General features: G+C 59.2%; 47 protein-coding genes, 1 tRNA gene and 2 pseudogenes (2 of these 50 cut by a window edge). 27 read left to right on the forward strand and 23 right to left on the reverse strand.

The window, feature by feature from the left end:
* Nucleotides 1–251, forward strand: partial view of a hypothetical protein gene (locus tag HMPREF0308_RS11815; protein ID WP_211205704.1) — the end only. 511 nt of this gene lie to the left of the window's left edge; only the last 251 of its 762 coding nucleotides appear in the window; its start codon lies off the left edge, out of view; the stop codon is at nt 249–251.
* Between the two features lie 171 nt (nt 252–422).
* Here the strand turns inward: HMPREF0308_RS11815 and HMPREF0308_RS11820 are convergent, their stop codons facing one another.
* Complete coding sequence (locus HMPREF0308_RS11820; protein ID WP_174775576.1) at nt 423–4,139, reverse strand: multifunctional oxoglutarate decarboxylase/oxoglutarate dehydrogenase thiamine pyrophosphate-binding subunit/dihydrolipoyllysine-residue succinyltransferase subunit; 3,717 nt, start codon at nt 4,137–4,139, stop codon at nt 423–425.
* 173 nt (nt 4,140–4,312) lie between these two features.
* Entirely contained in the window at nt 4,313–5,107 is a 795-nt protein-coding gene (locus HMPREF0308_RS11825) for a hypothetical protein (RefSeq protein WP_005531928.1), read from the reverse strand.
* Between the two features lie 182 nt (nt 5,108–5,289).
* Between HMPREF0308_RS11825 and HMPREF0308_RS11830 the strand changes: the two genes are divergently transcribed.
* The 3 genes from HMPREF0308_RS11830 to HMPREF0308_RS11840 all read left to right on the forward strand — a co-directional run bounded on the left by HMPREF0308_RS11830 (nt 5,290) and on the right by HMPREF0308_RS11840 (nt 8,971).
* On the forward strand, nt 5,290–6,984 hold the full coding sequence (locus HMPREF0308_RS11830) for a carboxylesterase/lipase family protein (protein WP_034657585.1): 1,695 nt from the start codon (nt 5,290–5,292) through the stop codon (nt 6,982–6,984).
* Nucleotides 6,985–7,044: 60 nt separating this feature from the next.
* On the forward strand, nt 7,045–7,932 hold the full coding sequence (locus HMPREF0308_RS11835; RefSeq protein WP_005531931.1) for a hypothetical protein: 888 nt from the start codon (nt 7,045–7,047) through the stop codon (nt 7,930–7,932).
* 178 nt (nt 7,933–8,110) lie between these two features.
* Nucleotides 8,111–8,971: a hypothetical protein gene (locus HMPREF0308_RS11840; protein WP_204374078.1), complete on the forward strand. Its 861-nt coding sequence runs from the start codon at nt 8,111–8,113 to the stop codon at nt 8,969–8,971.
* A gap of 27 nt (nt 8,972–8,998) precedes the next feature.
* Here the strand turns inward: HMPREF0308_RS11840 and HMPREF0308_RS11845 are convergent, their stop codons facing one another.
* On the reverse strand, nt 8,999–9,562 hold the full coding sequence (locus tag HMPREF0308_RS11845) for a hypothetical protein (protein ID WP_223197284.1): 564 nt from the start codon (nt 9,560–9,562) through the stop codon (nt 8,999–9,001).
* Nucleotides 9,563–9,686: 124 nt separating this feature from the next.
* Between HMPREF0308_RS11845 and HMPREF0308_RS11850 the strand changes: the two genes are divergently transcribed.
* From HMPREF0308_RS11850 to HMPREF0308_RS11860, 4 genes are all read left to right on the forward strand, one after another.
* Nucleotides 9,687–10,937, forward strand: a complete 1,251-nt coding sequence (locus HMPREF0308_RS11850) for an MFS transporter (RefSeq protein ID WP_034657586.1) — start codon at nt 9,687–9,689, stop codon at nt 10,935–10,937.
* Between the two features lie 66 nt (nt 10,938–11,003).
* Entirely contained in the window at nt 11,004–11,150 is a 147-nt protein-coding gene (locus HMPREF0308_RS13750) for a hypothetical protein (protein ID WP_005531938.1), read from the forward strand.
* Between the two features lie 176 nt (nt 11,151–11,326).
* A complete protein-coding gene (locus HMPREF0308_RS11855; protein ID WP_005531940.1) occupies nt 11,327–12,676 on the forward strand; it encodes a TRAP transporter large permease subunit in 1,350 nt (449 codons plus the stop codon).
* A 15-nt stretch (nt 12,677–12,691) separates the two neighbouring features.
* Nucleotides 12,692–12,952, forward strand: a complete 261-nt coding sequence (locus tag HMPREF0308_RS11860; protein ID WP_005531942.1) for a hypothetical protein — start codon at nt 12,692–12,694, stop codon at nt 12,950–12,952.
* A 17-nt stretch (nt 12,953–12,969) separates the two neighbouring features.
* Here HMPREF0308_RS11860 and HMPREF0308_RS11865 read toward each other — a convergent pair whose 3' ends face one another.
* Complete coding sequence (locus HMPREF0308_RS11865) at nt 12,970–13,761, reverse strand: GntR family transcriptional regulator (protein WP_005531944.1); 792 nt, start codon at nt 13,759–13,761, stop codon at nt 12,970–12,972.
* Nucleotides 13,762–13,890: 129 nt separating this feature from the next.
* Between HMPREF0308_RS11865 and HMPREF0308_RS11870 the strand changes: the two genes are divergently transcribed.
* Nucleotides 13,891–16,869 (forward strand): FAD-binding and (Fe-S)-binding domain-containing protein, encoded by a 2,979-nt coding sequence (locus tag HMPREF0308_RS11870; protein WP_034657588.1) that lies wholly within the window; start codon nt 13,891–13,893, stop codon nt 16,867–16,869.
* A 131-nt stretch (nt 16,870–17,000) separates the two neighbouring features.
* Here the strand turns inward: HMPREF0308_RS11870 and HMPREF0308_RS11875 are convergent, their stop codons facing one another.
* The 4 genes and pseudogenes from HMPREF0308_RS11875 to HMPREF0308_RS11890 all read right to left on the reverse strand — a co-directional run bounded on the left by HMPREF0308_RS11875 (nt 17,001) and on the right by HMPREF0308_RS11890 (nt 20,223).
* Entirely contained in the window at nt 17,001–17,921 is a 921-nt protein-coding gene (locus tag HMPREF0308_RS11875) for a NaeI family type II restriction endonuclease (protein WP_005531948.1), read from the reverse strand.
* Nucleotides 17,922–17,931: 10 nt separating this feature from the next.
* Complete coding sequence (locus HMPREF0308_RS11880) at nt 17,932–18,969, reverse strand: DNA cytosine methyltransferase (RefSeq protein WP_034657589.1); 1,038 nt, start codon at nt 18,967–18,969, stop codon at nt 17,932–17,934.
* Between the two features lie 530 nt (nt 18,970–19,499).
* A pseudogene (locus HMPREF0308_RS11885) lies at nt 19,500–19,760 on the reverse strand (NUDIX domain-containing protein); the annotation flags it as partial.
* A 49-nt stretch (nt 19,761–19,809) separates the two neighbouring features.
* Nucleotides 19,810–20,223 carry a (deoxy)nucleoside triphosphate pyrophosphohydrolase gene (locus tag HMPREF0308_RS11890; protein ID WP_005531957.1) on the reverse strand — a complete coding sequence of 138 codons (414 nt, stop codon included), beginning with the start codon at nt 20,221–20,223 and terminating at the stop codon, nt 19,810–19,812.
* A gap of 133 nt (nt 20,224–20,356) precedes the next feature.
* Between HMPREF0308_RS11890 and HMPREF0308_RS11895 the strand changes: the two genes are divergently transcribed.
* Nucleotides 20,357–21,703: a YjiH family protein gene (locus HMPREF0308_RS11895; RefSeq protein WP_005531959.1), complete on the forward strand. Its 1,347-nt coding sequence runs from the start codon at nt 20,357–20,359 to the stop codon at nt 21,701–21,703.
* Nucleotides 21,704–21,891: 188 nt separating this feature from the next.
* On the opposite strand, the gene HMPREF0308_RS14070 is transcribed toward HMPREF0308_RS11895, so the two are convergent.
* Nucleotides 21,892–22,050 carry a hypothetical protein gene (locus tag HMPREF0308_RS14070; protein ID WP_211205705.1) on the reverse strand — a complete coding sequence of 53 codons (159 nt, stop codon included), beginning with the start codon at nt 22,048–22,050 and terminating at the stop codon, nt 21,892–21,894.
* A 226-nt stretch (nt 22,051–22,276) separates the two neighbouring features.
* Nucleotides 22,277–23,209, reverse strand: coding sequence for a formimidoylglutamase (hutG, locus tag HMPREF0308_RS11905; protein WP_034657591.1), 933 nt, complete (start codon nt 23,207–23,209; stop codon nt 22,277–22,279).
* 98 nt (nt 23,210–23,307) lie between these two features.
* Between hutG and HMPREF0308_RS11910 the strand changes: the two genes are divergently transcribed.
* The 5 genes from HMPREF0308_RS11910 (at nt 23,308) to hutI (ending at nt 28,923) form a co-directional block, all read left to right on the forward strand.
* A complete protein-coding gene (locus HMPREF0308_RS11910) occupies nt 23,308–24,015 on the forward strand; it encodes an IclR family transcriptional regulator (protein WP_005531965.1) in 708 nt (235 codons plus the stop codon).
* 78 nt (nt 24,016–24,093) lie between these two features.
* Complete coding sequence (hutH, locus tag HMPREF0308_RS11915) at nt 24,094–25,647, forward strand: histidine ammonia-lyase (protein WP_005531967.1); 1,554 nt, start codon at nt 24,094–24,096, stop codon at nt 25,645–25,647.
* Nucleotide 25,648: 1 nt separating this feature from the next.
* A complete protein-coding gene (locus tag HMPREF0308_RS11920) occupies nt 25,649–25,888 on the forward strand; it encodes a hypothetical protein (RefSeq protein ID WP_005531968.1) in 240 nt (79 codons plus the stop codon).
* Between the two features lie 165 nt (nt 25,889–26,053).
* Nucleotides 26,054–27,730 (forward strand): urocanate hydratase, encoded by a 1,677-nt coding sequence (gene hutU, locus HMPREF0308_RS11925; protein WP_034657592.1) that lies wholly within the window; start codon nt 26,054–26,056, stop codon nt 27,728–27,730.
* Nucleotides 27,731–27,744: 14 nt separating this feature from the next.
* Nucleotides 27,745–28,923 carry an imidazolonepropionase gene (hutI, locus tag HMPREF0308_RS11930; RefSeq protein WP_034657627.1) on the forward strand — a complete coding sequence of 393 codons (1,179 nt, stop codon included), beginning with the start codon at nt 27,745–27,747 and terminating at the stop codon, nt 28,921–28,923.
* Here hutI and HMPREF0308_RS11935 read toward each other — a convergent pair.
* On the reverse strand, nt 28,920–29,768 hold the full coding sequence (locus HMPREF0308_RS11935) for an SGNH/GDSL hydrolase family protein (RefSeq protein ID WP_005531971.1): 849 nt from the start codon (nt 29,766–29,768) through the stop codon (nt 28,920–28,922). The two genes, hutI and HMPREF0308_RS11935, sit on opposite strands and share 4 nt — an antisense overlap.
* Before the next feature lie 234 nt (nt 29,769–30,002).
* On the opposite strand from HMPREF0308_RS11935, the gene HMPREF0308_RS11940 reads away from it, so the two are divergent.
* A complete protein-coding gene (locus HMPREF0308_RS11940; RefSeq protein ID WP_005531973.1) occupies nt 30,003–32,039 on the forward strand; it encodes a DEAD/DEAH box helicase in 2,037 nt (678 codons plus the stop codon).
* Nucleotides 32,040–32,344: 305 nt separating this feature from the next.
* On the opposite strand, the gene HMPREF0308_RS11945 is transcribed toward HMPREF0308_RS11940, so the two are convergent.
* The 3 genes from HMPREF0308_RS11945 to putP form a co-directional block, all read right to left on the reverse strand.
* On the reverse strand, nt 32,345–32,788 hold the full coding sequence (locus HMPREF0308_RS11945; RefSeq protein ID WP_005531974.1) for a hypothetical protein: 444 nt from the start codon (nt 32,786–32,788) through the stop codon (nt 32,345–32,347).
* A 36-nt stretch (nt 32,789–32,824) separates the two neighbouring features.
* A complete protein-coding gene (locus tag HMPREF0308_RS11950; RefSeq protein WP_005531976.1) occupies nt 32,825–33,361 on the reverse strand; it encodes an HNH endonuclease family protein in 537 nt (178 codons plus the stop codon).
* 64 nt (nt 33,362–33,425) lie between these two features.
* On the reverse strand, nt 33,426–34,988 hold the full coding sequence (gene putP / locus HMPREF0308_RS11955; RefSeq protein WP_034657628.1) for a sodium/proline symporter PutP: 1,563 nt from the start codon (nt 34,986–34,988) through the stop codon (nt 33,426–33,428).
* A 237-nt stretch (nt 34,989–35,225) separates the two neighbouring features.
* Between putP and HMPREF0308_RS11960 the strand changes: the two genes are divergently transcribed.
* The 7 genes from HMPREF0308_RS11960 to HMPREF0308_RS11990 all read left to right on the forward strand — a co-directional run bounded on the left by HMPREF0308_RS11960 (nt 35,226) and on the right by HMPREF0308_RS11990 (nt 44,091).
* Complete coding sequence (locus HMPREF0308_RS11960; protein ID WP_005531979.1) at nt 35,226–38,267, forward strand: DEAD/DEAH box helicase; 3,042 nt, start codon at nt 35,226–35,228, stop codon at nt 38,265–38,267.
* Nucleotides 38,267–39,109 (forward strand): SWIM zinc finger family protein, encoded by an 843-nt coding sequence (locus HMPREF0308_RS11965; protein ID WP_005531981.1) that lies wholly within the window; start codon nt 38,267–38,269, stop codon nt 39,107–39,109. The genes HMPREF0308_RS11960 and HMPREF0308_RS11965 overlap by 1 nt, the downstream gene beginning before the upstream one ends.
* Nucleotides 39,110–39,129: 20 nt before the next feature.
* Nucleotides 39,130–40,227: a metallophosphoesterase family protein gene (locus tag HMPREF0308_RS11970; protein WP_005531983.1), complete on the forward strand. Its 1,098-nt coding sequence runs from the start codon at nt 39,130–39,132 to the stop codon at nt 40,225–40,227.
* A gap of 3 nt (nt 40,228–40,230) precedes the next feature.
* Nucleotides 40,231–42,831 (forward strand): AAA family ATPase, encoded by a 2,601-nt coding sequence (locus tag HMPREF0308_RS11975; RefSeq protein WP_005531985.1) that lies wholly within the window; start codon nt 40,231–40,233, stop codon nt 42,829–42,831.
* 37 nt (nt 42,832–42,868) lie between these two features.
* Nucleotides 42,869–43,393: a MarR family winged helix-turn-helix transcriptional regulator gene (locus HMPREF0308_RS11980; protein WP_034657594.1), complete on the forward strand. Its 525-nt coding sequence runs from the start codon at nt 42,869–42,871 to the stop codon at nt 43,391–43,393.
* Between the two features lie 68 nt (nt 43,394–43,461).
* On the forward strand, nt 43,462–43,749 hold the full coding sequence (locus tag HMPREF0308_RS11985) for a hypothetical protein (RefSeq protein ID WP_005531991.1): 288 nt from the start codon (nt 43,462–43,464) through the stop codon (nt 43,747–43,749).
* A gap of 141 nt (nt 43,750–43,890) precedes the next feature.
* Nucleotides 43,891–44,091, forward strand: a complete 201-nt coding sequence (locus HMPREF0308_RS11990) for a hypothetical protein (protein ID WP_005531992.1) — start codon at nt 43,891–43,893, stop codon at nt 44,089–44,091.
* 148 nt (nt 44,092–44,239) lie between these two features.
* On the opposite strand, the pseudogene HMPREF0308_RS13430 reads toward HMPREF0308_RS11990, so the two are convergent.
* From HMPREF0308_RS13430 to HMPREF0308_RS12025, 7 genes and pseudogenes are all read right to left on the reverse strand, one after another.
* Nucleotides 44,240–44,470, reverse strand: a pseudogene (locus HMPREF0308_RS13430) (cupin domain-containing protein); the annotation flags it as partial.
* An 819-nt stretch (nt 44,471–45,289) separates the two neighbouring features.
* Nucleotides 45,290–45,616, reverse strand: a complete 327-nt coding sequence (locus HMPREF0308_RS13050; RefSeq protein ID WP_005531995.1) for a hypothetical protein — start codon at nt 45,614–45,616, stop codon at nt 45,290–45,292.
* A 218-nt stretch (nt 45,617–45,834) separates the two neighbouring features.
* A tRNA-Arg gene (locus HMPREF0308_RS12005) sits at nt 45,835–45,908 on the reverse strand.
* Between the two features lie 108 nt (nt 45,909–46,016).
* Nucleotides 46,017–46,652 carry a LutC/YkgG family protein gene (locus HMPREF0308_RS12010; RefSeq protein ID WP_005531997.1) on the reverse strand — a complete coding sequence of 212 codons (636 nt, stop codon included), beginning with the start codon at nt 46,650–46,652 and terminating at the stop codon, nt 46,017–46,019.
* A complete protein-coding gene (locus HMPREF0308_RS12015; protein WP_005531999.1) occupies nt 46,649–48,154 on the reverse strand; it encodes a LutB/LldF family L-lactate oxidation iron-sulfur protein in 1,506 nt (501 codons plus the stop codon). The genes HMPREF0308_RS12010 and HMPREF0308_RS12015 overlap by 4 nt, the downstream gene beginning before the upstream one ends.
* Nucleotides 48,154–48,939 carry a (Fe-S)-binding protein gene (locus tag HMPREF0308_RS12020; RefSeq protein ID WP_005532001.1) on the reverse strand — a complete coding sequence of 262 codons (786 nt, stop codon included), beginning with the start codon at nt 48,937–48,939 and terminating at the stop codon, nt 48,154–48,156. The genes HMPREF0308_RS12015 and HMPREF0308_RS12020 overlap by 1 nt, the downstream gene beginning before the upstream one ends.
* Before the next feature lie 333 nt (nt 48,940–49,272).
* Nucleotides 49,273–50,925, reverse strand: coding sequence for an L-lactate permease (locus tag HMPREF0308_RS12025; protein ID WP_005532002.1), 1,653 nt, complete (start codon nt 50,923–50,925; stop codon nt 49,273–49,275).
* 197 nt (nt 50,926–51,122) lie between these two features.
* On the opposite strand from HMPREF0308_RS12025, the gene argS reads away from it, so the two are divergent.
* From argS to thrB, 4 genes are all read left to right on the forward strand, one after another.
* On the forward strand, nt 51,123–52,784 hold the full coding sequence (argS, locus tag HMPREF0308_RS12030) for an arginine--tRNA ligase (RefSeq protein ID WP_005532004.1): 1,662 nt from the start codon (nt 51,123–51,125) through the stop codon (nt 52,782–52,784).
* Nucleotides 52,785–54,119: a diaminopimelate decarboxylase gene (lysA, locus tag HMPREF0308_RS12035; protein WP_005532006.1), complete on the forward strand. Its 1,335-nt coding sequence runs from the start codon at nt 52,785–52,787 to the stop codon at nt 54,117–54,119. It begins immediately after the preceding gene.
* A 157-nt stretch (nt 54,120–54,276) separates the two neighbouring features.
* Nucleotides 54,277–55,614, forward strand: a complete 1,338-nt coding sequence (locus HMPREF0308_RS12040; protein ID WP_034657595.1) for a homoserine dehydrogenase — start codon at nt 54,277–54,279, stop codon at nt 55,612–55,614.
* Complete coding sequence (gene thrB, locus HMPREF0308_RS12045) at nt 55,611–56,540, forward strand: homoserine kinase (protein WP_005532011.1); 930 nt, start codon at nt 55,611–55,613, stop codon at nt 56,538–56,540. Before HMPREF0308_RS12040 ends, thrB begins: the two co-directional genes overlap by 4 nt.
* Here thrB and HMPREF0308_RS12050 read toward each other — a convergent pair.
* Both HMPREF0308_RS12050 and HMPREF0308_RS12055 read right to left on the reverse strand, forming a co-directional pair.
* A complete protein-coding gene (locus HMPREF0308_RS12050) occupies nt 56,537–57,232 on the reverse strand; it encodes a helix-turn-helix transcriptional regulator (RefSeq protein ID WP_005532012.1) in 696 nt (231 codons plus the stop codon). The two genes, thrB and HMPREF0308_RS12050, sit on opposite strands and share 4 nt — an antisense overlap.
* A gap of 135 nt (nt 57,233–57,367) precedes the next feature.
* On the reverse strand, nt 57,368–57,671 hold the 3' end of the coding sequence (locus tag HMPREF0308_RS12055) for an ATP-binding cassette domain-containing protein (protein WP_005532015.1). The gene runs 1,382 nt beyond the window's last position; only the last 304 of its 1,686 coding nucleotides appear in the window; the start codon falls outside the window, past its right edge; its stop codon occupies nt 57,368–57,370.

Consider the following 57,671-nt stretch of genomic DNA (forward strand, 5'->3'; position numbering starts at 1 on the left):
AGGGCCTGTTCAATAGGGAAGAGCGCCTAGCGGTGTCTTCATTGACCAAGTTCCTTACTGAGGAAGAAATTGAAGAGCTCGTTGAAAAGTCCGAGAAATCGGGCTCCATCGAGGAGACCGTTGGCCAATGGATGGCGGAGTCCAACGCCGGAACAGTGATGGATACCGGCGGAGACTCGAATTCTTCTGGTGGCTCTGATCTGACATCTGATGACGACAAGACTGATAAGAGCAGTAAGCCAAAGTCCTAAGCTTTCATCTCTTAGCCTGCTACACCGCGTGCACGCGGAAGTTGGTTCACTATTCAACAAAAAGCGCCCTTGCCTCCCACGTGATGGGAGACAAGGGCGCTAGTGCTTGCTGGTGGGGGCAAACCTGACCCCCGTCAGCTGTGGCCGTCTCAGACGGCCACGTACACGCTCTTAGATGTCGAAGGCCTCGTCCAGCAGCTTCTTCTGCTCAATCTGGTGGACCTTAGCGATACCAGTAGCAGTCGAGGACTGTGCACGGCGGGAGACGCGGACCATTTCCGGCATATCCGGAATCAGGCGGCGCAGATGCTCGTTGTAGAACGGCCATGGACCCTGGTTAGCCGGTTCATCCTGAACAAAGCGAACCTGGGTAGCGTTCGGGTAAGCCTTGAATGCCTCAGACAGGCGGTTGAACGGAATCGGGTGCAGCATCTCGAGTCGAACGATAGCTATGTCGTCGCGACCGTCAGCTTCCTTCTTCTTGGCCAGCTCCCAGTACAACTTGCCGGAGACCAGCATGATGGTCTTGACCTTGTCAGCATCGCCGACCTTGTTGCCGTTGTGGTCAACGAAGTTCGGGTCATTGATGACGGATCGGAAGGCCTTGATCTCCGTGAACTCTTCGATGGAGGAGGCGGCAGCCTTGTTACGCAGCATGGACTTCGGGGTGAAGACAACCAGCGGGCGCTTCATGGAACCGAGGGCCTGGCGGCGTAGCAGGTGGAAGTGGTTTGCCGGGGTAGAAGGCTGAGCCACGGTCATGGAGCCTTCAGCACACAGCTGCAGATAGCGCTCAATACGAGCAGAGGAGTGGTCAGGGCCCTGACCCTCGTAGCCGTGTGGCAGCAGCAGAACCAGGCTGGAGAGCTGGCCCCACTTGGCCTCACCAGAGGAGATGTACTCATCGATGATGGTCTGAGCACCGTTGGCGAAGTCGCCGTACTGTGCCTCCCATGCCACGAGAGCATCCTGGTTACCCACGGAGTAGCCGTACTCAAAGCCCATGCCGGCGTACTCGGTCAGAGCGGAGTTGTAGACCAGGAAGCGGCCGCCGTTGCCCTTGGTCTGTGCAAGGTAATTCAGCGGGTTGTACTCGCTGCCATCGCGCGGGTCGATCGGGATTGCGTGGCGCTGGGTGAAAGTGCCGCGGCGGGAATCCTCACCAGCCAGGCGGACCAGCTTGCCCTCGTTGGCCAGGGAACCAAAAGCGATGAGCTCGCCCCAGCCCCAGTCGATGCCGCCCTGGGTGGAGGACTTCAGTCGCTCCTTGGCCACGCGAGCAACGCGCTTGTGGTACTCGAAGCCCTCAGGGCCGTTGGCGTAGGCCTGGCCGATTTCGGCGATTTCCTCGGCAGTGATGGAGGTATCCAAACCACGGGTGAGCTCCTGAGCGGCAGTGATGCCATGCTGCTCACCCGGAGCACCGTTCTCAGCTTCCTTGACCTGGGCGAAGACGGACTCCATCTGGTCGTGGAAGTCACGTGCAGCTGCCTCGGCTTCTGCATCAGAAAGATCGCCGCGGCCAATGAGCTCCTGGGTGTAGATCTCACGAACAGACTTGTGCTCATCGATGATGGAGTACAGCTCTGGCTGAGTCATCGAAGGATCATCCGCCTCGTTGTGGCCGCGCAGGCGGTAGCAGATGAGGTCGATGAAGACATCCTTGCCGAACTTGCGGCGGTACTCGGTGGCCAGCTGGCCTACCCACACAACTGCTTCTGGGTCGTCGCCGTTGACATGGAAGACCGGGCAGTCGAAGCCCTTAGCCAGGTCGGTGGCGTAGTGAGTGGAACGCGCGGAATCCGGGGCGGTGGTGAAGCCAACCTGGTTGTTGACCACGATGTGCACGGTGCCGCCGGTGGTGTATCCACGCAGCTGGGACAGGTTGATGGTCTCCTGAACAATGCCCAGGCCGTTGAAGGAAGAGTCGCCGTGGAGCATGACCGGAACAACGGAGAAGCCGTCCTGGCCCTTGTCCAATAGGTCCTGCTTGGCGCGGGCGATACCTTCCATGACTGGGTCAACGGCCTCGAGGTGAGACGGGTTAGCAGCCAGGGTGATGTCGATTTCGCCATCGCCGAACATCTGGATATGGTGGCCCTCGGAGCCCAGGTGGTACTTAACGTCACCGGAGCCGCCGAGCTGGCCGCCCTTGTAGTTGCCATCGAACTCGCCAAAGAGGTCAGCCAGTGGCTTGCCCACGATGTTGAACAAGACGTTGAGGCGACCACGGTGTGGCATGCCGATAACAACCTCGTCGAGGCCCTGGCTGGCAGCGGTGTCCACGATGGCGTCCATCAGCGGGATGAGGGACTCAGCGCCCTCGAGGGAGAAGCGCTTCTGGCCCACGTACTTGGTGTGGAGGAAGTTCTCGAAAGCCTCAGCAGCGTTGACCTTCTGCAGGATGTACTTCTGCTCAGCGTTGGTCGGCTTCGGCATGCCTGCTTCGAGGCGATCCTGCAGCCAGCTGCGCTCGTCGCGGTCGAGGATGTGTGCGTACTCGGAGCCGACCTTCAGCGTGTAGGCATCGCGCAGGCGCTTGACGACCTCGCGCAGGGTCATGGTCTCCTGGCCGCCGAATCCACCAACGTTGAAGGTGCGGTCCAGGTCCCAGATGGTCAGACCGTGGGTCTTGAGGTCCAAGTCGCGGTGGTCCGGCCAAGGCAGGCCCGGCTGGCGCCAGCCTAGTGGATTGACGTCTGCGAGCAAGTGGCCGCGGGAACGGTAGGACTCGATGTACTGCATGACGCGGGTGTTCTTGTCTACGCCGGTGTTCGGCACATCCTGTGCCCAACGGAAAGGCTGGTAAGGAACGCCCATGGACTCGAAGAGTTCGTCCCAGAAGCGGTCATCAACAATGAGCTGGCCGAGGGTGCGCAGGAACTCGCCGGACTCTGCACCCTGGATGACGCGGTGGTCGTAGGTGGAGGTCAGGGTGACCAAACGGCCGACGCCCAGATCTGCGAGGCGGTCTTCGGAAGTACCGGCGAACTCCGCCGGGTAATCCATGGAGCCAACGCCGATGATTGCGCCTGCGCCCTTGGTCAGACGGGCGATGGAGTGGCGGGTGCCGATGCCGCCTGGGTTGGTGAGGTTGATGGTGACGCCGGAGAAGTCATCCATCGTGAGCTTGTTTTTGCGGGAGCGGTTAACGATGTCCTGGTATGCGTCCACAAACTCGGAGAAGGACATGTTCTCGGCTTCCTTGACCGCGGCAACGACGAGTGCGCGGGAGCCGTCCTTCTGCGGGAGGTCGATAGCCAGGCCCAAGTTGACGTGCTCAGGCTGGACCACGGTGGGCTTTCCGTCTTTGAGCTCGTAGCGGACGTTCATGTCCGGGTGAATCTGGGTTGCCTTGACGAGGGCGTAACCGAGGATGTGGGTGAAGGAAATCTTGCCGCCGCGGGTGCGCTTGAGGTGATCGTTGATCATTGCGCGGTTTTCCCACATAAGTTTCACCGGTACGTCGCGCACGGTGGTAGCGGTAGGAACCTCAAGGGACTCGTCCATGTTCTTGGCGATTGCCTTGAACATGCCCTTGAGCTGACGCTCGCCTGCCTCAGGGGCTTCGCCAATGCGATCGAGCGGGGAATCAGAGGTCTTCTTAGAGCTGGAATCCTTGCCAGGCTTCTCAGCAACCTTGGTAGGCTTAGCTGCCGGTTCTCCGCCAGCTGCAGCGGACTTAGCAGCGGGCTTTACCGGAGCCGACTTCTTGGCGGACTTATCCGCAGAAGCAGCCGCCGGGGTAGATGCACCATTGTTTGGTGCTCCGTTGTCCTCGAAGTAATCGCGCCACTCCTTATCTACGGAGTTTGGATCCTTGGAGTACTGCTGGAACTGTTCGTCAATCAGCCACGCATTAGGGCCGAAAATGCTCGAGTTGCTCACGGCAGGAATTCGCCTCATTTCCTTGTTAATTACGGTTCGTTAATGGGACTTTAGTAGCGTCTTCGCGCGGGCGCACACGGCACCCCGAAAAGTGTCTCCTCACATGATACGTTCCGTGTTGTTTTACTCACTAGGTTAGGGGTGAAAAGGCCCCCTTAGTGGCGGGAAAACACTTAAGCGGCGGGCAATGGCGATAGTTGTTCGCGGGCGTGTTCCATGACCTTCTTGGCCAATTTGCGGTTCGCAGAGGTACCCAGGACGGCGCCGATGCCCATGGGCATGAGCTTAGAAACCCATGCCCATTTCAAGCGCTTGGTGATCTGCTTGGTAAAGAGCTTGGTCAAGCGTCCGTTGAGGCCGTTGAGAGTGGGCGCGGAAAAGCGCGACAAGGTTGCTGCTGAGGTGACGCCCGAAACAGTGCCCAAGTCACCAACGAGAGTGTCAACCACTGCGGTTCCCCTGGAGCCGGTCAACACGAGTAGAACCAGAGCGCGGCGGCGTTCTGCGTCATTAATGTTGTCGCCGCGCAGGTAGGCGGAGGACAGGATGTACCACGCAGCGGACTCTAAGAAGACTACGGACTCGGCACCGACGGCGGCCACGCCGGTAACCATGCCGACGCCTGGGACGGCAGCGGATGCGCCTGCGGCCGCACCGGTACCGGAAACAATGTTAAGGAAATGCTTGTCCACGAGCGCCTGCAGTTGCGCCGGTGATGAGCCTGGGTTGCGCTTGCGCAGTCCTTCTACGTACTTGGTGATAACAGAAGTTTGTACAGTGACGGCCTTATCGAGTCCTGCGAGCAGCGCCTTAGTAAAAGTATTGGCGTTGTCGGGGTTAATGTCATAAACGTCGAGCCCTTCTGGGGCAGTGCCCTCAGTGCCCTTAGCGCCTTCAGCACTAACCCCAGCAGTACCTACGTTGCCGTTTCCGTTCTTATTGTCATCTTTGTTAAAGAAAGCAGCCATTTTTGTTCACCTCTCAATATTGATAATGGCGCTCCGACTGGCGCGCCACGTTTATTTCCCACCGTAGCGTAAGATTCGGCCTTCAACCTGAAAGCTTCCTGTGGGCTAGCCGGTATTTGCTATGGGCGTAGTCGCAGCTGGCTGCCAGACATTGCTCGTAAAACTCTCCTAATCTTGTAGATATGAATGCTGATGGAACTTACGGGCTGAGGTCTCGTGAAGCAAGTTCCGCCGTAGCCAAAATGCATGCGGCCAGCGCGCATGCGCGGGCACGGGCGGCAGCGGTGGCCGCTGCTAATGCCTGGGAAGATGATCTGACCGTTCGTACCGACAGCGGCTGGGTGCGCGGCAGTCTTGAGGAGGATCTGCGCACCGATCGCCCTATCTCCTCCCCGGTGCGCTCCTGGCGTGGTCTTCCCTTTGGCGCGGATACGGGTGGCGCCAACCGGTTTATGCCTGCTCAAAAAGTGGCGCCTTGGGAAGGCGTGCGGGAGTGCAAACAGTTCGGGGCTGTGGCTCCACAACCCATTTATTCTTGGCAGGACCGCGTCGAAGGCTCCGAAGACTGCCTTCACTTAGACGTGGTGCGCCCCAATAATGATGAGAAGCTGCCCGTGGTGGTCTACCTGCACGGGGGAAGTTTTATTGTGGGTTCTTCGCACATGTTGATGTTGCGGGGCTTCGAGTTGGCCGCGCAGATGGGCGTTGTTTACGTTTCCGTCAACTTCCGCTTGGGCGCATTGGGTTACCTGGATTTGCGTAGCCTGGGCGGGGAGTGCACGGCAAATCCTGCGGTTTCGGATCAGCTCTTGGCGTTGCAGTGGGTCAAACGCAATATTGCGGCTTTTGGCGGCGATCCTGAAAACATCACGTTGATGGGGGAGTCAGCTGGCGGTGCTGCGGTTTTGACACTGATGACGGTTCCGCGGGCTGAGGGATTGTTCAATCGTGCCATTGCGCAGTCGCCCCCTATTGGTATGTTGCATTCGCGCACGCAGTCGACGTTCTGGGCGCGAGAATTGGTATCGCGCATGGCATTACCGCGGGCGACGAGCGTCGATGACTTGCGCACCCACGATTTCGGCGACATCGTGCGGGCCGGCCAATCCATGATGTGGCGTGCGGGCGAGCTTTTCCATTTGAACTCCTGCTACGCCCCCACAGTGGATGGCGACCTCATTCCGCAGCATCCGCTTTTGGCCTTTGAAGAGGGCAAGCAAATTCAGGTCCCGCTGTTGGTGGGCACGAACTCGGATGAGGCCAGCTTCGGCAAGTTCCTGTACCAGCGTCAAAGTGCTCGGCAGCGTGCGGCACTGCGGCTTTTGGCTTCCTTCGATGAAGTGAACGCGCCGGCGGTGGTCAAGGCTTATGGTGGGGCGATTGCGCGTAAGGACTTTGCGCACTTGCTTACCGACGCCCTGTTCTGGGCGCCCACCGTTCGCGTTGCGGATGCGCATTCCCGCACGAACAACACGTGGATGTACCGCTTCGACTTTGCACCGACGGCGTTGCGATGGCTGGGGTTGGGAGCGATGCACTCGATGGAGCTTTCCAACATCTTCGGCGACCCGGGGGCGTCCCGAGTTTCGGCTCTGACTCGAATGGGAGATAGCTCACTAATGGATGGCATGACGGAGTTGATGCAGTCTCAGTGGTCCTCGTTCATTCGCACGGGCAAGCCGCACGAGGATTGGCCGGTGTATGCATCGCCGCAGCGTAACACGATGATTTTTGACTCCGAGCCGCGAGTGGTTCAGGCGCCTTGTGAGAGGCGTCGCCAAGCATGGGAAAACTACAACATGTTGGAGTGGGGAAGCGGGCGCCCGGAACTGCTTTCTGCCCTGGGCTTCATAACGGAGGCGCTGGAGAACAGGTAGGATCTGAATGGCCTTGGCGTTTGCCTTGGTGACCAACTGCCACATGGATGGATTGCACTAATGAGCTTTTTCGAAGATATCGCTTCCGCGTTGGACGCTGAGGGGATTGAGTCCCGCGTCAATGATGACGTGATGTTTGTGCCCATTACCTCAGACCTTGAAATTCAGTTTGTGGAAATTGACCCTATCTTGCCAGCTGCGAACGTCTACATTGCGGCGGCGGATGTGGATGAAGATGATGAAGACTTCGAGGCGGTTTTAGTCTCGGTGGCCTTCTCTGTGGATGACGCTGTTGAGGCTGTGGCCAAGCACATCGCTACTGACCAAGTAGTAACTGTGTTACGTGACCTTTTGGAAGGCACGGACGAGCGCATTACTGATCTAGAATTTGTGCAGGACGAGTTCAACCCCAACTTGGTTGTGGCTGAGGTTGCAAATGACTCTGAACTGCGTGTTCTGGTGGAAACTGTGGACGGTGTTCCTTCCGCGATTGTCCGATTCCTTGCCTTTGATTTTGATGAAGAAGAGTTCGACGAACTCGAGGACGAGGCAATCAACGAGTTGTGGGAGTCTGATGACGCGGATGGTATCAGCGAGGAGCAGCGCTTGGCACTGTTCGAGGCGGGTGAGCTTGACGACGTCGCTCCTATCATTGAGGTTCCCGCTGAGGCCCTAGAGCTTGGCACTTACACCGACTTCGACCGTCTCTTCGATGTCTTGAACCTTGTTTCTGAGCAGGCAATGGATTGGGAAGCACAGTTGGTTTCCTTCGACGACGATGAATTCGAAGAACCGGATGTCTATGACTTGTTCGGCGCCGACGACGGTGATGACATCGATGACGATGACATCGATGACGATGACATTGATGACGATGACATCGATGGTGACGATGACATCGATGGTGACGATGATGAAGACTTCGGAAACGAAGAGCGTGAGGATTAGAGTAAACGCGTCCATGAGGATTGCGAGAATGCTCTAGCTACCTACACACCGCTTACCCGCAGACAAGCTTCATCGCAGCTCTGCTTGTAAGCGGTGTAAATTTATGTCCCTATGCTGGCTTCTTCCCGGTAATGGTGTCTTCGCCGGCTCTGCGTGCCGCCTGCCCCAATCTAACAAAGTGAAATCCACAACTATGCCGTACTTACTCCGTACCAGGTGGCGTCAGCTACTTGTTGCGCTTGCCATGTTACTTACAACAGTTTCGTGGGCTTTGACGATGAATTCGGAGTTTTGGAGCATTACCTATACTTTCGAAAGCCCGTTGACCATCGTGATTTGGGTACTGTGCCTTGTTGCCACGTTGTGCCTGTTGATTTCCAAACACGGTGCTTTACCGCGGCACATGATGTTTAACCCCATCATGGGCATGGCAGTGAACTTGATTTTTGGCTCCCTTGTGATGGGCACGAACATCCCGTTCTACTTTGACACGATCGGCACAATGGTCATTGCGATCTTGTATGGTCCGGTATTAGGCATGGCAACGGGTGTTGGCGCCACGGTTGTTGCCTCAAGCTTTGCCGCATACCCACTAGCGTTTAATCCAGTGGCGATACTGGTGGGGTTCTTGTTCGGTGTGCTAGGTAGCCGCAGCTTTTTCCGATATGTGACGGGAACAATTGCAACCGGTCTCGTAGGCGGCATGCTGTGTGGAATGGTTTCCGTCTATCCGCTGATTTTCTCCTTTGGAAACAGCGATGGCATCGGGCGTCCAGGCCTGTTGCTGTATTTCCAGCTGATTACTGGTGATGAGCGCCTGGCAATTATTTGTCAAGCACTTCTATCGCACTCCGTCGACAAGGCATTCACCTTGCTCCTTGCCTGTACGCTCATCCGCTTTGCGCCTATCGCGCTACGCACTTATTTTGTGTTCCCAGGAAATAGATCGATTGTGGAACATATCTTCCAAGAAAGTGCGGACAACAAGGGTTATAGCGAAGATGCGTATCGAGCATCCGAGTATTCGACAGGCACCTAGGCACCTAGGCAGCTAGCAGCTTGGCGGTTAAGCCGCCTGACTAAATCCAGTAAACAAAGAAGCCGGGGAGTGGACTGGGACGTAGTTGCTGTCAACCAGCCAGACGAAATTGTGCGCGTCGCCGCGGCTAGTCTCGTGAATCGAGTCAGCCAGTGCCGGCGGCACCATGGCACGCACCCATGCCTCGGCAACATTAGGCATAACGGCACTTCCTGTTGGGTCGGTAATACGTACTGAAATCAGGTAGGTGGGGACTCGCTCCTCACCGTAACCGAGAACGCGTGCGCGAGCTCGCTCGCCTACACGGTGCCGCGTCAATGTCATATTCAAGCTAGGGAAGCCTGCTACGGACGGTAGTTCCTTGAGCGGTGGGCGCCATGTGGGTGTAGGGCGGGCTAGTGAGCGCGGATGCCGAAGCGCGCCATTGAGGGCGTTGACAGTTTCGTTCTCGTGGAAAAGAATCTCAACTGCTAGTTCACCGGCCGTGAGCGAATGGGTTTCTTGAGGATGGCGGGAGTAACGCGTGGAGTTGCGGCGAGCTGGCATAGCGTTGGGGTTGAGGCGGTAGGGGGAGTTCTTGTGGTTCTTCATGACACGGATGATATTTAGGAGGCCTGACATACCGGACCTTTTTTAGAACACATGTTCTATCGGTGAAGTTGTCTTTAGTTCTGGTTACTTAAGTGCTGAACGTCGGACTATGGTGTTTGTTGCTATGACAAATAAAGAGAATTCCGCAGAGCCAATCGATGCGCTCGGGCAGCCGGCAAAGATTCCTCGTGAAATCTGGATTATGGTCTCCGCGGCTTTCCTTATTGCTTTGGGCTACGGGCTGATCGCGCCGCTGCTTCCGCAGTTCGTGGTCAGCTTCGATGTTTCGATGGCCGCGGCAGGAATGGTGGTATCCATTTTCTCCGCTAGCCGTTTGGTCTTTGCGCCGAGTGCCGGAAGCCTTGTCGATAGGTTTGGATCCCGTTGGGTCTATCTTGGCGGACTTTTTACAGTGGCCGTGACCACGGGACTCGTCGCCATCTCGCAAGAGTATTGGCGCATCGTAGTGTTCAGGGCCTTGGCTGGCATTGGTTCGACGATGTTCACGGTCTCCGCCATGGGACTCATCGTGAGACTGTCACCTCCGAGCATTCGTGGAAAGTGTTCGGCCACCTATGCCACTGCCTTTCTTTTGGGCAACGTCATCGGCCCGTTGCTTGGCGCCAGCTTGTCTTTCCTCGGTTTTCGTTGGCCGTTTGTTATCTATGGGCTCGGCGTGGCCTTAGCTGCGGTAGTCGTGTGGATTCTGATGCCCGCAATTGAGGAAGATGACCCCAACGCGACAAAACTGCAGCCGATGAAACTTAACGAGGCATGGCACGATACCGCTTTCCGGGCGGTGTTGACCTCCAACTTTGCCCAAGGCTGGATCAACATGGGCGTACGCGTGTCTGTGCTTCCGCTGTTTGCGGCAACAGTTTTCCATAACGGTGCGGCGGCATCAGGTTTTGCGTTGGCAGTCTTCGCGTTCGGCAACGCTGTAGTGCTGCAGTTTTCAGGAAAATGGGCGGACACTTATGGTCGACGCCCTCTGATTCTGATCGGACTCATCGGCACCGGTGTATTTGTGGGATTGCTCGGCCTTGCAGATTCTGTCTTGACGCTCCTGGTGGTGTCTGCACTGGCCGGAGCTTCTTCTGGCCTTATCAATCCCGCGCAAACGGCAGCGATCGGTGACGTAGTGGGCAACCAACGCTCCGGTGGGCAGGTCTTGTCGACATTTCAGATGGCCGGCGACTTCGGTCAAATCCTCGGCCCCATCGTAGTCGGGGGATTGGCGGACTACTTTGGTTTTGCCAAGGCTTTTGCCGTGTGCGGATTGGTCGCTGCGATGGGTGTCGTTGCGTGGATGTTTAGCCGTGAAACTTTGGCGGAGAGAAAAGCCATCCTTAAAAGAATTCCACGTAAGGGTTAGCTGGGGCGTTCCGTGCACAATCTGTCCGGTCATACCTACCGCGGTTCTGTAGAACAACTGCTTTAGATGGGGGAGAAGGACGTCGTTGTGGTCTTTGCTTCCCCCAAGTCCTCCCGTCTACTGCGCGTGTCGTCGATTGCCCAGCGTTACGAAGAGCGGGTCCAAGTTTATCAGCGGAAACTCGACGATATTTTGAAGGTCTTTGACCGTTAATCTGCACGTTTGAGGTCATCTTCCAAGCTTCCTTATGCCCCTGTACTGCCCGATTGTGGGTGGTGCGGGGGTATTTGCGTTTTGCGAAAATTGCAAATGATTGACATGTAACATGCTACTGTGAGCGCCATCACCGAAACGGTTTTCTTTAATCTGAATTATGTGAGGAGGGACTCATGGGTATTGCCGCACTAGCAATCTTCATCGCGGTAACCGTGGTCTTTAACACGCTCTTGAAGAGGGATATCTCCGAATCTCTCGTCGTAGCGCTCATCTGTACCGCTCTGCTGGGCGGCACTCGAGCACCAGCACTACTGTGGGAATCCGCCAAGGAGGCTGCGCAGTCTGAAGTCACCTTCGCCGGTATGGCATTCGTCTTCATGGGCATCATCGTTCAGGCAACTGGACTCATTGACCGCTTGATTGAGATTCTCAACTCGATCTTCGGACGCGTGCGTGGCGGCGCTGCTTATGTCTCGACGCTGGGCTCGGCAATGATCGGCCTGATGGCTGGCTCCACCGCGGGCAACTCCGCGACGGTCGGATCCGTCACCATCCCATGGATGAAGAAAGCGGGCTGGACCTCGGAGCGCGCCGCAACGCTCGTCGCCGGCAACTCCGGCCTTGGCGTGGCGCTGCCGCCGAACTCCACCATGTTCATCATCCTGGCTTTGCCTGCCGCAGCGGGCGCCTCTGCATCCAGCGTCTACGTCGCACTTGCCTGCGGCGGCGCCTACGCGGTGCTCTACCGCCTCATCGTTGTGTTCTGGTGGACTCGCCGTGACGGCATCAAGGCAACCGAGCGCGAGGAGATGGTCAGCTTCGGCCACGCCATCAAGCACGGCTGGTCCTCACCCTCTATCTTCCTGGGCATCATCGTCCCAGTGCTCCTGACCATCGGACCGCTGGCCGGCTACTTGGGCAAGGAAGCCAACATCGGCGAGGACGGTGTGAAAGCCATTTCGATCATCGTCTGGGTGCCGATTCTTATCACCCTCATCGCCCTTATCGAAGGCGCATGGCGAATCCGTGCCAACAATGTGCACCTCGCAGCGCAGTTCAAGCGCGACCTTCCGCAGTTCGCCACCGTTGGTATCTCCCTCTTCGCGGCGCTTACCGCGGCGAAGATCATGGAGGAGCTCGGCGTCGGCGATCAGCTTTCGAGCCTGCTCGATGCAATGTCACTGCCTAAGTGGGTCATGCTCATCGCCGTGGGCATCCTGGCCGTCCTCGTGGCAACGCCGCTCTCGTCCACTGCAACCGCAGCCGCTATCGGTGCGCCCGCAGTTGCGGCGCTGACCGCCGTGGGAATCGATCCCACTGTGGCCATCGTGGTCATCCTGCTGTGCACTTCGACCGAGGGCGCTTCGCCTCCAGTCGGTGCGCCGATCTACCTCTCCGCAGCAATGGCCGAGGCGGACCCGCCAAAGATGTTCGTCCCGCTCATCCTGTTCTTCGTCCTCCCGATGATTGCGCTGGCATGGCTCATCGGCATGGGCTGGCTTCCCATCTACGTCCCGGCTTAAAGGAGCTCAAGCATCATGAAAACATTCTTCGGACTCGTCCAAGCGCTGTTCTTCCTGTTCCTCTTCGCCTTCCTCCTCGGTGGCGTGGGTATCATCGCAACCCAGAGCCTGGGCATCGTAACCCTTAACCAAGGCACCGTGACCGGCGTAGAAAACTGGTTGGCTCCGGTGACTTTTACCTGTTCTACCCTGTGCGCTGTATGCGCCTTCATCCTGAACTACCGTCCCAAGACGGACGCAGAAAAGGCCCACGTTCGCGCACACGGTGAGGATTAATTTTTAAAGCACATGCCCTAAAGCTCACGGGTGTGAGCATCCCAAATCTCTTCGACTCGCTGCTCTGCCTCGGCTTCTGATAGCTGCGGGTTGCGGCGGCGCAGAGTCTGGCGCAGGAGCAGGCGACCGGTTGCCGTGATGTGTGACGCCATGTCCTGTCGCGCCCTTTGGGCGTCGCCTTTTGCGATGGCATCAATGATCGGTACGTGCTCTGAATGCACCTGCTCCAAGGAGCGCTCGTTGCGCACCGTGGAATCGGTCAGAATTTGGGTGTGCGTGCGCAGCTTGTCCAGGGTGTCCCTGGCGCGGGTAGAGCCACCGGCGACCAAGATGGCGTCGTGAAGCTGCTTGTCCCAAGAGAAAAACTCCGGCTCGTTGCCGGACTGGACGCTGGCTTCCATGGATTGGAGGAGCGCGCGCATCTGCGCCAGCTGCTCGTCGCTGCGTGCCAACGCGGCGCGGGCGGCGATGCGCGGCTCTAGGGCCAGGCGCATGTCGAAGATATCGGCAACATCGGAAGGCTTGGTCTCTACAATCTGGAATCCCCGGTTGCGGGAGAATTCAATGAGTCCGGCTTCTTCTAGGCGCAGCAAGCCGTCGCGAACGGGGGAGCGGGAAATGCCCAGCTCTTCTGAAAGCTTGTAGACGCTGTACCACTCGCCGGGTGCCATTGAGCCATTTTGCGCACAATCGCGCACGTAGTTCATGACCTGGGTGGCCAGGTTCTTTGCAGGTGTCACCGCAAGCGCCATGGCTCGTGCTGGCTGGGTGCTTGACGAGGACTGCGCTGCCGGGGAGTTTGTTGCCATAGCTAATCACCATAACGAATTGCCGATGAATTGAGGCGAAGTTCTTGCCCGGAGGGCCCCTTCGTGAAGTAACATGTTACTTACCTTGAGGCCGAGTCACTGATGAGTACCACATCGAAAGCTGCGAAAATGACGAATACAATTCACTTCAATCGTTTAGACCCCAGCGTCTACTCAAAGATTGCACGCACGAACTTGCGCACCGACATGGCATCACGCGCGGCTTATACCTCAGACGCCTCCATCTTCCGCCGCGTGCCCTCGGCCATTTTGGAGCCGCACAACGTGGACGAGATTCGCGATGGTTTGGACATCGCGAAGGCCAAAGGTTGGAAGGTCGTGGGTCGCGGCGGCGGCACGTCCGTTGCGGGTAACGCCATTGGCGAGGGTCTCATCATCGATACCTCGCGCTACTTCAACCGCATTCTGGATATCGACGTCGCCAAGCGCACTGCCACCATCGAACCAGGTGTGGTGGCAGATGCGCTGCGCGACGCCGCCCTCCCGCACGGCCTCACTTACGGCCCGGATCCTTCCACGCACTCGCGCTGCACTGTGGGCGGCATGGTGGCCAACAATGCCTGTGGCTCCCACTCGGTGGCTTTTGGTACGGCCGCGGAGAACCTCGTTGACGTTACGATCATGCTGGCCGATGGCCGCGAGGTGACCTTTAGCGAGGGCGGTTGCGACGACCCTGAGATTGACGCACAGCTTAAGGCTTTGGTGGAGGACAACGCCGCGCTTATCGACGCCGAGCTCGGCCGCTTTCCACGCCAGGTGTCCGGTTACGGTTTGCACTACCTCTTGGAGCGCAATGGCTTCGACACTGCCAAGGCGTTGGCGGGATCGGAGGGAACCACCGGCATCATCACCAAGCTGACGGTCAAGTTGGTGCCGGTGCCCAAGGCCAAGGCACTTGCGGTGTTGGCCTTCGATACGGTCTTTGACGCAGCGGCTGCCGCGGCCAAGCTGCGTTTGCCTGACGTGGCGACCATTGAGGGTATGGGCGGAGATCTGCTGGGGGCGCTGCGCTCCAAAGTGGGGCAGGAGCACGCGGGTGAGAATCTGCCGGGCAACCGCAAGGGGATTGAGGCTGGCGGCTGGCTCTACTGTGAGGTTGGTGCTGAGGACCTGGAGCATGCGCTCGCGCGTGCGCAGGAGGTGGCCACTGCCGTAGAGACCGTGGACTACGTGGTGGTTCACGAGCAGAAGGAGATGCGCGAGTTGTGGCGCATCCGCGAGGCGTCCGCGGGCATTGTGACCCGTCTGCCGGATGGCGGGGAAGCCTGGCCCAACTGGGAGGACTCCGCAGTTCCCCCGGAGAACCTCGCGGACTACCTGCGGGACCTCTACGCGTTGATGGACAAGTACGAGCTGCGCGGCATTCCTTTTGGCCACTTCGGTGAGGGCTGCGTGCACGTGCGCATCTCCTTCAATTTTGGTACTGAGGAGGGCGTCAAGCAGTTTGAGTCCTTCATGAATGAGGCCGCTGAGCTGGTGTCCTCGTATGGCGGATCGCTCTCCGGTGAGCATGGCGATGGCCGTGCCCGATCGGCGCTGCTGGACCGCATGTACTCCGATGAGATGCGTGCGTTGTTTGAGCAGTTCAAGGAGATCTTCGACCCGGAGAACTTCTTCAACCCAGGCGTGCTCGTCAAGGCCGATGCCGTGACCCAGGGCCTGCGCATGGCGCCGGGGCAGCGTCACTTTGAGCTCACTCCGGTCCACGCGCTGAGCCACGACAAGGGCTCGATGGTCAATGCAATTAACCGTTGCGTTGGCGTGTCCGCTTGTCGTAGTGAGTCGGGCTCGATGTGTCCGTCCTTCCAGATCACCGGCGACGAGATGCACTCGACCCGCGGCCGTGCCCGCATGTTCAGTGAGATGTTCCGTGGCGAGTCCATAGGGGACGGCTTCGATTCCAAGGAAGTGGAGGAAGCCCTCGACCTGTGCTTGTCCTGCAAGGCGTGCGTTTCCGAATGCCCGGTGAACGTGGACATGGCGACGTATAAGGCGGAGTTCCTGCACAACCATTACAAAGGAAAGCTGCGCCCAGGCGCGCACTACGTGATGGGCTGGCTGCCGCTGCTGGGGTATATCGCGCACAAGATTCCGGTGGTGCCCACGCTCATCGATAAGGCGATGTCCACCAAGGGCCTCGACAAGCTCATCGCGAAGGCGGGCGGCCTCGATCCGAACCGTCCGCTCATCCGCTTCGCCCACACGTCTCTGCGCAAGTGGCACAAGCAGCACACCCCCGTCGCCGCGCTTGACGACGTCGCGCACAACGGCACCGCGAACAGCGGCACCGCGCACAACAATGACAAGGCGACGGTACCGCCGCTGGCCGACAACGAGCGGATGGTCGTGCTGTGGCCGGACTCCTTCAACTCCTCGTTGGGTACCTCGCCTGCGACGGCCGCAGTTGAGGTTCTCGAAGCACTCGGCTACACGGTCATTATCCCTCAACAGTTCGTCTGCTGCGGCCTGACCTGGCACTCGACGGGTCAGTTGGATATGACGCAGCGCGTACTCAAGCAGACGGCGAAGGTGATGAAACCTTACCTGGACCGTGGCCTGCAGGTCATCGGCGTGGAGCCCTCATGCACCGTGATGCTGCAACATGAAGCCGCTGAGCTTTGCGACGACCCGACATACGGCGCAGTGATTAAGAACCTAGCACGCAACACCCACTCGTTTAGCGAGTTTATTGCCAGCCGCCTTGAGCAATTCGTCGCCGCCGGCGTCATCGCGCCGGGCGATGTCTCCGCGCTGACACAGGTGCACTGCCATGAGAAGTCACTGGGCGACCCGCAACATTCCGCTGCCGTGCTGCGGGCATTGGGGATCAACGAGGAACAGATCGCTACCGGCTGCTGCGGCCTGGCCGGCAACTGGGGCTTTGAGAAAGGCCACGCTGACGTGTCCATGGCGCTGGGGGAGCGCGAACTATTCCCGAAGGTGAGGAAGGCAGCCGCGGAAGGCAAGGTTGTCATCGCTGATGGCTTCTCCTGCCGCACTCAGATTGAGCAGGGCACCGGCACCGATGCCAAGCACATCGCTGAGATCGTCCACGGCATCATCGACAAGGCCAGCTACTACAACTAAGCAAGCGCCCGATATAACCACATCATCGGCCGGGCTTCCACCACGAAGTAGGGAAGGCCGGCCGCTGGCTGTGTTGTACTAGCGCTGGTTGTTCAATGGGCGTCATTACATCAGGACCGGGGTTTAGATGTCTACTTGAACGGGAGTGTCGGAGCTGGTTCGACTTCATCGGTCGGTGTTGCAATTCGCCAGTAAGAATCATCGATATAGGTCTTAGAGCCCTCGAAGCTTTTCTCACACTTAACCAATCGCGTTGATAGTGAATCGCCGTCTTTGGGGATTGGCAGCCCTAATTCGGAGGCAATTTTCTGGTGCTTGAGGTAATCTCCAAGGATCACGATCCCCTCAGGCTGTAGAGCAGAACGAGAGCCTCCGTTGTATCGAATACGTTTCATATAATCCTTTTGCTGCGCGACAGTGGCGATGATGCCGCGTGGGACTATGATGCCTTGAGCAATTCTGAACAATTCATTGAGGCGCTGAGCTCCGGAACCTGAAGAGAAAATCTTTGCTCGGTCCTCCTCGCTGAGTTGTAGGAGGGTGTTCGGCGGAAAAGCTTCGTCTAGGAAAAGCCATTGAATTGCGCTGCGACCAGCGGCGGAAATTGAGCGCTTGCCGTCGCGATTGCCGCCTCTAGTCAGAATTGAGTCATCGAGAAGAGCGAATCCAACTCGAAAAGTTCCCTGCTCATCGTCGGCATGGCAAAGCATTCCATGATGTCCGAGAGCCTCGATAGGGATCATCCAGCCAAACTTCTGTTTCGAGTACTTGCAGTCAACTTCGAAGCCCTCGATGTCGAAATCCATCACCTCACCGTCGCCGATAAAGCCGTCGAATTCTCGGCGAATGTTGATTTCAACTATTGAGCCGAGGTGAGCAGATTCGGTTTTACTGAGCTGGCTAATGGCGAAACGTCCAGTATGTTGACCATCATAAATCTGGTCGAAAGACTCGCGGAAGACACGTCCGAGGCGTTCTCCAGTAGGGTCTTGCTTCTTGAATGCAGCCGCTAGCTGTATAGAAATCGTTTCAGGTTGAATCTTGGCAATCACCTTGCCAATTTTAAATCAGACTCAGCTGGTTGACACGGGTTGGTGTTGCAGGTTCTAGAGACTTCGGAATTGGTTTCTTTCGCAGCGCGAACTTTATGCGTTCGCCGATTGCCTTGGCCACCGGCGGAGGAAAGGCATTGCCAACCTGTCGCCATTGTGCGGTTTTCCCACCGGCCCACTTCCAGTCCTCGGGGAAACCTTGGATGACACCACCCATTCGTACCGTCAAACGCGGCATTTCTTGTTCGGGGTCTGTTGTGAAATCAGCAGCTGGCGGTGATTCGGCGATAGAGGAGCCCTTGATTCCGAGTTTCTTCCAGGCTTCTCGAGCGCGCGTTGGCCCTACATCTGGCCCACCGTGTTTTTTGCTTCCGCCAACAAGAGTCGGGCCCACTGTGTTTGCGTTTCGAGCCCAAGCTTCAGCCCCAGGCCAACCATTTTCTGCCATGAGCGGGAGAAGTGCTGTTCCCACCGGCGTGTGTGATTTAACTACTTTCGGCCAGGCAAAATAGTTGGCAAATTCATTCTTTAAAGCGACAAGGATGAACCTTGGTCGAAGCTGCGGCACTCCATAATCAGCTGCTTGGAGAAGTTTCCAAAAGGCGGTGTACCCCATCTTTTCAAGCTGATCGATTATTTGATTTCGGTAGGAGTCAAACCGTTTTTGACCGAGCCCTTTAACGTTTTCTAGAAGCACAGCACGTGGATCAATTTCGTTGATCAGACGTAGCGCCTGTGGAAAGAGGTCGCGTTCATCGTCGGCACCAAGTTGCTTACCTGCTATTGAAAAAGGAGGGCATGGAACTCCGCCAGCAAATAGATCGATTTTCCCTCTCCATGGCCTACCATCCAGGTCATGGACGTCCATTTCATGGACATTCCATTTTCCAAGAGGTCCTTCAGTTCCGCGGTTCTGGCGGAGAGTTTCAGCGGCCCAATTATCAATTTCGACGACCGCTGCGTGATGGAAACCTGCCTGTTCTAAGCCCAAAGCCTGGCCGCCAGCGCCAGCGCAAATCTCGAATGAGTGGAGGCGTGAGGTAGCCATCGAGCCGGTTCCTTTCTGGTCGTGAAAACGTAAACAACCATCGTGTGATAATGGTTTGATTAATAAAGCGTCTGTGGTGATTCTCTGTTGAGAGCATAGCGAGTTGGCGGACATTCCATATAATTTTACGAACTCTTGTTCCCTTAAGAGGTGTATTTGCATGAAAACGACGCGAGTGCCCTGGCATCGAGATGAGATCTTGGTAGTAGCTGCGATCGGGATCAAGTATGGGTGACCGAAAACGCCGCCGAGTTCGGAAATCGAAAAGCTCTCGAGTCTACTGCGTAGATGCGCCGTCCACCCTGAAATCGAGCTAGATGAAGAGGACACGAAATTCCGCAATGTTAATGGTGTCGAGCGAAAATACTACGACTCATTAACTGCACGCCCAGAGTATCCAGGAAAAGCGACCAATGGTGGAAAAATTACTCATCCGATTGTTGAATACATGATTGAGCACCAGATGGAAGTCTTTGAAGCTGGAATTAAGATACGGCAAATGCTGGAGTCTGACACATACCGGAGTTTCGTTATTCCAGGCCTAAAAGTTTGAGGCTCGAAATGTCGGTCGGCGCCCACTCTAGTTCTTGGGCTTTGTCTGGGGTGACCCAGTGGGTAGCGTCGTGGTCGGTGAGGACGAGGCCTTCGGTTGTCAGGTTGGCCTCGGTGGTGCAGCGAAAAGTGGTCAGCTCGATGGTGGCGAACTTATACACGTGCACGGTGGTGGTGACCTTCTCGCCGATGGTGGCTTCGATACCGAGCTCTTCGTGAAGTTCACGGGCGAGGGCTCGCTCGGGGTGTTCCTATCTAATTGGTCAAGTCCGCGGGTGGATTCCTTTCTTAGCTGTGACTAGAAGCAATAGCTTCTACCGCCGGGATATCTACGGGAGCCCAAGTCAGCTGCGCGGCCTCTGTGGAGGTAACCCATTTCGTATCGTCGTGGTCGGTGAGACTGAGATTGTCGGCTAGCAGGGAGGCGGTGGTGGTGCAGTAAAAGGTGGTGAGCTCGATGGTGGCGAAATCGTACTCGTGCACGGTGGTGGTGACCTTCTCGCCGATGGTGGCTTCGATGCTGAGTTCTTCCTTTAGTTCGCGCGCGAGTGCTTGCTCTGGTGTTTCGCCGGGTTCGATCTTGCCGCCGGGAAATTCCCACCTGCCAGCAAGGGAGGTGCCGGGCTTCTTGCGGAAGGCTAAAAGCTGTGTGCGTTCTTCATCGACGAAGACGGCGCCCACGACGCGGATAGGTTTAGACATGACTCTATTGTGCCTTGGATCTCGAAAACGTGTAGACAGTGAGCTGTTACTTAGATAACATGTCCCCAATGTTCGCGTATGGCTGTCACGCGGGCTTGATTTTTGTATGCAAGCTTGAGGGGACGGTTTTACTGTGACTTCTACCGAATCGGTTTACTCCTCCATCCAGAGTCATGATGGGGAAATCCCGCAGCCTGGGGGACGGTGGAAACTCTTTTTATATAGCGCGATTGGCGCGTTCGTATTCTTCCTGCCGGTGACATATCAGGATAAGCGCTCCATTCCTTTGGACCATATGGTCACGATGGTGCGTGAGGGGATTCCGGCGGCGGTGCCGTGGATTGTTTTTGCCTTGGCCGTGTACGGAACGGCGCGAAGTTTTACTACCGGCGCATTTAAAGAAAGCGCGCTTCAGGCAGTCTTTGCGGTGCTCAATATTGTCGGTGCGGTGATCTCGTTTCTTATGGTTATCGACGCGCTGCCGTGGGTGCTCGGTGACGAGGACTTGGTGCCGTTCTTGTGGAACTCGATTGCCATCCCGGTAGGCCTCATCGTGCCTATTGGTGGTGCGTTCCTCGCGTTTCTCATTGGCTTTGGTCTGCTGGAGTTCGTCGGCGTGCTCATGCAGCCCATCATGCGGCCGCTGTGGAAGACGCCGGGGCGCTCTGCCATTGATGCAGTGGCCTCGTTCGTGGGCTCATATTCACTGGGAATTTTGGTCACGGACCGCGTATACCAAAAGGGCGGATACACCGGGCGTGAGGCAGCGATTATTGCCACCGGCTTCTCGACGGTCTCTGCGGCCTTCATGGTCATCGTGGCCAAGCAGCTTGACCTGATGAAAGTTTGGGGCACCTACTTCATAGTCACATTCATCGTGACCTTTGTGGTTACCGCCATTACCGTGCGGATTCCACCGCTGCGGATCATTCCGGACGAGTATTTTGCCGACGCGCACCCAGATCCGGAAAAGCCGGTAGAAGGCTCGCGCATCAAAAACGCGTGGCGCGAGGCAATGCTGGCGCTACAGCGCGCGCCGTCGTTGTGGGAGTCCATCTGGGAGAACTTCCGCGATGGTGTCCGCATGGCGGCGGCAATCGTGCCGTCCATCATGTCGGTGGGCCTCATTGGCTTGCTGCTTGCGCGCTTCACGCCCATCTTCGAGTGGATTGGCTACCTTTTCTATCCATTTGCGTGGGTAGTGCAGTTGCCGGAGCCAGTACTAGCCGGCAAGGCTGCGGCCATGGGAATTGCAGAAATGTTCCTGCCCGCCACCGCAGTGGCTGGCAGTGACAGCATGGTGCTCAAGTTCGTCATCGGCGTGGTGGCAGTCTCTGCCATTATTTTCTTCTCGGCGCTGGTGCCGTGCATCCTGGCTACCAAGATCCCGGTGAAGCTGACCCACTTGGTCATCATTTGGTTTGAGCGAGTAGCGCTGACCATTCTCATCGCCACGCCGATTGCCCACCTGCTTTTTTGATAAGTTGAACCCAAGACGGGTTAGAAGATCGATATCGCTGGAGGGCAATGATGCTTATAGCCACCATCGCAGCTGAGGTAGCTTTTTGGCTTTGCTTAGTGGCTGGCTGCCTCGTGCGCTACGTGTTTAATCTGCGCAAACTTGGCTTGATACTTATGGCCGCGACCCCAATTATCGACCTGCTACTCTTAGTATTTTTCTACGTGAGCCTGAGCCAAGGCGGTAGGGCTGAGTTCATGCACGGATTCGCGGCCTTTTATATTGCTTTCTCGGTTGTCTTCGGCAAAGACATTATTGGATTCGTAGACCGGAAGGTTTCTGGAGTTGCACCCCGAGAAAGTGCTCATGCGGACAGGCGCAGTTTCACAAAGTGTGTGGTTGCAAGTGTTGGCGCAGCGCTTTTGCTGCTCATAGGCATTGTGGTGACTGGCTTAGCGGGTAGCTTCTGGCTTGTCTACTGGCTCATCGCCGTTGCCTGTACTCCCGCTATGTGGTGGGGAGTCCAACGATGGATGAGTAAGAAAGCTACCCGATAAACTTCACGGCCCGAGTAAACCCCAACGCCGTTGGCGTTTAGCTAGCGAGGTGGGCCGTGACAATGTCGTCGATAAGCCGCGCCGCCGCTTTGGCGGTGCGGTTATCGATGTCAAAGGTGGGGTTGAGCTCGACGACGTCCACCAGAGCCAGCTTTCCCGTCTGCGCAATAGCCACCGCCATGGCGCGGATACGCTCAAAGGATACGCCGAGTGATGCCGGTGCGGATACGCCCGGCGCGGTGGAAGCCGGCAGGACATCGAGGTCGATGGACAAGTGAACTTTGTCTTTGCCCTCGGTGGCGCGGGCGGCAAGCTCGCCGCATTCGGCGGGGGTGAGGTTGACCAGCTCTTCGTCCAGGGTGATGGCGACGTTCAGGCTCTCTGCCTCGTCGAAAAGCGCCGCGGTGTTATTGGGGCGGGAAATACCCAGCACGGTGTAATCGAAGTCGTCAGACAGGTCGGCGATCTGCTTGAACGGGGTGCCGGAGGTGGCCTGGTCCGCGCGGCGCAGATCGAAATGGGCGTCCAGATTGATGATCTTGGTGGCGCCTACCGCGCGATACAGGCCGCGGTGAGAGCCAAAGGCGGTCTCGTGCCCGCCGCCCAGGATGATGGGTAGGCTGCCGGCCGCGACGAGTTCTTGCACCTTTTCGGAAAGTGCGTCGTGGGCGCCGTCGAGGTCGTCGGCCTGGGTGGTGATCGTGCCGGCGTCGGCAAGCGCATGCTCATGGTGTACCGCCAAGGAGCCGAGCGCGGAGCGCAGTGCAGCCGGGCCTGCGGCTGCACCCTGGCGCCCACCATTGCGCAGCACGCCCTCATCGGAAGCAAAACCCAGGAGAGTGACTGGGGCTGGGGAAGTGGCGGACTGGTTGATAACGCTATGCCAGCGAGCGTGCTCTGGGCCCGGGCCATCGGAACGGCCGGACCATTCGGGGGCGGGGGTGAAAAGTTCAGCTGTTTCAGTGTTCATGGTTTTCGATGTTAGGTAAAACCGCGGCATGTGGCAGGAAACTCTGCCTACAATCACTAAGCGTGAGTACCAACAGAGTCCCCGCAGCGCGTCACGCGATGGAGATCCTCAAGCTTTTGTCCACCATCGACGTCCCTATATCTGCCGCCCGCATTCAAGGAGAGCTCAACCTGCCGCGCTCGTCTACATATCACCTGCTGGCGGAGATGGTTGATGCTGGTTTTGTGGTCCATTTGCCGGAACATAAGACCTATGGCCTGGGGCTGGCGGCGTATTCCATGGCTTCGGCCTACGTGACGCAGCAGCCCTTGGTGCGTATGGCCACTCGGGACTTGGAACAGTGTGCCGCGCTGGTGGGTGGATCGGGGCACCTCTCGCGTATGGCCGGCTCAGAAATCTTGTATTTGCAGGAGGTACGTGCGGCGGGTGCTACCTCCTTGGTGACTGAGGTGGGGGTGCGCCTGCAGGCACATAAGACGGCGTCGGGGCGCGTGATGCTGGCGCATCTGCCTGATGCGGAGGTGCGCGCCGCCTTTGATACTGCGGGAGGTAGCGGCTTTAACGCGTTGAAAGAACACTTGCGTTTGGTAGCTGCACGCGGGTGGGACCAGGAGATTGAAGAAATTAGCCGCGGTCAGGCCTCTGTGGCGGTGCCTATCTTGGATCACTTGGAGCGTCCGGCGGCAGCGGTGGCGGTGACGTATCCGGTAGGGACGCCGGATGTGAAGGTAGACGCCCTTATTCGAGCTTTGTTGGAGGTATCAGACAAGGTGGCGGCCAAAATGTACCGCAATCGCAAAAAGTGAGGTAGCATACATTCATCGCGTTAGGCTGTCGCGTGACACATCGAAATTATTGATCCCTTTTTTAAAGGAGTTTTTGCCATGCCTAACGCCTACCCAACCACCGTGACCGTAAATGTCGGCGCGCTGAGCATCGACGACGTCGTTGCTGTTGCCCGTTATGGCGCGCAGGTGGAGATTGCTCCCGAGGCGCTAGAAGAGGTGGCCGCTACCCGCGAGCGCGTGGAAGAACTGGCACAAGATCCCACTCCGGTCTATGGCATTTCCACCGGCTTTGGCGCGCTCGCTCGCCGCCATATCCCGGAAGAGATGCGCGCCCAGCTGCAGCTTTCGCTGGTGCGCTCGCACGCTGCGGGCACCGGCCCGGAAGTAGAAGAAGAAGTCATCCGCGCACTGATGCTGCTGCGCCTGTCCACCCTGTGCACCGGCCGTACCGGCGTGCGCCCCGTAGTGGTGGAAACGTATGCCAAGGCCTTGAACGCCGGGATTGTGCCGGTGGTGCGCGAGTATGGCTCGCTGGGCTGCTCCGGTGACTTGGCGCCGCTTGCTCACTGTGCGCTGGCCCTGTTGGGAGAGGGCGAGGTACGCGTGAACGGCGAGCTGCAGGATGCGGGCGAAGCTTTGGCCGCAGCCGGGATTGAGCCGCTGCAGCTACGCGAGAAGGAGGGCCTAGCGCTCATCAACGGCACCGATGGAATGCTCGGCCAACTATGCCTGGCCATTACTGACCTGCGCGCGGCCGCAAAGACCGCCGATATTGCCACCGCTATGACAGTGGAGGGCCTGCTCGGCACCTTGGTGGTCTTTGCCGATGACCTCCAGCAGCTGCGCCCGCACCCAGGACAGGCCGATGCCGCGGCCAATATCCTCCAGGTGGCCGAGGGATCTGAGATCCTGGAATCGGCCCTCGAGGAGTTCAAGAAGAATCAGGTACAAGACGCCTACTCCGTGCGCTGCGCCCCGCAGGTCGCCGGCGGTTTCCGCGATACCTTGAGCCACACTGCACAGGTGGCCGAACGCGAGCTAGCCGCCGCTGTGGATAACCCGGTGGTGACCAAGGATGGTCGCGTGGTCTCCAATGGCAACTTCCACGGCGCGCCGGTGGCCTATGCGCTTGACTTCCTGGCAATTGTCACCGCGGACCTGGCCTCCATTTCTGAGCGCCGCACTGACCGCTTCCTGGACCCGGCGCGCAACCGCGGGCTGAACGCCTTTCTTGCTGATGACCCCGGGGTTGACTCCGGGCACATGATTGCCCAGTACGCCCAGGCCGGCATTGTGAGCGAATTGAAGCGCCTGGCCAACCCATCTTCGGCTGATTCCATTCCATCCTCGGCTATGCAGGAAGACCACGTGTCTATGGGCTGGTCCGCTGCGCGCAAGCTGCGCAAGGCCGTCGATGGTTTGCAGCGCGTGCTGGCCATTGAGATCCTCACCGCCGCCCGCGCCATCGATATGCGCGAGGGTACCCCGGCTAAGGGAACCGGCGCGGTGATCGCCAAGCTGCGCGAGACCGTCAAGGGTCCAGGTGTGGACCGTTATTTGTCCCCGGAAATCGAAGAGACGGTGCGCCTAGTCAAGGAGGGCGCGCTTGTCGAAGCCGTCGAGAATGCTACTGGAAAGCTGCGTGATTAAAATGGCGACCATCTCTTGGCATCCACAATCTGAGCCCAACCCCTTGCCGTTTTCCCCTTTTAAAGCCAGCACGGTACCGCGCCCCATTGGATGGCTCTCTAGTGTGGACGGTGAGGGGCGCGAAAACATCGCGCCTTATAGCCAGTGGCAAAACCTCACCTTCGATCCACCCATGGTGATGTTTTCGGCCAACCAGTACCCGGATGGTCGCCGCGCGGACATGGTAGACCACGCCGAGTGAGTCTCATATGCGAGACAGTCTGAGGTTTTGTGGCCTGTCGCATAGCTGTGGATCACAGTAGGTTGTGACCTGTGACGCCAAACAAGCCCTCGGGGACAGCCCCGGGATACCGGCCTAGGGGGCTTGGGAGGGCGTCGAAAAGCACAAGCGAAAGGAATCCTCACCATGTCTCAACCACGTGAAGTACGCTCGCCGCGCGGAACCGAACTATCCGCCAAGTCCTGGCAGACCGAAGCCCCGCTGCGCATGCTCATGAATAACCTCGACCCGGAGGTAGCTGAGCGCCCCGAGGACCTCGTGGTCTACGGTGGCACCGGCCGTGCCGCACGTAGCTGGGAAGCTTTCGATGCCATCGTAGAGTCCCTTAAGGATCTCGAGTCCGACGAAACCCTGCTCGTGCAGTCCGGCAAGCCGGTAGGCATCTGGAAGACCAACGAGTGGGCACCGCGCGTTCTCATCGCCAACTCCAACCTCGTGGGCGACTGGGCTAACTGGGAACACTTCCGCAAGCTCGAGGACGAGGGCCTCATGATGTACGGCCAAATGACGGCTGGCTCCTGGATCTACATCGCTACCCAGGGCATCCTGCAGGGCACCTTTGAGACCTTCGCAGCTGTCGCTCGCAAGCGCTTCGGTGGCACCCTCGCCGGTACCTTCACCCTTACCGGCGGATGCGGCGGCATGGGCGGCGCACAGCCGCTGTCCGTCACCCTCAACGGCGGCGCTTGCCTCATCGTGGATGTGGACGAGACCCGCCTCAAGCGCCGTCAGTCCAAGCGTTACCTCGATGAAGTTGTCACCGACCTGGATGAGGCTCTTAAACTCGTGCTTGCCGCGAAGGCGGACAAGCGGCCGCTGTCTGTTGGTCTCGTGGGCAATGCCGCAGAAGTATTCCCTGAGGTACTGCGCCGCCAGCGTGCCGGCGAGTTCACCGTAGATGTGGTCACCGACCAGACCTCTGCGCACGATCCGCTGTCCTACCTGCCAACCGAAATCACCGTGGAGGACTGGCACAACGAAGCCAAGGCTGACCCGACCACCTTCACCAAGAAGGCACGCGAGTCCATGGCAGCGCAGGTCCAGGCCATGGTGGAGTTCCAGGACGAAGGCGCTGAGGTCTTCGACTACGGCAACTCCATCCGTGATGAGGCCCGTCACGCCGGCTACCAGCGCGCCTTCGAGTTCCCAGGTTTCGTTCCGGCCTACATCCGCCCGCTGTTCTGCGAGGGCCTTGGCCCGTTCCGCTGGGCAGCGCTGTCCGGCGACCCAGAGGACATCAAGGTCACCGACCAAGCTCTCAAGGAGCTCTTCCCGGACAACGAGCATTTGCACAACTGGCTCGACGCCGCTGAGGAGTACGTCGAGTTCGAAGGACTGCCGGCACGTATCTGCTGGCTGGGCTACAACGAGCGCCACAAGGCTGGCTTGCTCTTCAACGAGCTGGTCCGCGACGGCAAGGTCTCCGCACCAATCGTCATCGGCCGCGATCACCTAGACTCCGGTTCCGTGGCCTCCCCATACCGCGAGACCGAGTCCATGCTCGACGGCACCGATGCCGTAGCCGACTGGCCGCTGCTCAACGCCATGACTGCCGTTTCCTCCGGCGCTACCTGGGTCTCGCTCCACCACGGTGGCGGCGTGGGCATGGGCCGTTCCATCCACGCGGGCCAGGTCTCCGTGGCCGACGGCACCGAGCTGGCCGCCGCCAAGCTGCGCGCGGTGCTCACCAACGACCCGGGCATGGGCGTTATCCGCCACGTGGATGCAGGCTACACTCGCGCCAAAGAAGTAGCCGACGAGCGCGGCGTACGCATCCCAATGGAGTTCAAGGCGCGCGACTAGGAGCGAAAATGACGATGAGCACCCTGTTTACTGGAATCTCTGAACTGCGCACGGTTAGTGATGCGGGCACGCTTAACGACGCCGCCCTTGTGGTCACCGACGGCACCATCTCCTGGGTGGGCCCGGCGGACAAGGCACCTGCGGCTGACGACGCCGTCGACCTCGGCGGCCGTGCCGTCCTGCCGGGCTGGGTGGACTCGCACACCCACATGATTTTCGACGGAGATCGCTCCGCCGAATTCGAAGCTCGTATGGGTGGAGGTACCTACCAAGCAGGGGGCATTGCTGTCACCATGGATGCCACGCGTTCGGCAGGTGAGGAGCGCCTCGAAGCCCTCCTCATCGACCGCATCGCGGCTGCTCACAAGGGCGGCACCACGACGCTGGAGACCAAGACCGGCTACGGCCTTAACACCGAGTCCGAGATTCTCGCCGCACAGGTGGCCTCCCGCCACGTCGACGACGTCACCTTCCTTGGCGCACACCTCGTCCCGCCAGGAGCTCAGGCCGAGTCATACCTCGACGAGGTGGTTGGCCCCATGCTCGACGGCGTCGCCCCGTATGTGCAGTGGATTGACGTCTTTTGCGAGCGCGGCGCCTTCGACGAGGCGCAGTCTCGCCGCGTCCTGGCCGCCGGCATCGAGCGTGGCCTTGGCGTTCGCGTGCACGGCAATCAGCTAGGCGAAGGCCCCGGCGTGGCGCTCGCGGTCGAACTGGGCGCAGCGTCCGTCGACCACGTCAACTACCTCAGCGACGCGGACGTCGAGGCGCTTGCTTCCTCGAACACCGTGGCCACCATGCTGCCTGCCTGCGACCTGTCTACCCGTGAGCCCCTCGCACCGGGCCGGCGTCTGCTCGATGCCGGTGCAACCGTGGCCATCGCCTCGAACCTCAACCCGGGCACCTCATACACTTCGTCGATGAATTTCTGCGTGACCACCGCAGTCTTGCAGCAGCACCTTTCCTTGGATGAGGCGATCCGTGCCGCAACCTATGGCGGCGCGCAAGCCTTGCGTCGCCACGACGTCGGCGGTGGCGTCGACGCCCAAGGCCGCCCAGCCAAGGGCACCATCGTCGAAGGCGCGGCAGGCGATCTCCACGTCCTCGACGCACCCAGCGCCATCCACCTGGCATACCGCCCAGGCATGCCGATGACGTGGCGAACCTACGTGGCAGGAAAACGCGCCTTCTAGAGATAGGCAGCGATGGTCTTGGCCATTTCCTCCTGCCCCAGCGGGGTAGGGTGCATCGGAAACGCACCAGTTTCGGTGCCCGCGAGATCAACCCAGCGTTGATCCGCGGGCGCGCAGCCGGTGTGTTTCTCTATCTCAGGCGGCATCACGTACTGCGCACCGGCGCGCAGCGCAGCCTTTTCCACCTCGACGTTGATTTGTGAAATTTTCAGCGTGAACCACAGCCGGTCCACGTCACTGACCTTGGCGATTTCAGGGCACGTTGCCCCGGTGTCGGCGTCGGCAAGCAACGGCATATATCCCGTGGCAAACACCTTGGCCCGTGGCGCGCGCCGCTCCAACTCCCGGTAGACGCCGTCCAACTTCGCGGGCAGCGCGGCCAGCGCGGCGTCGATTTCCACCCCGTGTAGCTCCGCGCAGTTGAGGCCACTGGTGTTCATGGCGCAGCTGGTCAGAACGCCGAATCCCGCGTCGTTGCCGCCAATCGACAACGTCACCACATCCGTCGTCGAATCCACCGCATCGATTTGTGGCGGCAAATCCGCCCGCGGCCCCAGCACATGATCGGTCAATGCACCCTGGCACGTCAGGTCATTGAGCTGCATCCCGGTGAGCTCTTGCAGCTTGGTGGGGTAGTTGTCCGTGGCGCGCTCGCACCACCGTGGCCCCGAGTGCGGGCCTTGGCGCGTTCCCATCGACGCATAAGAATCACCAAGTGCCACATAGCTGAGTTGTTGCGCCGGCGCGTCCTGCGGGGCGGGGGAATTCTCCGGCGCAGAAGCACACCCGCTACCAGCTAAGACGAGGGCAAGCAGCGGTCCAACAGTTCGCGCGCGGTGGGTCATGCGGGCGATTGTACTGTTTCCTCATCGTTCAAGCCCTCGTGGGCCTCCAAGACGTCGGAAACGACGGCGCCCTGGCAGGTGACGTCGGTAAGCTGCGCGTATAAATCGCCTGCCACAGCGGGGTTGTGTGACCGTTCGGAGCCTCGCTGGTCTATGTGTTTGTGCACACCTTTCGAATGGGTTTAGCTCGTTCAATAGCTAATGCGCAATGTTTAACGTACTGTGGGACGAGCAATGAGCATTACCGATAACGCCACCGGCGGCGTAAACGAGCCGGAAGAATTCAATAAGTCGGAATCTCAGGAAATCTCGCAAGGTGACGTTGAAACCACCGGGGCTGCGAATAACCCTGAGGACACCGGCGCTGAAGATACTTCAGCCAACGACAATTCCCAGGGGTTTGCAACTCTCGGCCTGCCAGAAGAAGTTCAGCAGGCGGTTGCGAAGGTCGGCTTTACTCAGCCATCCCCAATTCAGGAACAGACCATCCCGATCTTGATGGAAGGCCGCGACGTCGTGGGCCTCGCCCAGACGGGTACCGGTAAGACCGCAGCTTTCGCGCTGCCGGTTCTATCCCAGGTTGACCCAGAAGTCCGCCACCCACAGGCGCTCGTCCTCGCGCCCACGCGTGAGCTTGCCCTGCAGGTCGCAGACTCCTTCCAGTCCTTTGCTGACCACCTAGGCCGCATCGAGGTGCTGCCCATCTACGGTGGCCAGGCATACGGCATTCAGCTTTCTGGTCTGCGCCGTGGCGCACAGATCATCGTCGGCACCCCGGGCCGCGTCATCGACCACCTGGAGAAGGGCTCCCTGGACATTTCCCAGCTGCGCTTCTTGGTCCTCGATGAGGCCGACGAGATGCTGAACATGGGCTTCCAGGAAGACGTTGAGCGCATTCTGGAAGACACTCCTGAGGAGAAGCAGGTCGCGCTGTTCTCGGCAACCATGCCGAACTCGATTCGCCGCCTGTCCAAGCAGTACCTCAACGATCCTGCTGAGGTTACTGTTAAATCCGAGCGTCGTACGAACGACAACATCACCCAGCGTTACCTTTTGACCCCGCACCGTCAGAAGATGGATGCGTTCACCCGCATTCTCGAGGTCATCGAGTATGACGCAATCATCGTCTTCTGCCGTACGAAGCACGAGACCGAAGAGGTTGCAGATTCGCTTCGCGACGCCGGCTACAATGCTGCTGCCATCAACGGCGATATCGCCCAGCAGCAGCGTGAGCGCACCGTTGACCAGCTCAAGGATGGCCGCTTGGACATCCTCGTGGCTACCGACGTTGCAGCACGTGGTCTTGACGTTGACCGCATTACCCACGTGGTTAACTACGACATCCCGAACGACACCGAATCTTATGTTCACCGCATTGGCCGTACCGGCCGTGCAGGACGTACTGGTGAGGCAATCCTGTTCGTGACCCCGCGTGAGCGCCGCATGCTGCGCTCCATTGAGCGCGTGACCAACGCTCGCCTTGAGGAAATGGACCTGCCTTCTGCTGACGCAGTCAACGAGAAGCGCAAGGAAAAGTTCTTGGCCAAGATCGGCGAGTCCTTAGGCGATAAGCAGTTCGAGTTCTTCCGCGATATGGTTCGCGAGTACTCCGCTGCCAACAACGTTGCGATGGACGATATTGCTGCGGCACTCGCAGTGCAGCTGCAGGGCGGCAAGGACTTCCTGCTCAAGGAACAGCCAGCGCCGAAGCGCGACCGCCGTGACCGTGACCGCTTTGATCGTGGGGATCGCCGCGACCGTGGTGACCGCGGTGGACGTGGCGGCTTCCGTGACCGCGACCGTGGCCCGCGCCGTCCGGATGGCGACTTTGAGACCTACCGCTTGGACGTGGGCAAGCGCCAGAACGTGCGCCCGGGTGCCATCGTTGGTGCGCTGGCAAACGAGGGCGGCCTGTCCTCCAAGGACTTCGGCCGCATCACCATTGCGGTGGGCCACACCCTGGTTGACCTGCCGAAGAACCTCGACCCGGCCGTGCTGGACCGTCTGAAGGACACCCGCATTTCTGGTCAGTTGATCAACATCGCAAAGGACACTGGCCGCCCGCCGCGCCGTGACTTCGATGACCGCGGTGACCGCGGCGGACGTCGTGACGACCGCCGTGGTGGCTACCGCGACCGCAATGACCGCGGCGGCCGTGGTCGCGGTGGTTACCGTGACCGTGACGACCGTGGCCGTGGTGGTTACCGCGACCGCGACGACCGTGGCGGACATGGACGCCGTGATGACCGCCGTGGCGGTTGGCGCGACTAGTAACGTGAGCTGACGAAGGCGCTGCCTTCCCCGAAACAGGGGAGGTGGCGCCTTTTTGCTGCGCGTATTCGGAGCTTTGTAGCGGGCTCTTTTCTAAAACAACAACCTTGGAAACCCAGAGCCTGAGGTCGCGGATCGTGGCCGTGGTTGGTGCTCGGATGGCGAGCTGGGGTTCTGGGTATCCAGGTCTGGGCATCTAGGTCTGGGTTTCCTAGGGAGGGGAGGGCACCTGGGCCAGGCGCGGACTTACCGGAAAACGCGAAAAGCCGCGAGTCCGAAGACCGCGGCTTGAGTGCTTGGGTGTCCTAGATGAACATCAGGATTGCGCAGATCATCCAGAGCAAGTTGAAGATGCCGGAGAAAGCAGCCAGCTGCTTTTTCGTGCCCTCCACGTCAACAGCGCCAGCGCCCTCGAGTGCGGCGACGGCCTTCTTCTGCTTCGGGATGATCAGGAAGAAGAGCAGGCACCATGCGATGACGGCGAGCAGGATTGCAATGTGGAACTGAATATCGGACTTATATGCAGCCAGGTCAGTCAGGAACACCGCAATACCCAGCACCGGCACAATAGCGGAAATGTAGCCGTAAGTGTTGGTGATGTTGTGCAGAACGCGTGTCGCACCGCTACCAGCCTGATCGCCCTTTGCCGCGTTTAACAGTTGGCCGGGGAATGCAGAGGTAGCAACGCACACCGGACCGATGAGCAGCACTGCTGCGAGGACGTGAAGAATGATCAGAAAACTAGACATGGATGCCTTTCACAAAGTCATGGGGTCACAAGCAGTCTAGCCATTGGGCAGCCGGAAATCGAACCGACACTGCCTGCGCATCGTGCGTACATCTGCAGCTGGAAGGGGCAAATCATATTTGCGTGCCACGGCCGCAAGCCGGCGGGAGTAGTCGCATCGGTTAGCAGGCGGGAGCCACTCAGAGGGCAAAGAGTCAGACTTTGCTTGGTTCAAGGCCTTGTCCGTGGCCACGAGGTTCAAAGGATCGTTGGCAAACTTCGCCTTGCGCTTATTATCCCAACCCCACGCCCCCATGTCCCACGCCGCCGAGAGCGGAAAGACGTGGTCGATTTCCACGGCCGGGGGATTATGCAGCCCGGAGTACGGATCCGCAAGCCCCATTGGCGTCGTCTGTGCAGCGCGAACAGTGTCCTTGGTGGAGGGCAGCCAGCCGCCGAAAAGTTCGCGGTCGTAGCCCAAGATGCGCACGCGCTCCGGGGTAGTGCTCACGCCCAGGGGAGGCCCCGGCGCCCAGAAATTGAGGGCCCACAACGCAGAAACCGCGCACAGTCCGGCCAGATAATAGTGCTTCATGCACTATTTAGACTGAAGCGGACAGGTGCGCGGTTCCGTGGCTATAGAAGCTTGTGGGGGGAAGTTACTTCTGAACCTGCTCAGCAGCTTGCTCGAAGTCTAAGTTCTTGTTTTCTTCCACCAGTTTGGCAAGCTTGGAGGCTTCCTCGAACTCGGCCATAACCTTTGGCTCTGGAGCCTTGGTGACCAAGGAGACCACAACCGTGGTGATAAGGGAGATGGCAAAGCCTGGGACGAGCTCATAAAGGGCGTCGGAAAGCGGCGACATGCCCCAGCCGATAGCCACGATGGCACCGGTCACCATACCGGCAATCGCGCCGGTGGAGTTCAGGCGCTTCCAGTACAGGGACAGCAGCACCAGCGGGCCGAATGCGGAACCGAAGCCAGCCCAAGCGAAGCCGACCAAGCCCAGGATGGAATCGGAAGGATTAATCGCCAGGACTGCCGCGATGACCGCGATGCCCACAACTGCAGTGCGAGAGAGGTTGATCAGCACGTCCTGGGATGGCTTCTTCTTTGCGAAGATGAGGAACAGATCCTCAATCAGCGAGGTGGAAACCACGAGCATCTGGGAGGACATGGTGGACATGATTGCTGCCAGAACTGCAGTCAGAACCAGGCCTGCGAACAGTGGGTGGAACATGACCTGCGCCATGTCCAGGAAGATGGTCTCGTAGTTTTCCTGGTCGGTGATGGAGTGGTTGGTCTGGGTGAAGAAAACCGTGCCGGCCAGCGCAACGAAGACGGCGCCGATCAGGGAAAGCAGCATCCAGCCGATGCCGTAGAAGCGGCCGGCGCGGGCGTCGGAAGGCTTGCGCAGTGCCATGAAGCGCACGATGATGTGCGGCTGTCCAAAGTAGCCCAGGCCCCACGCCAGGTTGCCGATGATGACCGCGGCAGAAACACCGGAGAAGAGCGAGAAGTAGTTGGGGTTCTCAATCACACCGCCCGTGGCGTAGGGATTGTTAGCGGCGAAGCTGAAGATCTGGCCTGGGTCGTCCAAGGCCATGATGGCCATAATCGGGACGATGATGAGAGAAGCGAACATGAGCAAGCCCTGCACGGTATCGGTGTAGGAAACAGCAAGGAAGCCGCCCACGAAGGTGTAGAACACCGTCACTGCCGCGACGATGAGCATGCCGACGAGGTAGTCGCCGCCGAAGGTCGACTCGAAGTAGCGGCCACCCGACACCATGCCCGAAGAGACATAGAAGGTGAAGAAGAATATGATGATCGCCGCGGAAAGAACACGCAGCAGACGGGACTTGTCGTGGAGGCGGTTTTCGAAGAAGGACGGCACCGTAATCGAGTTGCCGGCAATCTCAGAGTAAGAGCGCAGACGCGGCGCCACCCACTTCCAGTTGGCCCATGCGCCAACCAGTAGGCCGATGGCCATCCATAGCTCAGACATGCCTGTCAGGAACAGGGCGCCGGGCAGGCCCATGAGCAGCCAGCCGGACATGTCGGATGCGCCAGCAGACAATGCTGCAACGAACGGGTGCAACCCACGGCCGCCGAGAACATAGTCGTCATACTGATCTGTTTGCTTGTAGCTCCAGAAACCGATGGCGGCCATCGCGAGCAGATAGACAATCATCGCCACGACGTACCAGGTGGAATCTTGCACTGATTTCTCCTCGTAGTTTGAGAGTAGGACCATCCCACGTTAACGAGACGTGGGTAACAACCCAATGCTTTTCTGGGGATTTGTTGGCAAGAAGTTGCCCTGCGCACAGCTGGTTGTAATGTTTTAACAGTGTAAACGCAAAGTTATAACGAGGAGATAACGATTGCGTTCGGCGGCAATAATTGCTCGAAAACCTCAAAACATGCCCCCAAATGGTGCGCTGCTAGACTGGTAGCTATGGCTTCTTACCTTATCCATGGCCTGTGGCTCCCAGTTTCGGGACTTAGTCTATGGATTGAGCAGGTAGAAGGGCACAAAATTGTTATGCCTTCCGCCGTTCCCGAAGGGACCTTTCCTGAGGCAGTCGAAACAATTTTGGGCAAGAAATCCTTCCGTAATCGAGCGCGAGTTTCCTTGCGCACGCCCAAGGGCAAGGACGTCTCCCTCATGGTGCCCATGGCGATGTTTGCGCCCGAGGAGGCCGTGGCCACTCTGGCCAAGCTGGAGTTCCTCGATTCCCTAAGTCAGGCCGCCACGCCCGAGCAGAAGGCAACCATCGCCCCAGACCTGCTGTGGCTTATTCGCGTCTACCGTGGACTTAGCAAGTTTGTGCGTGCCGGACGTGTGACGATCCGCTTGGCCTACCAGGCAGGCGAGTGGTACCCCATGTGGCAGCTGGCCTCTGGTTTGGGTGAGCGTGGCTGGCTCGCGGAGATGCTCGCGGCGGCGCCTGGCATTCTGACAATTAATAACAGGGCCTTGTCCGATGACATGGCGGATGAGCTGACGCACTGGATTGCGTTTATGGTTTTACGCCCGCTTGCCGACGCCCCGCGCCCGGCACCGTGGCACGACTTTGCGCAGGCGATGCTGACGACGTCGCCAGTGAAAAAGGGCCGTGCGCAGCTGCTGCGCGGCCTCAACGAGTGGAAAGACTCGATTACTTCGGTGGACCTGCAGCTCGTCTTCATCGTGGAGGAGCCGCCCAAGGATGAGGACCCTGAGACCTCAGTGTGGCCGATTCGCGTGCAGGTGCGCTCCGGCACCGACGCACCACAGCCCATCGTGTTGGATCAGCTCGATAGGGGCAGCGTGGAAAAGCTACGGAACTCACAGCGCAAGGCTCTGACCTTGGCGCCGCGCCTGCGCGAGTCCTCCGGAATCCCTGACTATGACGCGGGTGACTGGGACGTATTCCTGGGCACTGATGATTTGGTGGAGTTCATCGCCAAGGACGTGTCCGCACTCAAGGCGGCTGGCTTTACCGTCATGCTGCCCAAGGCATGGGCGCACATGGAGACCAAGGCCAAGCTGGAGACCCGCGAGGTCCGCGATCCCGCTGAGGGCTCTACCAAGGCGCACTTGGGCATGGACAAGCTGGTGGAATATGACTGGCACCTGTCCGTAGGCGACACCGATCTGAGCGAAGAAGAGATGCGCCAGCTGGTGCAGTCTAAGTCCGGGCTTATTCGCCTCCGCGGCGAATGGGTCATGGCTGACACGCAGGCGCTGTCCAAGATCTCGGAGTATATGGACAAGCTCGCGGAGACGGCCCGCAAGCGCAAACAGAAGGAGCTCGAGCGTCTGGCCGCTGCCGCAGAGATGGCGCGGAAGCTGGAGCAACCGGGCTGGCAGGCGTTGGTGGCGGACGTCGAAAAACGGCTCAAAGAGTTCAACGACGGTGAGACCGCGCAGGTTTCCGTGGCGGAGCTGCGCGAGCTGGCCTTGCAATCCATGGCTGAAGAACCGGTGGAGTTCACCGGCTCGACGTGGCACGCTTCGCTGCTGGGCGGCATGGACACCGTGGCACCCGCGCGCATCGAGATTCCAGAAACCGTCAATGCCGAGCTGCGCGAGTACCAGCGGCGCGGCGTGGATTGGCTTTATTGGATGTCCCGCAACAATATTGGCGCGGTGCTGGCCGACGACATGGGCTTGGGGAAGACCCTGCAGTTGCTAACCCTGCTTGCTGTCGAGCATCAAGATAACCCCGAGGTCAAGCCCACCCTCGTGGTGGCGCCTACCTCCGTGGTGGGCAACTGGGCGCGCGAGGCCGCGAAGTTCGTCCCGCACCTGAAGGTGCTGGTCCAGCATGGTTCGAACCGACTTAAAGAGACAGAGCTGGTCAAGGCCGCCGAGTCCGCAGACCTCGTCATTACCTCCTACGGCACCGTGGGACGCGACTTCCTCACGCTGGGCAAGGTCGAGTGGGATCGCGTGGTGCTCGACGAGGCGCAGGCGATCAAGAACGCGGCCACGCGCTCGTCGAAAGCCGTGCGTTCGCTGCCGTCGCGCCACCGCATTGCGCTAACAGGCACGCCGGTGGAGAACCGCCTCTCTGAGATGCGCTCCATCCTGGACTTCTGTAATCCTGGCGTGCTGGGCAGCGCGTCCTTCTTCCGCAATCACTTTGCCAAGGCCATCGAGCGCGAGAACGACGACACCATGGCCGAGCGCCTGCGCCTGCTTACCGCGCCGTTTATCTTGCGTCGCCTGAAGACGGACCCGAATATCATCGATGACCTGCCGGAGAAGTCCGAGCAGATCATCACCGTCGCGATGACCCCCGAGCAGGCGGCCTTGTACAAGGCGCTTGTCGACGACGTGCAAAAGGCACTGGAGACACGCGAGGGCATGTCGCGGCGCGGCCTGGTGTTAGCGTCTTTGACTCGCATCAAGCAGATTTGTAACCATCCGGCGCACTACCTGGGCGACGGTTCCTCGGTCACGTTGAAGGGCAAGCATCGCTCGGGCAAGGTCGAGGAGCTTATGCGGATCGTGGACCAGGCGATTGAGTCTGAGGAGCGCATCCTCGTGTTCACGCAGTACAAGGCATTCGGTGACATCTTGCAGCCTTATCTCACCCAGCAGTTAGGGCGCGAGATTCCTTTCCTGCACGGTGGCGTGACCAAGAACAAACGCGACCAGATGGTGGAAGATTTCCAATCCCCGGACGGCCCGCCGGCGATGATTCTCTCGCTCAAGGCGGGTGGCACGGGCCTGAACCTGACGGCGGCGTCGATTGTCGTGCACATGGACCGCTGGTGGAATCCGGCCGTGGAGAACCAAGCCACCGACCGCGCGTTCCGCATTGGTCAGCAGCGCAACGTGCAGGTGTACAAGATGATCACCGCCGGTACTTTGGAGGAGTCTATTCAGGACATCCTCGACGGCAAGATGCATCTTGCTGGCGCCGTGGTGGGCGAGGGCGAGGGCTGGCTCACGGAACTCGATCCCGAGCAGCTGGCCCAGTTGATGAGCTACAAGGAGGCTGACTAATGGCGCGCTATACCTCGGGTAATTCCGGCAAGGGCTCAGAAGATAACGTCATCTACGCCAACTTTGGTGCGCGCAAACGCGTGACCTCCCCGGAGGAGGTAGGCCGCGTCTCGCGCGTGCACAGCATGTCTCCGGCTGCCACGCGCATCGTGTCCTTTGTGAACAAGGACGCGGACAGCGGGCGCATTACGCGCGGCCGGCAATACGCAACTGGCGGTCATGTTGTGGGCCTGGACGTGCGCAACGGTGCCGTTCACGGCAAGGTGGCCGGCTCGCAGAACGAGCCCTTTACCGTCCTCATTCAGGTGCCGTATCGCACTAATGATGACATCGCGACGCTGAGCCAGATGTTTGCCCGCACGCCGAACTCCATTGCTAATGCGCGCGACGGCCTGCTTAGCGAGGAAGCGCTCGACATCCTCATCGCTGAGGACCCAAGCGACATGCGCTTTTCCTGCACCTGCCCGGACCCGGAGTACGTGTGTAAGCACGTGATCGCGGTGGCGGACCGCTTGGCTACCCGCATCGACGCGGATTCCTCCGTCGTCTTTGCCCTGCGTGGGCTCGACTTTGGACGCCTTGAGCAGTCCGTGATGGAACAGGCCAAGGCTGTCTCGGAGGATAGTTTTGCTGGAGCGGGGCTTTCTACCGAGGAGCGCAATGAGCTGTTCTGGGGCGGGCGGCAACTGCCCGATATGCCGCGGCCAAAGGTGGCGCCGGCCGTGGATGATTCGGACCCAGAGTTGCTGCGAAAAGCCATGCGTGCAGTAAGCCATACGAACATAGATTTGCTTCGAGCGGTCTCTGATGTCGAGGACCTCTACTATCATCTGACGCACTGATTCTTAAAAGGGGGAAACTCATGGTCAAGTTCATTCATACTTCTGATTTCCAGTTAGGCATGACGCGGTGGTTTCTGGAGGGGGAAGCCCAGGCACGCTTTAACGACGACCGCATGGAGTCCGTGGTGCGTCTTGGCGAGCTGGCGCGCGAGACGGGCGCGGAGTTCATCGTCGTGGCCGGTGATGTCTTCGAGCATAATGCGTTGAGCAAGAACACGTTGAGCCGCGCGAAGGAGACCTTCCGCAACCTGCCGGTGCCGGTCTACCTCTTGCCCGGCAACCACGATCCACTCGTGGCTGATTCGGTGTTGCGCAAGCCATTTGCTGACAATGTTCACGTCATCGCGGACTTTGCACCCATTGAGTTTCGTCCTGGAGTAGAAATCGTTGGCGCCCCGTATCTGACCAAGCGGGCCAACTATGACTTGGTGCGCGAGGCGCTTGCCCCGCTGGAGCCATACGACGGCGTGCGTATTGCGGTAGGTCACGGCCAGGTCGAGGCGCGCGATTCGGAAGCGGACGTCATCGATCTGCGCTTCGTGGAGGAACAAATCGAGGCGGGCGTCATTGATTACTTGGCCCTCGGGGATACCCACTCCACGCAGGAGCTGGGCTCAAGCGGCCGGGTATGGTTCTCCGGCAGCCCTGAGACCACCGCCTTTGATGACCGCGAGCGTGACTCAGGCAATGCGCTGATAGTGACGGTCGACGGGGGAGAGGTCGACGTCGTCAAGCATCGCGTGGGCCGCTGGCACTTCCGGGCGCTGGAGGCCGACGTGAACTCCATGGAAGACGTGGAGCGTTTCTTGAAGGAAGTCGATGAGCTGCCGTACAAGAGGCGCACGGCTGTGAAATATGGCTTGCGCGGCACCGTGGGGCTGGAGGCGCAGGCGCGGCTCGAGCAGGGACTGGCGGATCTGGAGCCGGTGTTTGCCTCGCTGCGCCCGCGTGAGCGCACCATGGATTTGCACCTTGCCCCGTCGGAGGAGGAGCTGGCCAACCTTGACCTGCATGGATTTGCCGCCGATGCTTTGGCCGACCTGGTGGGCAATCTTCATGACCCGGTTGCGCGTGATGCCGCCAACCTGTTGTTCCGACTTACCGCAAAGGAGGCCTAGGCCATGATGCGACTTCACTCCATCGAGTTCCACAACGTCCGCGGCGTTGAGCACCTGCGCGTCGACGAGCTTCCGGAAACAGGCGTGGTGGTCATCCACGGTGAGAACGAGGCCGGAAAGTCCACCATCGTTGAGTCCATTGACACCGTACTGACGGAGAAGCACTCGGGCGCCTCGAAGAAGATTAAGGCGCTCAAGCCGGTGCATCGCGACGCATCACCAGAGGTCAGACTTGAGGCGACCGTGGGCCCGTATCGCTTCCGCATTCACAAGCGGTGGCTGAAGAAGAAGATCTCTGAGCTCCACGTTCTTGAACCGCGCCCCGCGCAATTTACCGGCGGCGCGGCCGATGACGAGCTCGACCGAATCCTCTCAGAGCATCTGGATCGCCAGCTTCTCGACGCCCTCTTCTTGCGCCAGGATGACCTAGGTTCCGGCGTGGCTGCGGTCGGCATTCCATCGGTGACCAGTGCGCTGGAATCTGCTTCCGGGATGGACACGGCTGTTGCTGAAGACTCCGAGCTCATCACGCGAGTACAGAAGGAATATGAGAAGTACTTCACCGCACGGACCGGGGCGCCGGCCAAGGAGTATAAGGACGCGCAGACCCGGGTGAGCGAGGCCGAGTCTGTGCAACAAGATGCAGAGCAGGCATTACACCAGCTTGACGACGTCGTGATCAAACACGAAGCTGCCCAGCGAGCCAAGGCGGAGGCTGAGCAGGCTTTGCCGGCCGCTGAGACAGAACTCGCCCAGCGCGAAACTGAGGTCGCGGAGGCTAGAGCAGCACTGGAGAAGATCGAGGCTCAAAAAGCAGAGCTTTCTCGTGCCGAGGCTGAACTGGAGACTGCACGCGAGGCCGTGGAGCGGCGCCGCGCGATGGCACAGGACGTGGCAAGCGCAGCAGAGGCAGTCGAGGCCTTGGCGGCCAAGGTCGAGGAGCTTAAACTGAGCACCGCGCAGGAAGAGGAAGTCCGTGAGCAGCTTGCAGGCAAGCTCGCCGAGGCACAGAAGTCTTATGAAGCTGCCCGCAAGCAACTGCAGCTTGCGCGCCGCTACCATGAGAAAAAGCAGTGGGAGGCGTTGCGGCAGCGCCTTGCGGGGCTAAAGGAACTCGACGCTGAGCTCAAGCGCCGCCGCAGCCAACTTGCCGAGGCGCCTGAGGTGGGCGATCTGCGCGCGCTTGAACAAGCAGCCACTGAGGTAACCGTCCAGGAACGGGTTCACGCCGCTGCCGCTGCCAAGCTCGTGTTTAGCGGTGAGGGCGCCTTCGTCGTCGACGGTGAAGAGCGAAATGTGCCTTCCGAAACTGGCAGTGAGGCTACCGATGCAGGTGCCACCGTTCAGCTGCGCGACGGAATGGCCTTCGAGTTCGGCGCGTTGCGGGCGACGTATCAAGCTGGTGCAGGTGAGGCATCAGAAGATACCCTGCAAAATGTGCGGGCCCGGCTCGCGGAACTTTTGGATGCGGCCGGCTGCGAGTCGGTCGAGGAAGCCCGCGCGAAAAACGACGAGTACCAGCGTTTGCGCAGTGCCGTGGAGCAGGCACAGCGGGAGCTTAAGGCTGCTCTTGGCGCCGATGATTTGGGCGAGCTAGAAGCCCGACATGCGGCCCAAGCGGACAGCTTTGAAGGGGTAGCAGAGCTGGAGGAACAGGGCGAGCAGGACCAAGTTTCTTTGGTGGATGCGGAGGCAGAAGAGGAAGCGGCACGCGTTGCTGTAACCGGCGCTGAGAAGGAACTTGCTCCGTACCGGGAGAGTTCGACAGCAGCGGTGTTGGCCGGTGCCCAGGCTCGTCATGAGGCGGCCGTCGAACATCATGATTCAGCCGACGCAGCGCTGCAGAAGGCTAGGGAAGTGGCAACGGACGCGGCGCTGGACTCTGCGGTTGCAGCGGCGGAGGAGAAGCTCACCCGGCAACGCGGAGTCTTGGCCGAACTTAGCGCCGTGGACGTCGATACTGTGTTTGCGCTTTATGAGGGGGTTAAGGAAGAGGTCCGGAGCCTGCACAACACCGTGCACGATGCGGATGGTGATATGCGTGAATACTCCGGCCGCATCGAGATGCACTCGGGCGTGGCGGAACGGCTCGAATCTGCGAACGCAGAACTGGAGATTGCTCGGGAAGTGCTGGCCGCGGTGGAAAAGCGTGCCAACGCAGCGCGATACCTGCGGGAGCTCTTGCTCACGCACCGCGATGCGGCACGTCAGCGCTACGCGCAACCCTTCGTCACCAAGCTCAACGGGCTCGCCCGTAAGGTTTTCGGTGGCGACGTGGATTTCGAACTTTCTGAGGAGCTTGTGGTCACGGCGCGCAGCCGCGATGGTCAGACCGTAGATCTTGGTTCCCTCTCGGGCGGGGCCAAGGAACAGATGGCCATTCTTACGCGCTTTGCAATAGCGGGATTGGTGCAAGATGACGGAGTACCCGTTATTGTTGACGATGCTCTTGGATCTACCGACTCGACTCGACTCAACCTTATGGCCACGTTGTTTGCTCAAGTGGCCAAGCACTCCCAAGTATTGGTGTTAACATGCATGCCACAGCGATATGCACGTGTACCCAGCAGGGTAGAACTGGATATAGAAGCGTTAAAGGGATAGCTTTCTAATACCTAAACGAATGTGTAAAGTTGTTGACATGACTACAGAAACTCGGTGGCTAAACGAAGAAGAGCAAGAGCTGTGGCGCCTCATCCTCGGTTCTATTCGCAAGATTAACCGCGGCATGGAGGAAACCCTCATGGCTGGGGGCGAGGTCTCAATGTCAGAGTTCGCCGTTCTCGTTGCACTTTCCGAGGCAGAAGGCAATGAGCTGCGTTTGCGTGAGCTTTGCGCGGACTTGGAGTGGGACCGTTCACGTACCTCCCACCAAGTAACGCGTATGGAAAAGCGTGGTTTGGTCACAAAGTCCAAGAGCGTCGGTGATGCGCGAGGCGTCATCGTTCGTATTACCGATGAGGGCCTTGAGCGTCTCGAACGCGCCGTGCCCGAACACGTAGAGTCTGTGCGCCGCATAGTCTTTGACCATCTCAACGAGAAGGACATTCCATCCCTTGTTAATTTCTTCCAGGGAATTCTCGCAGTCAACAACGTGCCTGGGTATGACGGCTTCGTTCCGGACGAACTGCTGCATGGCAGGTGCACCGTGGATGAAAAGAATTAGTTATCTCAGCAGGCTCTTACCTGCTTTAGTGTTTTGTGGGGCAATCACCACCTAAGGGAGGAATCACCATGATGGGGCAAGAGCTCTTTGAGCATCCCAAGTCGCAGTACCCGATTTATAACGTTGCGGTCCTAGACGGGCTAGGAGATCCCGAGTCGCACCTGAATGGCACTGCCTCTGAAGCGGAGTCCGCTGCGATGGAGGAAGCCCTCGACAAGTATCCTGATGCCGCGATTACTTTCGACGAGGAATCGGGCCACTGGATAGTCGGCGCAGAGGCAGATATAAACCGTATGTTCGCTGATAGGGACGCCTTCGTGGAGGCGTTAGAGAACAATGAAGACCCCGGAGTGTAAATCTTGCCAATTCGGTGTCAATAAAACGGTGGATAACTACGAATTCATAACGATCTACTGCTAAAGTTATCCGCAGTGATTTCTCTTGCTAGGCGGAGTGTGCCTAGCGGTTTCAGGCGCAGTGAAAGGAAACAACGGATTATGAACGAATACGAGGCACAGGAACAGCGCGAAGCAGCTGCACGTGACAAGGCTGACGGCTGGGTTTCCGTGTTTGTCCAGTGGATCCCTAACATGCTTTTCGCATTCGTTCTGGTTACCGCCATGTTCCTCGGAATGTACTACATCGAGCACGGCACCCTTGATATCACCCAGGAGATCGTAAACCCATTCATCAAGTAGTACTTGGAGAACTCAAAGCTCAATAGCTAAATATTAAAATGGCGGCCCATCTTCTGGACCGCCATATTGTTGTTTTTAAAGCCTGCCGCAATTAGTGCTGCTCGTTCGGATCGTTGTCCGCGTCTTCCTTGGTCTCGTGGATGGTGCCCTAAACGTGATCCGGGGCGGCGTAGATGGAGTAGAGCTTTACCGGCTCGGAACCCTCGTTGACGAAGTTGTGCCACTTGCCAGCTGGTACGAAGACGACAAAGTCGTCTTCGACTACCTGGTCGATGTCCAGGTTGTTCTTGTCTTCACCAATCATGATGCGGCCCTGGCCGGACTCGAGGCGCAGGAACTGGTCATGGTCATCGTGGACCTCCGCGCCGATTTCGCCGCCGTCCTGCCATTGCCTCTTATGCCGTTCGGACTTTTTGTGGTTGCGCATGGATATCACGCCGAAGGCGATACCGATGACGATGGGCACCCACACCTTCGAGTTATTGAGCAAGAAAACCATCCACTCGGGCAGCGGCGGGAGGTCAGGGAAATTGATGTTCGGCCAGTTGATGTCTGGCCAATCGATACTGATGGTTGGCAGATGGATTTGGGGAAGCTCGGGGAGATCTGGCAGATCTGGCCAGTCGATGTCGGGGATAGGCAGCAAGTCGAAAAGCTTGCGCAGGATTGGGCCGAGCACGATAACAGCCAACGCCCATCCGCCTTTACCAAGGCCTGCAAGAAGGGGATAGGCCACGCGTTTAACGGGGCTTTGCTCCATCTCTTCGCGACGCTGCGCTCCACGGCTGCCAGCTGGTGGCTCAAACTCGACCACCTCTGAGCCGTTGTGATAGGTCACCTCGATCAACTCGTCGAGGGCATTCGCGTGGAGCTTGAGGTGCGGCTTCGTGCGGTTGACAAGCTCTATGCTGCGTAGCTCGTCGGTATCGATTTGTTTTAGTGCCACTCGCGCCGAAGACAACGAGGTGTACCTTCCAAGGACTTCGCTATCGAGGCAAACTTGCACGCGAATAGGTGGATTATTAATGAATGCCCGGATTCTTTCTTTAAGCGGCATGTTGGCGTCCAGGGCGGTGTATTCTTGCTCGCTCGGTTCTTGCGGCCAGTCTTCATAAGCTTCAGCAAACTCCACATCTGGGCCGACCGTGACTTCGAGTTTTCCGGCCTCCGGATGGTCAAGAGTCCACGTTTCCATGATCTAGGCCTTCCTTCCTGTTAACCAGCTGCCCAACCAAGCAAGCAGGACGACTTCAACTGCGTAAATCCACGTACCGGTGTTGTAGTAGACCTTGGTAGAAAGCCAGAACATAAAAGCCGCAATGAGCGGAAAGGACAGCGTATAGCGGAAGAGCCGGCCATCCAGCATGCCCAATGCCAACGCCATCACTGGCAGCAGCACCAGCATGGACACAGTCGCTGTACCCCCACTAAGAGCCGCGCCCACAATCCCCGGCACCACGAAGAACGCTAACGCGGTTGCGATAAACGAGAGGTAGGCCTGCTTCGGACGAGACGTCGAATCCATGGCCCTGACCTTACAGCCCGCGGGATCATTCTTAGGAATGATTCTTTGACTTCGAGCGGCAGGGGGATTCCTATCGAAATAGATTGAAAAGAATTCGCTGTCTTTGACCTAAAGTCTGCCTAATGTCTGAACTCTTAACTATGAGTTGAAAGATAAGGGGCGAAGGTAAAACCCTCGCCTGCTGGGGTTGAACGCCGAGAAAGCGAGGGGAGAAATTGTGCCCCCGACAGGGATCGAACCTGCGACCTTCGGTACCGGAAACCGATGCTCTAATCCGCTGAGCTACGGAGGCAAAAGATATGCGGCATGCGCCAGATATCAACGATGTGATTCTAGCGCATGCCGCCATCAAGTAGCCAATGCGGGGGCTACTTAGTGGTGTGGCGTCTAGCTAGCCTGGCTACTTCACGATGACCACGATGAGGTCGCGCGGACCGTGGACGCCCTCCACACGGGAGAGCTCAATGTCAGAGGTAGCAGACGGGCCGGAGATCCACGTAGCGGGGAAGTCCGGGTTAATGCGAGAGACCATCTCCGGAACTCCGTAGACGATCTGGTCCTTGCGCACGATGCAGACGTGACGATCCGGAACCAAAGTTAGGGCGCGGCGACCACACAGTGGGCCGGCTTCTAGCACGATGGTGCCAGTCTGTGCCGAGGTGACGTGGGACTCGGTCAGCACAGCATCAACGGTGTCGAGTTCGCGCGGATCCGAAGTTGGATCGTCAGGGGTGAAGGTGGCGTTGGACGTGATGGCGTCGATAAGCGCTGCGTCCATTCCCTGAGCGTAGGTGACCTTGGAGCATTCCTTGTTAGTGAAAATCTGGGAAATGGTCTCTGCCAGCTCAGCCTCGGTGGTCACGTGGACTTCGGCCTTGTAATCCTCGAGGCGTTCCACAAGCATGTCACGCAGCTCGTCGGCATTGAGCGTGCCCTCGGTGTCGTACTCACGCGGTGCCTCCACGTGATCGGACAAGCCTGCCTGCTTCTGCGCGGTGCGAATGCGCTTCAGGATCTCTTCTTTGGCGGTACTCACTTGATGCCCTCCTTCTTGGCCTGGGCGAGCAGTTCTTTAGCTTCATCGGAGTCGAACCACTGACGGAAAGACTTCTTTGGTGGAACAGCAGTATCGCGGGCATCGGACCACCCGGACAGGAACAACGGGAGCTTGTCCATCACTCCGTTGAATCCGCCGAGAACGCGGCCCAGCGCAACCATGTGCGTGACCTGGTTCCAGATCTTCGGGTGACCCCAGACCAGCTGAACCACACTGAAGAGCTTGGACTCGACTGGTGGGGTAGCGTGGGTGACCTTTTGGTGGCGGTTCTCCAGGATGACCTCAGAAAGCGGAATCTTCACCGGGCAAACCTCGTCGCAGCGTCCACACAGGGAGCATGCATAAGGCAGGCTGGCGGAAGGATCGTGGTGGTCCTTCATACCGGTCAGCTGTGGGGTCAGGGAGATGCCAATCGGGCCAGGGTAAACGGAGCCGTATGCGTGGCCGCCGGCGCGCTCGTAGACCGGGCAAACGTTAAGGCAAGCCGAGCAACGGATGCATTTGAGAGCCTGGTGGCCAATCGGGCTGGACAGGGCAGCGGTACGACCGTTGTCCAAAAGAATCAGGTGGAAGTTCTTCGGGCCGTCGTTTTCAGTTACGCCCGCCCACATGGAGGTGTATGGGTTCATGCGCTCTGCTGTGGAAGAACGCGGCAGCAGCTGCAGGAAGACCTCAAGGTCCTGGAAAGTTGGCACGAGCTTTTCGATGCCCATCACGGTAATCAGGGTCTCCGGCAGGGTCAGACACATACGGCCATTGCCCTCGGACTCCACAATGTTGATGGTGCCGGTCTCGGCAACGCCGAAGTTAGCGCCGGAGATGGCAACCTTGGCCTTCATGAACTGTTCGCGCAGGAAGGTACGAGAAGCCTCCGCGAGTTCGGCTGGCTCAGCCTTTAGGGATTCATCCGTGTGCGGCATTTTGTTGACGAAGATGTCACGGATTTCGGCACGGTTGCGGTGGATGGCCGGAACCAGGATGTGGGAGGGCTTATCCTCGCCCAGCTGAACGATGAGCTCAGCCAGGTCGGTTTCGCGGGCATTGATCCCTACGGACTCGAGGTGCTCGTTCAGGCCGATTTCCTGGGTTGCCATGGACTTGACCTTGACGATGTCGGTCTCGCCGGTCTCGCGGATAAGGCCCTCGATGATTTCGTTGGCTTCCTTAGCGTCGCGTGCCCAATGGACGATGCCGCCGCGCTTGGTTACCTGCTCCTCGAACTGCTCGAGAAGTTCCGGCATGCGGGCAGCAACGTCTTCTTTGATTGCGGAGCCGGCGTCGCGCAGCTTCTGCCAGTCCGGCAGCTCTTCGACGGCGTTGGCACGCTTATTACGAATGGTGGTGGTGGCGTGGTGCAGGTTACGACGCTGGGTCGCGTTGTTGAGGCCAACGTGGGCGAGTGGAACGAATGCCTTCTCGCCGCGGAGGTTGCCGTAGCCCTCCGGCGCGCGAGGCGGGGTGGTGTCGAGGAAGGAAGTCATTAGAGCATCTTCTCCTTGGAGTAAGCGGCCGTCTCAGGGGTCCAAGGGTGTTCCTTGGTGGAGGCCAAGATTTCAGCCATGTGCAGCACGCGAACGCCGCTGCGCTGGCGCGCTAGTGCGCCGCCGATGTTCATAAGGCAGGAAGAGTCACCGCCGGTGAGGTACTCGGCTTCGGTGTCCTTCACGTGGCGGGTTTTGTCAGAAACCATGGCCTGGGAGACCTCTGGGTTCTTAAGTGAGAAGGTGCCGCCGAAGCCACAGCACTCTTCGACGTTTTCGAGCGGCACGAGGTCGATTCCCTCGACTTTGCTCAGCAGCTGGTACGGGCGGTCACCGAGCTTCAGGAAGCGCAAGCCGTGGCAGGAATCATGGTAGGTGACCTTGTGCGGGAAGAAAGCGCCGAGATCGGTGCGCTGCTCGATGTCCACGAGGAATTCGGGCAGGTCCAAGGTCTTCTGGGAGGCCTTTTTAGCGCCATCCACGTCAGCGGAGGAGCCGAACCGGTCAGCAATTTTGACGTGTTGCTCACGAACTGCGCCAACACACGAGCCAGAGGCGGAAACCACGTAATCGATGGAAGGATCTGCGAACGCGTCCGCGTAGCTGCGGATCATGCCCAGTGTTTCCTTCTGGTAACCAGTATTGATGTGCATCTGGCCGCAACAAGTTTGCTCTTCTGGGAAGACCACTTCGTGGCCCAAACGGGAGAGGATTAGTGCGGTTGCCTTGTGAGCGTCCGGGAAGAGGGCGTCACCAATGCACGTAGAAAAAAGTGCAATTCGCATGCTTGCGCTCCTTTAACTGCCCAGTATGTGCCATGGAAGTCAGCGCGTACTTGGGTGGGCTAATTTTTATGGGTGTGCCTTAAATAATACCGATAAAAACGCAGAATTTCATAGTGAAAATGCCGTCTAGCGGCGGTTATTCTGCAACACTAATGTTGCGAAATTTATTACGTGCGCAAACCACTACCGCCGTGCGTCTCGTGGGGAACTTGTGGTTTCTGATGAGTGATGCGTCACTTTAAGGCAATATACCTTTTGGGGGTAGACAAAAGTCTCCCCATCGCGCGGCTGTAATTGCAGCGGATGCGGAGACTTTCTTTAGGGGCAGAAGTTTTAAGGAACCAGGAAGCCCAACGCGTTGGTCATGAGGAACACAATGACACACACGACGGCCAGGAAGACGAGCGAGTAGCCCACGACTGCCTTGAGGATGCGGGACTCCTCGCCCTCCATCTGAACTGCCGTTGCGGCGATGGCCAGCGACTGCGGGGAGATCATCTTGCCCACAACGCCACCGGCGGTATTCGCCGCCAGCATGAGGTCTGGGTTGACGCCGATGCGTTCTGCAGCGGTGACCTGGAGGTTGGCAAAGAGGGCGTTGGCCGAGGTATCCGAACCGGTAACTGCAGTGCCGATCCAGCCCAGCACCGGCGCGAAGAGCGCGAAGATGCTGCCCGCGGAGGCCACGAATTCACCGATAGAGATGGTCTGGCCGGAGTAATTCATGGTGTAAGCCAAAGCGAGGACCAAGATGATGGTCAACGCAGAGAACTTCATGCGGGAGCAAACCTCACCGAACTTTGTCAGTGGGGCAGACTTCGGCAGGTGGTAGTGGCCGTTCTCGTTGAAGATCCAGAAGATGATGGCCACGATGAGTCCGGAGATGAGCAACAGCGTGCCCGGGTTGCCAAAGACATTGAAGCTAAATGAGGTGTCCATTACCTTGCCAGCAGAGTCAAGGACTGTGCCATCCAGGCCCGGCCAGGCGAACTTAATCTTCCAGAACCCAAAGAGCTTCGGAGCTGCGGTAGCTACCGCGAAGACTGCGGTCACGACTGCGTAGGGCAGCAGCGCCATCCAGATGCGGCTGCCGGACAAGTCGGTGACTGCCTCCTGCGCCGGAATACCCATGCGCTCACGCAGCTCCGCAACGCCCTTTGGCTTCCACATGCGCAGGAATAGGAACGCGCAGCCCAGCGAAACGATGCAGGCCACAACGTTGGTGAGCTGGTAGGCAAAGAAGTTGGCCGCAGCCCACTGCGCGATGGCAAAAGAAAGGCCAATGACGCCAGCAGCCGGGGCGGCTTCCTTGAGGCCGCGGACTCCATCCAAGATGAACAGGATGAAGAAGGGGACTGCCGCTGCAATCAGCAGCACTTGTAAGGAAATAAGACCTGCGATATCAGCAGTCTGCTCGGCGGTACGGCCGCCCACCTCACCGGCGGTGGTCACTGGAATGCCCACCGCGCCGAAGGCAACCGGCGCAGTGTTTGCGATGAGCACCGTCGTGGCAGCCTTGAGTGGCTTGACACCCAGCGCCAGAATCATCGTCGCGGTAATCGCCACAGGGGCGCCGAAGCCGGCGAGAGCCTCAAGCAGGCCGCCGAAGCAAAACGCGATGAGGATGGCCTGGATGCGGATGTCACCGTCGCCAAGCAGGTCGAAAGTCTTGCGGAGATCCTCAAAACGCCCAGAGGCCACGGTGATCTCGTAGAACCAAATGGCGGTGATGATCACCCAGACAATCGGCAATAAGCCAAAGAGGCCACCGCGTGCGGCGGAGGACAGCGCCATGCCCGTGGGCATGTCGAAGCCGAAGATAGCAATGGCGAGAGCCACGATGAGTGCCACAGCACCCGAGGTATGTGCGCGAGCCTTAAAGCCCAGCAACATGATGAAGAAGGCAATGAGAGGAAGCGTCGCTACAGCAGCGGAAAGGCCGAGGCTACCGCCGATGGCATCCGTCGATATTTGGAAGGTGTTCATAGTTACCCAAGTCTCTAGAAGGAAAACGAGTGTTTTATTTAATACACAGTCTTTCTAAAGCCTAAAACTTGAGCGAACCTTTTCGCGTAAGTTTCGCAATAAAAGGCATATGTCACACAAGTTGTTTGCTGTTATAAATGACCCCAACGCGTGCCTGATGCTGCTCATGTCAGCGCGGGACGATAGACTTTGACGCTATGAATCCCGTAGATCTTTCTGTGCTTATTAAAGAGACCGCAGTCGCTGTATTGAGCGAACACGAGCTCGACACCGCCGTCCTTCCTGAGACCGTGACCGTGGAGCGTCCGCGCAATCCTGAGCACGGCGACTACGCCACCAACCTTGCCCTGCAGGTAGCCAAGAAGGCCGGCGTGAATCCGCGCGAGCTGGCCACCTGGCTGGCCGAGGCGTTGGCTAAGCACGACGCCATTGACGTCGCCGAGATCGCAGGCCCGGGCTTCCTGAATATCCGCCTGGCTGCCGCCGCACAGGGCGCCATCGTGGACCAGGTCCGCCAAGCAGGCACTAACTACGGCCACAACGATGCCTACAAAGGCCAGAAGATTAACCTCGAATTCGTCTCCGCTAACCCCACCGGCCCGATCCACCTGGGCGGCACCCGTTGGGCAGCCGTGGGCGATTCCCTCGGCCGCGTGCTCGAAGCCTCCGGCGCTGAGGTAACCCGCGAGTACTACTTCAACGATCATGGCCGCCAGATCGACCGCTTCTCCAACTCGCTCGTGGCTGCGGCCAAGGGCGAGCCGACTCCGGAGGACGGCTATGGCGGAGAGTACATCCAGGAGATCGCAGCCAACGTCCAAAACCAGGTCCCCGATGCACTCGAGGGCACCGAGGACGAGGTCCGCGAGAAGTTCCGCGCCGCTGGCGTGGAGATGATGTTCGCGCACATCAAGGAGTCCCTGCACGAGTTTGGCGTTGACTTCGACGTCTACTTCCACGAGAACTCCCTGTTCGAGTCCGGCGCCGTTGACAAGGCCGTGGCGCACCTTAAGGACAACGAGAAGCTCTACTTCGAGGACGGCGCCTGGTGGCTCAAGTCCACCGACTACGGCGATGACAAGGACCGCGTGGTCATCAAGTCTGACGGCGACGCCGCATACATCGCTGGCGACATCGCCTACGTTGCTGACAAGTTTGACCGTGGCCACGACCTCGCTATCTACATGCTGGGTGCGGACCACCATGGCTACATCGCCCGCCTGCGCGCCGCCGCTGCCGCCATGGGCTACAACCCAGAGCAGGTCGAGGTTCTCATCGGTCAGATGGTGAACCTGCTGCGCGACGGCAAGGCTGTGCGCATGTCCAAGCGTGCTGGCACCGTCATCACTCTCGACGACCTCGTCGAGGCCATCGGCGTCGATGGTGCACGCTACTCCCTGGTGCGTTCTTCCGTGGATCAGTCCATCGACATCGACCTGGGCCTGTGGGCTTCCCAGTCCTCCGATAACCCTGTTTACTACGTTCAGTACGGCCACGCGCGCATCTGCTCCATCCTGCGCAAGGCGCAAGAGCTGGGCCTTGACGCCGCGGCTATGGCAGATGCAGATCTCGCGCTTCTCACCCACGAGAAGGAAGGCGATCTCATCCGCACCTTGGGCGAGTTCCCTGAGGTTGTCTCCACCGCAGCGACCTTGCGCGAGCCGCACCGCATCGCCCGCTTTGCCGAGGATCTTGCTGCTGTGTTCCACCGCTTCTATGACCAGTGCCAGGTGCTGCCGAAGGCAGGGGAGGAGACGCAGCCAATCCACATCGCACGCCTCGCGCTTGCCGACGCCGCCCGTCAGGTCCTCGCCAACGCCCTCACCATGGTGGGGGTTAGCGCGCCGGAGAAGATGTAAATGGATTTTAACGAGCTGCCAGCGCACGTCTGGCCCCGTAACTCGCGCCGCGAAGAAGACGGCGTGGTTACCGTAGCCGGCGTCCCGCTGACGGAACTCGCCGAAGAATACGGCACGCCACTCTACGTCTTTGATGAGGATGACTTCCGCTCCCGTTGCCGCGACATGGCCCGCGCCTTCGGCGGCCCTGAGCACGTGCACTATGCCTCCAAGGCTTTCATCACCAAGCGCATCGTGAAATGGGTCAACGAGGAAGGCCTGTGCCTTGACGTCGCCTCCCTCAACGAGGCCAAGGTGGCGCTGGCCGCGGGTTTCCCACCGGCCCGCATGACCGCCCACGGCAACAACAAGGAGCGCGAGTACCTCGAGCTGTGCGTGGACAACGAGATCGCGCACGTCGTCCTCGATAACGAGGGCGAGCTGGCGCAGCTCAACGAGATCGCGCGCGCCGCTGGCCGCGTGCAGCCGGTGATGATCCGGGTGAAGCCGGGCGTCGACGCCCACACGCATGAGTTCATCGCCACGTCCCACGAGGACCAGAAGTTCGGCATCTCCCTGGCCACGGGCGCGGCTTTCGACGCTGCCAAGGCTGCCCTCGAGTCCGAGAATCTCCAGCTCGTGGGCCTGCACTGCCACGTGGGTTCCTCCGTGTTCAACGCTGAAGGCTTCAAGCTCGCCGCAGAGCGCGTGCTCTCGCTTTATAAGCGCATCCACACCGAGCTGGGTGTAGCACTCAAGGAACTCGACCTAGGTGGCGGCTTCGGCATTCCGTACATGGAGTACGAGGAGGCACTCGACGTCGCCAAGCTGGCTCAAGATCTCCTGGCAGCCGTGGAGCGCACCGCGCACGAGCTCGACATCGAGCCGCCCTTCGTGCTCGTCGAGCCGGGCCGCTCCCTCGTGGGCGCAAGCGCAGTCACCGTCTATTCCGTGGGTACGGTCAAGGACGTGGAGACCGGCAAAGCCGAGCTGCCTATCCGCCGTTATCTTTCCGTCGACGGCGGCATGTCCGACAACATCCGCCCAGCGCTCTACGAATCCGAGTATGACGTGCGTGTAGTCAATCGTTTCACCGACGGTGAGCCCGTGGACTCCCGCGTGGTGGGTTTCCACTGCGAATCCGGCGACATCTTGGTCAACGAACGCAAGCTTCCGGGAGACATCACCACCGGCGACCTGCTCACGTTCGCAACCACTGGCGCCTATCAGTACATGATGGCGTCGCGCTACAACGGCGCACTGCGCCCGGCCGTGGTGTCGGTGCGCAATGGGCAGGCAAATCTGATGCTGCGTCGCGAGACTGTCGATGACCTTTTGGCTCTCGAAGTCAATTAAATTCACTTAAAATCCACTGGCGGTGGGGCCATGACCAAAAGGTTTGCCCCTCCGCCTTCCTATATGGGGCCATGATTTGGATCCCTAAACCCAAAACTAGACAGCTCGTTCTGTATAGTGTGGTTAACAATTTCAGTACCGACGAATGAGGGACGATATGACTTCACAGACCAAGATTCGCACCGGCAAGGGCGAGGGCGAAGCAGTAGGTATTGCACTGCTCGGTTTCGGCACTGTCGGCGCCGAGGTCTTCCGCCTGCTGGGGGAGAACGCTGATGCTTTTGCACATCGCATTGGTGGTCCCGCAGAGATTCGTGGCGTAGCTGTCCAAAACAAGAACAAGCTGCGCCCAGGCGTTCCTAAGGACCTACTTACTGACGACGCCAAGGCGCTAGTCATGCGCGACGATATCGACTTGGTCGTCGAGGTCATCGGCGGTATTGACTACCCGCGCGAGCTGCTGCTGGCCGCGCTCAATGCGGGTAAGTCCGTGGTGACCGCGAACAAGGCTCTGGTGGCCGCGCACGCGGACGAGCTGGCTGAGGCTGCCGACCGTGCGGGAGTCGACCTCTACTTCGAGGCAGCCGTCGCAGCCGCCATCCCGGTGGTAGGCATGCTGCGCCGCTCGCTGGCGGGTGACCAGGTGCAGCGCATCTCCGGTATCGTCAACGGCACCACCAACTTCATCCTGGATGCGATGGAGACCACCGGCGCTTCCTACGAAGATGCGCTGGCTGAGGCCACCCGCCTGGGCTACGCGGAGGCAGACCCGACCGCCGACGTCGAGGGCCATGATGCCGCTTCCAAGGCAGCGATCTTGGCTTCGTTGGGCTTCTACACCCGCGTCACCTTTGATGACGTCTACTGCGAGGGTATCTCGAGCATCACCGCTGACGACATCGCCGCTGCGAAGAAGGCGGGTTACTCCATCAAACTGCTTGCCATCTGTGAGCGCTTGCGCGACGAAGATGGCAACGAGTCCGTCAACGCCCGCGTCCACCCGACGCTCGTCCCGAAGGATCATCCGTTGGCTTCCGTGAACAAGTCTTATAACGCAATCTTCGTCGAGGCAGAGGCAGCAGGTTCTCTAATGTTCTACGGCAACGGCGCAGGCGGTAATCCTACTGCTTCCGCAGTGCTTGGCGACGTCGTCGGTGCCGCCCGCAACATCGTCCACGGCGGCCGCGCACCAGGGGAAAACACCTACGCCAACCTGCCGATTGCTCCCTTCGGTGAGGTTTCCACCCGTTACCACATCGACATGGAGGTCGCAGACCGCACCGGCGTTCTGGCGGCGATTTCCGCGCTGTTTGCCAAGCACAACGTCTCCCTGCGCACCGTGCGCCAGGAGGACGGCGACGACACCGCACGTCTCATCGTGGTCACCCATGCGGCCACCGAGGCTGAGCTCGAGGCCATCGTCTCCGAGCTGAGCACTCTCGACGAGGTCAAGGCAGTGCACTCCGTTATCCGCCTGGGCGGTGAAGCCCTGTGAGCATCGAGCTAGAGGTCGGCACCAAGGCCATCGTCACGGTTCCAGCCTCCTCGGCCAACTTGGGCCCAGGCTTCGACACGCTCGGAATTGCGCTGAGCCTGTACGACACCGTCGAGGTAGAGGTCACCAACTCTGGTCTTGAAGTGGAGATCTTCGGCGAGGGCGCCGAGGACCTGCCGCGTGACGGCTCCCACCTGGTAGTCAAGGCAATCCGTTCGGCCCTCAACGTTGCTGATGTTTCCGCGCCCGGCCTGCGCGTGGTCTGTAACAACAACATTCCGCAGTCCCGCGGCCTGGGTTCCTCGGCGTCGGCAGCCGTAGCAGGCGTTGCCGCCGGCAACGGACTTGCAGGATTCCCGCTTACCGAGCAGCAAGTAGTGCAGCTTTCCTCGGCTTTCGAGGGGCACCCAGATAATGCCGCGGCATCGGTTCTGGGCAACGCGGTGGTCTCGTGGACCACGGTTCCCGTCGATGGCCATTCCCTGCCGGAGTACAAGGCGGTCACCGTGGATGTGCATAAGGACATCAAGGCAACGGCATTGGTGCCTAACTTCCACGCATCGACCCAAGCCGTGCGCCGCGTGCTGCCATCCCACGTCACCCACGGCGACGCAACGTTCAACGTCTCGCGCACCGCTGTGCAGGTCGTAGCGCTTCAGAACTACCCGGAGCTGCTCTGGGAAGGTACGCGCGACCGCTTGCACCAGCCTTACCGTGCCGACGTCCTACCGGTGACCTCCGAGTGGGTCAACCGTCTGCGCAACCGTGGTTTCGCGGCCTATCTTTCGGGCGCCGGCCCTACCGCCATGGTGCTGCACACCGAGCCCATCGACGAAAACATCTTGCGCGACGCGCGCGAGGCCGGCCTCCGCGTTATCCCCTTGGAGGTCGCGGGGCCGGTCGAGGTTAAGGTCGTTCAGGCTTAAGAAGACCGCTTCACGTGCACGCAGCAGGTTCCGTTGCCAGACTTCGGAAGCAGCGTAAGCTGGAGGCGGTTTCCTGCGTCTGCGGCTGATTGCTCGAGGAAGCCGTCGTGGATAGCACACAAGAATGGGGAAGGCTTGATGCCTGCGGTCACGAATGGGCAGGCGTGCAGCTCCATTTCCGTGTGGCCCTTTTCCTCAAGGTCGGCGTTTGAGGCAGTAGGGTCGAAACCCATGTCACGCATCTTGCGGTAAAGCGGGGTCAGCGCATTCGCGGAAGCGTACTGGTCCTGCTGCGTGGAGTTGGCCCACTTACGGCCGATTTCCCGGGCTTGTTCGGAGGCGAAGTCATTAAGCTGGTCTTTGTCCGCGAGCATCTCTGCTAAGACACTGATCAAGGTCACGTATTCCTCGGCCACCGAGCGATTGTCAGGGATGCGTACCTGGAAGATAAGCGAGGGACGTCCGCGGCCCTTGGCCGGGGCCGTAATAACGCGCACGGCGCCCACGTGTACGAGCTCGTCTAGATGGCCGCGCGCGGTGTTGACATGCATGCCCATGTCTTGGGCGATGTCTGCTGCGCGAGCTCCCTGGGGATATTCCTGCAACGCGTTGAGAACCTCGCGCTGCTTTGGGGAAAGGCGCAGCGCCTCGGGAAAAAGTTCAGTGGAAGAACGCGGAGCTTGGGTGGGCATGTGTTTACCTCGGTGAAAGTTTTTGACGTGAATTTATTAGGGTAATCAGTTGTTAAAAACGACGATACAACTACAACCCGTAAAAAATACAAACTAGCGAGTGCGATATATGCCACTACGTGGAGCGACTTCCCCCTAATTAGTGAGGATAGAGCAGTGGACTTGCCCGCCGACGACGAGCTTTGTTGCCTCGGTGACCGAGATTTCGGCGTCTACAGATTGCCCGCCCAGGTCCAGGGTAACGACGGCCCGGTCCAAGGAGATAGCTCGCAAATCCAGCACGGTGGCAGTGATGCTTCCGGAAGGGGAAAGCACGACGTCGCTGTTGCTTAGGATGAGCGTTGTGTCGCCCTGCGGATCGGGCTGCAGCGCGCCTGCAACCTTGTTGCCGCGGATGACGCTGCGGCCAAGTAACTGCGCCACGAAGCGGTTGGGCGGA

It is taken from the genome of Corynebacterium striatum ATCC 6940 (assembly GCF_000159135.1).
In the GTDB taxonomy this organism is placed as follows: Bacteria; Actinomycetota; Actinomycetes; order Mycobacteriales; family Mycobacteriaceae; genus Corynebacterium; species Corynebacterium striatum.

Excerpts from the sequence above, each read along its gene's own strand:
- HMPREF0308_RS11855 (WP_005531940.1), top strand. The coding sequence starts at position 11,327 with ATGGGTATTGCCGCACTAGCAATCTTCATCGCGGTAACCGTGGTCTTT.
- HMPREF0308_RS11990 (WP_005531992.1), top strand. The coding sequence starts at position 43,891 with ATGAACGAATACGAGGCACAGGAACAGCGCGAAGCAGCTGCACGTGAC.
- HMPREF0308_RS12050 (WP_005532012.1), bottom strand. The coding sequence starts at position 57,232 with ATGCCCACCCAAGCTCCGCGTTCTTCCACTGAACTTTTTCCCGAGGCG.
- HMPREF0308_RS14070 (WP_211205705.1), bottom strand. The coding sequence starts at position 22,050 with ATGAGCACTTTCTCGGGGTGCAACTCCAGAAACCTTCCGGTCTACGAA.
- hutG (WP_034657591.1), bottom strand. The coding sequence starts at position 23,209 with ATGAACACTGAAACAGCTGAACTTTTCACCCCCGCCCCCGAATGGTCC.
- hutH (WP_005531967.1), top strand. The coding sequence starts at position 24,094 with ATGCCTAACGCCTACCCAACCACCGTGACCGTAAATGTCGGCGCGCTG.
- HMPREF0308_RS12020 (WP_005532001.1), bottom strand. The coding sequence starts at position 48,939 with ATGCGAATTGCACTTTTTTCTACGTGCATTGGTGACGCCCTCTTCCCG.
- HMPREF0308_RS11830 (WP_034657585.1), top strand. The coding sequence starts at position 5,290 with ATGAATGCTGATGGAACTTACGGGCTGAGGTCTCGTGAAGCAAGTTCC.
- HMPREF0308_RS11835 (WP_005531931.1), top strand. The coding sequence starts at position 7,045 with ATGAGCTTTTTCGAAGATATCGCTTCCGCGTTGGACGCTGAGGGGATT.
- HMPREF0308_RS11865 (WP_005531944.1), bottom strand. The coding sequence starts at position 13,761 with ATGGCAACAAACTCCCCGGCAGCGCAGTCCTCGTCAAGCACCCAGCCA.
- HMPREF0308_RS11825 (WP_005531928.1), bottom strand. The coding sequence starts at position 5,107 with ATGGCTGCTTTCTTTAACAAAGATGACAATAAGAACGGAAACGGCAAC.
- HMPREF0308_RS11890 (WP_005531957.1), bottom strand. The coding sequence starts at position 20,223 with ATGTCTAAACCTATCCGCGTCGTGGGCGCCGTCTTCGTCGATGAAGAA.
- argS (WP_005532004.1), top strand. The coding sequence starts at position 51,123 with ATGAATCCCGTAGATCTTTCTGTGCTTATTAAAGAGACCGCAGTCGCT.
- HMPREF0308_RS11910 (WP_005531965.1), top strand. The coding sequence starts at position 23,308 with ATGGAGATCCTCAAGCTTTTGTCCACCATCGACGTCCCTATATCTGCC.
- HMPREF0308_RS11970 (WP_005531983.1), top strand. The coding sequence starts at position 39,130 with ATGGTCAAGTTCATTCATACTTCTGATTTCCAGTTAGGCATGACGCGG.
- HMPREF0308_RS11880 (WP_034657589.1), bottom strand. The coding sequence starts at position 18,969 with ATGGCTACCTCACGCCTCCACTCATTCGAGATTTGCGCTGGCGCTGGC.
- HMPREF0308_RS11870 (WP_034657588.1), top strand. The coding sequence starts at position 13,891 with ATGACGAATACAATTCACTTCAATCGTTTAGACCCCAGCGTCTACTCA.
- HMPREF0308_RS11985 (WP_005531991.1), top strand. The coding sequence starts at position 43,462 with ATGATGGGGCAAGAGCTCTTTGAGCATCCCAAGTCGCAGTACCCGATT.
- HMPREF0308_RS12040 (WP_034657595.1), top strand. The coding sequence starts at position 54,277 with ATGACTTCACAGACCAAGATTCGCACCGGCAAGGGCGAGGGCGAAGCA.
- HMPREF0308_RS11850 (WP_034657586.1), top strand. The coding sequence starts at position 9,687 with ATGACAAATAAAGAGAATTCCGCAGAGCCAATCGATGCGCTCGGGCAG.
- HMPREF0308_RS11860 (WP_005531942.1), top strand. The coding sequence starts at position 12,692 with ATGAAAACATTCTTCGGACTCGTCCAAGCGCTGTTCTTCCTGTTCCTC.
- HMPREF0308_RS13050 (WP_005531995.1), bottom strand. The coding sequence starts at position 45,616 with ATGGATTCGACGTCTCGTCCGAAGCAGGCCTACCTCTCGTTTATCGCA.
- HMPREF0308_RS12015 (WP_005531999.1), bottom strand. The coding sequence starts at position 48,154 with ATGACTTCCTTCCTCGACACCACCCCGCCTCGCGCGCCGGAGGGCTAC.
- HMPREF0308_RS11960 (WP_005531979.1), top strand. The coding sequence starts at position 35,226 with ATGGCTTCTTACCTTATCCATGGCCTGTGGCTCCCAGTTTCGGGACTT.
- HMPREF0308_RS11975 (WP_005531985.1), top strand. The coding sequence starts at position 40,231 with ATGATGCGACTTCACTCCATCGAGTTCCACAACGTCCGCGGCGTTGAG.
- hutI (WP_034657627.1), top strand. The coding sequence starts at position 27,745 with ATGAGCACCCTGTTTACTGGAATCTCTGAACTGCGCACGGTTAGTGAT.
- HMPREF0308_RS11965 (WP_005531981.1), top strand. The coding sequence starts at position 38,267 with ATGGCGCGCTATACCTCGGGTAATTCCGGCAAGGGCTCAGAAGATAAC.
- HMPREF0308_RS11980 (WP_034657594.1), top strand. The coding sequence starts at position 42,869 with ATGACTACAGAAACTCGGTGGCTAAACGAAGAAGAGCAAGAGCTGTGG.
- HMPREF0308_RS11950 (WP_005531976.1), bottom strand. The coding sequence starts at position 33,361 with ATGAAGCACTATTATCTGGCCGGACTGTGCGCGGTTTCTGCGTTGTGG.
- HMPREF0308_RS13750 (WP_005531938.1), top strand. The coding sequence starts at position 11,004 with ATGGGGGAGAAGGACGTCGTTGTGGTCTTTGCTTCCCCCAAGTCCTCC.
- HMPREF0308_RS11935 (WP_005531971.1), bottom strand. The coding sequence starts at position 29,768 with ATGACCCACCGCGCGCGAACTGTTGGACCGCTGCTTGCCCTCGTCTTA.
- HMPREF0308_RS11945 (WP_005531974.1), bottom strand. The coding sequence starts at position 32,788 with ATGTCTAGTTTTCTGATCATTCTTCACGTCCTCGCAGCAGTGCTGCTC.
- hutU (WP_034657592.1), top strand. The coding sequence starts at position 26,054 with ATGTCTCAACCACGTGAAGTACGCTCGCCGCGCGGAACCGAACTATCC.
- lysA (WP_005532006.1), top strand. The coding sequence starts at position 52,785 with ATGGATTTTAACGAGCTGCCAGCGCACGTCTGGCCCCGTAACTCGCGC.
- HMPREF0308_RS11940 (WP_005531973.1), top strand. The coding sequence starts at position 30,003 with ATGAGCATTACCGATAACGCCACCGGCGGCGTAAACGAGCCGGAAGAA.
- HMPREF0308_RS11920 (WP_005531968.1), top strand. The coding sequence starts at position 25,649 with ATGGCGACCATCTCTTGGCATCCACAATCTGAGCCCAACCCCTTGCCG.
- HMPREF0308_RS11845 (WP_223197284.1), bottom strand. The coding sequence starts at position 9,562 with ATGAAGAACCACAAGAACTCCCCCTACCGCCTCAACCCCAACGCTATG.
- HMPREF0308_RS12025 (WP_005532002.1), bottom strand. The coding sequence starts at position 50,925 with ATGAACACCTTCCAAATATCGACGGATGCCATCGGCGGTAGCCTCGGC.